The organism is Pseudomonas sp. NPDC086251 (assembly GCF_044746405.1).
Classification (GTDB): domain Bacteria; phylum Pseudomonadota; class Gammaproteobacteria; order Pseudomonadales; family Pseudomonadaceae; genus Aquipseudomonas.
The window spans coordinates 55074-111812 of the sequence record NZ_JBIVBY010000010.1; the positions used below are offsets into that span (position 1 = coordinate 55074).

Annotated in this window: 54 protein-coding genes (1 of these 54 cut by a window edge); 24 read left to right on the forward strand and 30 right to left on the reverse strand. The window is 60.7% G+C overall.

What is annotated here, in order from left to right; all coding sequences use genetic code 11:
- Nucleotides 1-152: 152 nt before the first annotated feature.
- The 11 genes from pcaC to pcaR form a co-directional block, all read right to left on the reverse strand.
- Complete coding sequence (gene pcaC / locus ACIPL2_RS13945; protein ID WP_401357180.1) at nt 153-545, reverse strand: 4-carboxymuconolactone decarboxylase; 393 nt, start codon at nt 543-545, stop codon at nt 153-155.
- A 10-nt stretch (nt 546-555) separates the two neighbouring features.
- Entirely contained in the window at nt 556-1347 is a 792-nt protein-coding gene (gene pcaD, locus ACIPL2_RS13950; RefSeq protein WP_401357182.1) for a 3-oxoadipate enol-lactonase, read from the reverse strand.
- Nucleotides 1348-1358: 11 nt separating this feature from the next.
- Nucleotides 1359-2723: a 3-carboxy-cis,cis-muconate cycloisomerase gene (locus ACIPL2_RS13955; protein ID WP_401357184.1), complete on the reverse strand. Its 1365-nt coding sequence runs from the start codon at nt 2721-2723 to the stop codon at nt 1359-1361.
- Between the two features lie 45 nt (nt 2724-2768).
- Nucleotides 2769-4064 (reverse strand): MFS family transporter, encoded by a 1296-nt coding sequence (locus tag ACIPL2_RS13960; RefSeq protein WP_401357186.1) that lies wholly within the window; start codon nt 4062-4064, stop codon nt 2769-2771.
- Between the two features lie 193 nt (nt 4065-4257).
- Entirely contained in the window at nt 4258-4824 is a 567-nt protein-coding gene (gene pcaG / locus ACIPL2_RS13965; protein ID WP_401357188.1) for a protocatechuate 3,4-dioxygenase subunit alpha, read from the reverse strand.
- Nucleotide 4825: 1 nt separating this feature from the next.
- Nucleotides 4826-5530, reverse strand: a complete 705-nt coding sequence (gene pcaH, locus ACIPL2_RS13970) for a protocatechuate 3,4-dioxygenase subunit beta (protein WP_401357191.1) — start codon at nt 5528-5530, stop codon at nt 4826-4828.
- A 36-nt stretch (nt 5531-5566) separates the two neighbouring features.
- Nucleotides 5567-6772, reverse strand: coding sequence for a 3-oxoadipyl-CoA thiolase (gene pcaF, locus ACIPL2_RS13975; protein ID WP_401357193.1), 1206 nt, complete (start codon nt 6770-6772; stop codon nt 5567-5569).
- A complete protein-coding gene (locus tag ACIPL2_RS13980; RefSeq protein ID WP_401357195.1) occupies nt 6769-7548 on the reverse strand; it encodes a CoA-transferase subunit beta in 780 nt (259 codons plus the stop codon). Before ACIPL2_RS13980 ends, pcaF begins: the two co-directional genes overlap by 4 nt.
- On the reverse strand, nt 7548-8405 hold the full coding sequence (locus tag ACIPL2_RS13985) for a CoA transferase subunit A (protein ID WP_401357198.1): 858 nt from the start codon (nt 8403-8405) through the stop codon (nt 7548-7550). Before ACIPL2_RS13985 ends, ACIPL2_RS13980 begins: the two co-directional genes overlap by 1 nt.
- 270 nt (nt 8406-8675) lie before the next feature.
- Complete coding sequence (locus ACIPL2_RS13990) at nt 8676-10022, reverse strand: MFS transporter (RefSeq protein ID WP_059407995.1); 1347 nt, start codon at nt 10020-10022, stop codon at nt 8676-8678.
- A gap of 138 nt (nt 10023-10160) precedes the next feature.
- Nucleotides 10161-11003 carry a pca regulon transcriptional regulator PcaR gene (gene pcaR, locus ACIPL2_RS13995; protein WP_401357200.1) on the reverse strand — a complete coding sequence of 281 codons (843 nt, stop codon included), beginning with the start codon at nt 11001-11003 and terminating at the stop codon, nt 10161-10163.
- Between the two features lie 670 nt (nt 11004-11673).
- On the opposite strand from pcaR, the gene ACIPL2_RS14000 reads away from it, so the two are divergent.
- Together ACIPL2_RS14000 and ACIPL2_RS14005 are read left to right on the forward strand one after the other, a co-directional pair.
- Nucleotides 11674-11874 (forward strand): hypothetical protein, encoded by a 201-nt coding sequence (locus ACIPL2_RS14000; RefSeq protein WP_007935837.1) that lies wholly within the window; start codon nt 11674-11676, stop codon nt 11872-11874.
- A 377-nt stretch (nt 11875-12251) separates the two neighbouring features.
- The gene (locus ACIPL2_RS14005; RefSeq protein ID WP_401357202.1) at nt 12252-13727 is read left to right on the forward strand and encodes an inorganic phosphate transporter; all 1476 of its coding nucleotides are present in this window, start codon (nt 12252-12254) and stop codon (nt 13725-13727) included.
- 268 nt (nt 13728-13995) lie between these two features.
- On the opposite strand, the gene ccoM is transcribed toward ACIPL2_RS14005, so the two are convergent.
- Entirely contained in the window at nt 13996-14109 is a 114-nt protein-coding gene (ccoM, locus tag ACIPL2_RS14010; protein WP_318183103.1) for a cytochrome c oxidase subunit CcoM, read from the reverse strand.
- Nucleotides 14110-14253: 144 nt separating this feature from the next.
- The gene (locus ACIPL2_RS14015; RefSeq protein ID WP_020299074.1) at nt 14254-14415 is read right to left on the reverse strand and encodes a hypothetical protein; all 162 of its coding nucleotides are present in this window, start codon (nt 14413-14415) and stop codon (nt 14254-14256) included.
- Nucleotides 14416-14601: 186 nt separating this feature from the next.
- Between ACIPL2_RS14015 and ACIPL2_RS14020 the strand changes: the two genes are divergently transcribed.
- The 3 genes from ACIPL2_RS14020 to ACIPL2_RS14030 all read left to right on the forward strand — a co-directional run bounded on the left by ACIPL2_RS14020 (nt 14602) and on the right by ACIPL2_RS14030 (nt 17243).
- Nucleotides 14602-15474, forward strand: a complete 873-nt coding sequence (locus tag ACIPL2_RS14020) for a LysR substrate-binding domain-containing protein (protein ID WP_401357206.1) — start codon at nt 14602-14604, stop codon at nt 15472-15474.
- Between the two features lie 87 nt (nt 15475-15561).
- Entirely contained in the window at nt 15562-16032 is a 471-nt protein-coding gene (locus tag ACIPL2_RS14025; RefSeq protein WP_401357208.1) for a RidA family protein, read from the forward strand.
- Nucleotides 16029-17243, forward strand: coding sequence for an aminotransferase class V-fold PLP-dependent enzyme (locus tag ACIPL2_RS14030; protein ID WP_401357210.1), 1215 nt, complete (start codon nt 16029-16031; stop codon nt 17241-17243). Before ACIPL2_RS14025 ends, ACIPL2_RS14030 begins: the two co-directional genes overlap by 4 nt.
- On the opposite strand, the gene ACIPL2_RS14035 is transcribed toward ACIPL2_RS14030, so the two are convergent.
- Nucleotides 17213-17554, reverse strand: a complete 342-nt coding sequence (locus ACIPL2_RS14035; protein ID WP_401357212.1) for an aspartate-semialdehyde dehydrogenase — start codon at nt 17552-17554, stop codon at nt 17213-17215. The genes ACIPL2_RS14030 and ACIPL2_RS14035 overlap by 31 nt on opposite strands.
- 218 nt (nt 17555-17772) lie before the next feature.
- Here ACIPL2_RS14035 and rapA point away from each other — a divergent pair, with 218 nt between their 5' ends.
- The gene (rapA, locus tag ACIPL2_RS14040; protein ID WP_401357214.1) at nt 17773-20619 is read left to right on the forward strand and encodes an RNA polymerase-associated protein RapA; all 2847 of its coding nucleotides are present in this window, start codon (nt 17773-17775) and stop codon (nt 20617-20619) included.
- Between the two features lie 180 nt (nt 20620-20799).
- On the opposite strand, the gene ACIPL2_RS14045 is transcribed toward rapA, so the two are convergent.
- Entirely contained in the window at nt 20800-22149 is a 1350-nt protein-coding gene (locus tag ACIPL2_RS14045; RefSeq protein ID WP_401357216.1) for a spinster family MFS transporter, read from the reverse strand.
- A 380-nt stretch (nt 22150-22529) separates the two neighbouring features.
- On the opposite strand from ACIPL2_RS14045, the gene ACIPL2_RS14050 reads away from it, so the two are divergent.
- The gene (locus tag ACIPL2_RS14050) at nt 22530-22895 is read left to right on the forward strand and encodes a YkgJ family cysteine cluster protein (RefSeq protein WP_401357219.1); all 366 of its coding nucleotides are present in this window, start codon (nt 22530-22532) and stop codon (nt 22893-22895) included.
- A 146-nt stretch (nt 22896-23041) separates the two neighbouring features.
- Nucleotides 23042-25006 (forward strand): putative bifunctional diguanylate cyclase/phosphodiesterase, encoded by a 1965-nt coding sequence (locus tag ACIPL2_RS14055; RefSeq protein WP_401357222.1) that lies wholly within the window; start codon nt 23042-23044, stop codon nt 25004-25006.
- Here ACIPL2_RS14055 and ACIPL2_RS14060 read toward each other — a convergent pair.
- Nucleotides 24897-25793, reverse strand: coding sequence for an NAD(P)-dependent oxidoreductase (locus ACIPL2_RS14060; protein WP_401357224.1), 897 nt, complete (start codon nt 25791-25793; stop codon nt 24897-24899). The genes ACIPL2_RS14055 and ACIPL2_RS14060 overlap by 110 nt on opposite strands.
- 198 nt (nt 25794-25991) lie before the next feature.
- On the opposite strand from ACIPL2_RS14060, the gene ACIPL2_RS14065 reads away from it, so the two are divergent.
- Complete coding sequence (locus ACIPL2_RS14065; RefSeq protein WP_401357227.1) at nt 25992-28187, forward strand: hypothetical protein; 2196 nt, start codon at nt 25992-25994, stop codon at nt 28185-28187.
- 297 nt (nt 28188-28484) lie between these two features.
- Here ACIPL2_RS14065 and ACIPL2_RS14070 read toward each other — a convergent pair whose 3' ends face one another.
- Complete coding sequence (locus ACIPL2_RS14070; RefSeq protein ID WP_401357229.1) at nt 28485-28790, reverse strand: DUF2288 domain-containing protein; 306 nt, start codon at nt 28788-28790, stop codon at nt 28485-28487.
- 338 nt (nt 28791-29128) lie between these two features.
- Between ACIPL2_RS14070 and ACIPL2_RS14075 the strand changes: the two genes are divergently transcribed.
- From ACIPL2_RS14075 to ACIPL2_RS14095, 5 genes are all read left to right on the forward strand, one after another.
- Nucleotides 29129-30256 carry a branched-chain amino acid ABC transporter substrate-binding protein gene (locus ACIPL2_RS14075; RefSeq protein ID WP_401357231.1) on the forward strand — a complete coding sequence of 376 codons (1128 nt, stop codon included), beginning with the start codon at nt 29129-29131 and terminating at the stop codon, nt 30254-30256.
- 232 nt (nt 30257-30488) lie between these two features.
- Nucleotides 30489-31412, forward strand: a complete 924-nt coding sequence (gene livH, locus ACIPL2_RS14080; protein WP_008147295.1) for a high-affinity branched-chain amino acid ABC transporter permease LivH — start codon at nt 30489-30491, stop codon at nt 31410-31412.
- Complete coding sequence (locus ACIPL2_RS14085) at nt 31409-32665, forward strand: high-affinity branched-chain amino acid ABC transporter permease LivM (RefSeq protein ID WP_059407961.1); 1257 nt, start codon at nt 31409-31411, stop codon at nt 32663-32665. Before livH ends, ACIPL2_RS14085 begins: the two co-directional genes overlap by 4 nt.
- Entirely contained in the window at nt 32662-33429 is a 768-nt protein-coding gene (livG, locus tag ACIPL2_RS14090; protein ID WP_059407959.1) for a high-affinity branched-chain amino acid ABC transporter ATP-binding protein LivG, read from the forward strand. Before ACIPL2_RS14085 ends, livG begins: the two co-directional genes overlap by 4 nt.
- The gene (locus ACIPL2_RS14095) at nt 33430-34131 is read left to right on the forward strand and encodes an ABC transporter ATP-binding protein (protein WP_201201292.1); all 702 of its coding nucleotides are present in this window, start codon (nt 33430-33432) and stop codon (nt 34129-34131) included. It abuts the gene before it with no gap.
- Between the two features lie 189 nt (nt 34132-34320).
- Here the strand turns inward: ACIPL2_RS14095 and ACIPL2_RS14100 are convergent, their stop codons facing one another.
- Entirely contained in the window at nt 34321-35235 is a 915-nt protein-coding gene (locus ACIPL2_RS14100) for a LysR family transcriptional regulator (protein WP_401357236.1), read from the reverse strand.
- 105 nt (nt 35236-35340) lie between these two features.
- On the opposite strand from ACIPL2_RS14100, the gene ACIPL2_RS14105 reads away from it, so the two are divergent.
- The 3 genes from ACIPL2_RS14105 to ACIPL2_RS14115 all read left to right on the forward strand — a co-directional run bounded on the left by ACIPL2_RS14105 (nt 35341) and on the right by ACIPL2_RS14115 (nt 38500).
- The gene (locus ACIPL2_RS14105) at nt 35341-35940 is read left to right on the forward strand and encodes a short chain dehydrogenase (protein WP_401357238.1); all 600 of its coding nucleotides are present in this window, start codon (nt 35341-35343) and stop codon (nt 35938-35940) included.
- A gap of 185 nt (nt 35941-36125) precedes the next feature.
- The gene (locus tag ACIPL2_RS14110; protein ID WP_401357240.1) at nt 36126-36791 is read left to right on the forward strand and encodes a COG3650 family protein; all 666 of its coding nucleotides are present in this window, start codon (nt 36126-36128) and stop codon (nt 36789-36791) included.
- Nucleotides 36792-36886: 95 nt separating this feature from the next.
- Nucleotides 36887-38500 carry an NAD(P)/FAD-dependent oxidoreductase gene (locus tag ACIPL2_RS14115; RefSeq protein WP_401357243.1) on the forward strand — a complete coding sequence of 538 codons (1614 nt, stop codon included), beginning with the start codon at nt 36887-36889 and terminating at the stop codon, nt 38498-38500.
- Nucleotides 38501-38616: 116 nt separating this feature from the next.
- Here ACIPL2_RS14115 and ACIPL2_RS14120 read toward each other — a convergent pair whose 3' ends face one another.
- The gene (locus ACIPL2_RS14120; RefSeq protein ID WP_401357245.1) at nt 38617-39711 is read right to left on the reverse strand and encodes a PLP-dependent cysteine synthase family protein; all 1095 of its coding nucleotides are present in this window, start codon (nt 39709-39711) and stop codon (nt 38617-38619) included.
- A 239-nt stretch (nt 39712-39950) separates the two neighbouring features.
- Here ACIPL2_RS14120 and nhaA point away from each other — a divergent pair, with 239 nt between their 5' ends.
- Nucleotides 39951-41138, forward strand: a complete 1188-nt coding sequence (gene nhaA / locus ACIPL2_RS14125; RefSeq protein ID WP_401357248.1) for a Na+/H+ antiporter NhaA — start codon at nt 39951-39953, stop codon at nt 41136-41138.
- 817 nt (nt 41139-41955) lie between these two features.
- Here the strand turns inward: nhaA and ACIPL2_RS14130 are convergent.
- Nucleotides 41956-42420, reverse strand: coding sequence for a glycine zipper 2TM domain-containing protein (locus ACIPL2_RS14130; protein ID WP_401357251.1), 465 nt, complete (start codon nt 42418-42420; stop codon nt 41956-41958).
- Between the two features lie 169 nt (nt 42421-42589).
- On the opposite strand from ACIPL2_RS14130, the gene ACIPL2_RS14135 reads away from it, so the two are divergent.
- Nucleotides 42590-42826: a hypothetical protein gene (locus tag ACIPL2_RS14135; protein ID WP_401357254.1), complete on the forward strand. Its 237-nt coding sequence runs from the start codon at nt 42590-42592 to the stop codon at nt 42824-42826.
- A 5-nt stretch (nt 42827-42831) separates the two neighbouring features.
- On the opposite strand, the gene pdxH is transcribed toward ACIPL2_RS14135, so the two are convergent.
- The 5 genes from pdxH to dinG all read right to left on the reverse strand — a co-directional run bounded on the left by pdxH (nt 42832) and on the right by dinG (nt 50866).
- Nucleotides 42832-43479 carry a pyridoxamine 5'-phosphate oxidase gene (gene pdxH / locus ACIPL2_RS14140; RefSeq protein ID WP_401357256.1) on the reverse strand — a complete coding sequence of 216 codons (648 nt, stop codon included), beginning with the start codon at nt 43477-43479 and terminating at the stop codon, nt 42832-42834.
- A 24-nt stretch (nt 43480-43503) separates the two neighbouring features.
- Complete coding sequence (locus ACIPL2_RS14145; RefSeq protein ID WP_401357258.1) at nt 43504-44628, reverse strand: OmpA family protein; 1125 nt, start codon at nt 44626-44628, stop codon at nt 43504-43506.
- Between the two features lie 115 nt (nt 44629-44743).
- Nucleotides 44744-45889 carry a serine hydrolase domain-containing protein gene (locus ACIPL2_RS14150; RefSeq protein ID WP_401357260.1) on the reverse strand — a complete coding sequence of 382 codons (1146 nt, stop codon included), beginning with the start codon at nt 45887-45889 and terminating at the stop codon, nt 44744-44746.
- Nucleotides 45890-46115: 226 nt separating this feature from the next.
- Nucleotides 46116-48626, reverse strand: a complete 2511-nt coding sequence (locus ACIPL2_RS14155) for a beta-agarase (RefSeq protein ID WP_401357262.1) — start codon at nt 48624-48626, stop codon at nt 46116-46118.
- A 95-nt stretch (nt 48627-48721) separates the two neighbouring features.
- On the reverse strand, nt 48722-50866 hold the full coding sequence (gene dinG, locus ACIPL2_RS14160) for an ATP-dependent DNA helicase DinG (protein WP_401357264.1): 2145 nt from the start codon (nt 50864-50866) through the stop codon (nt 48722-48724).
- Nucleotides 50867-50965: 99 nt separating this feature from the next.
- On the opposite strand from dinG, the gene ACIPL2_RS14165 reads away from it, so the two are divergent.
- Nucleotides 50966-51430 carry a CopD family protein gene (locus ACIPL2_RS14165; RefSeq protein WP_401357266.1) on the forward strand — a complete coding sequence of 155 codons (465 nt, stop codon included), beginning with the start codon at nt 50966-50968 and terminating at the stop codon, nt 51428-51430.
- Between the two features lie 121 nt (nt 51431-51551).
- Here ACIPL2_RS14165 and ACIPL2_RS14170 read toward each other — a convergent pair whose 3' ends face one another.
- From ACIPL2_RS14170 to ACIPL2_RS14185, 4 genes are all read right to left on the reverse strand, one after another.
- Nucleotides 51552-52310: a collagen-like protein gene (locus tag ACIPL2_RS14170; protein ID WP_401357268.1), complete on the reverse strand. Its 759-nt coding sequence runs from the start codon at nt 52308-52310 to the stop codon at nt 51552-51554.
- The gene (locus ACIPL2_RS14175; protein WP_401357270.1) at nt 52303-52581 is read right to left on the reverse strand and encodes a DUF1145 domain-containing protein; all 279 of its coding nucleotides are present in this window, start codon (nt 52579-52581) and stop codon (nt 52303-52305) included. The genes ACIPL2_RS14170 and ACIPL2_RS14175 overlap by 8 nt, the downstream gene beginning before the upstream one ends.
- 148 nt (nt 52582-52729) lie before the next feature.
- Complete coding sequence (locus ACIPL2_RS14180; RefSeq protein WP_401357272.1) at nt 52730-53443, reverse strand: OmpA family protein; 714 nt, start codon at nt 53441-53443, stop codon at nt 52730-52732.
- Nucleotides 53444-53533: 90 nt separating this feature from the next.
- Nucleotides 53534-54229 (reverse strand): OmpA family protein, encoded by a 696-nt coding sequence (locus ACIPL2_RS14185; RefSeq protein ID WP_401357275.1) that lies wholly within the window; start codon nt 54227-54229, stop codon nt 53534-53536.
- A gap of 189 nt (nt 54230-54418) precedes the next feature.
- On the opposite strand from ACIPL2_RS14185, the gene ACIPL2_RS14190 reads away from it, so the two are divergent.
- From ACIPL2_RS14190 to ACIPL2_RS14205, 4 genes are all read left to right on the forward strand, one after another.
- A complete protein-coding gene (locus ACIPL2_RS14190; RefSeq protein ID WP_401357278.1) occupies nt 54419-54916 on the forward strand; it encodes a DUF6231 family protein in 498 nt (165 codons plus the stop codon).
- Nucleotides 54917-54920: 4 nt separating this feature from the next.
- Nucleotides 54921-55397: a YchJ family protein gene (locus ACIPL2_RS14195; protein ID WP_401357281.1), complete on the forward strand. Its 477-nt coding sequence runs from the start codon at nt 54921-54923 to the stop codon at nt 55395-55397.
- Between the two features lie 119 nt (nt 55398-55516).
- Nucleotides 55517-56011 (forward strand): LEA type 2 family protein, encoded by a 495-nt coding sequence (locus ACIPL2_RS14200; RefSeq protein ID WP_401357284.1) that lies wholly within the window; start codon nt 55517-55519, stop codon nt 56009-56011.
- A complete protein-coding gene (locus ACIPL2_RS14205) occupies nt 56008-56217 on the forward strand; it encodes an SEC-C metal-binding domain-containing protein (protein WP_007906737.1) in 210 nt (69 codons plus the stop codon). Before ACIPL2_RS14200 ends, ACIPL2_RS14205 begins: the two co-directional genes overlap by 4 nt.
- A gap of 198 nt (nt 56218-56415) precedes the next feature.
- Here the strand turns inward: ACIPL2_RS14205 and ACIPL2_RS14210 are convergent, their stop codons facing one another.
- On the reverse strand, nt 56416-56739 hold the 3' portion of the coding sequence (locus tag ACIPL2_RS14210; RefSeq protein ID WP_401357287.1) for a cysteine hydrolase family protein. The gene runs 234 nt beyond the window's last position; only the last 324 of its 558 coding nucleotides appear in the window; its start codon lies off the right edge, out of view; the stop codon is at nt 56416-56418.

Genomic DNA, 56739 nt, shown 5'->3' on the forward strand with positions numbered 1-56739 from the left:
TGTGTTTACACCAGACGGCGTTGAATGTAATGACGCTTTCGCGAGCAAGCCCGCTCCCACATTTGACCGGGTTCTTTCAGAAAGAATGCGGCCGAATGTGGGAGCGGGCTTGCTCGCGAAGGCGTCAGATCAGACACCACAGTGCAGCAGGATCACTCCCGCGATTCAACCCCCAACTCATCCCACACTGACTCGGCCAGATGGAAGGTCGCATTGGCCGCCGGAATGCCGCAATAAATCGCGCTCTGCATGATCACTTCCTTGATCTCGCCACGGGTCACGCCGTTGTTGGCGGCGGCGCGCAGGTGCAGTTTGAGCTCGTCGTTGCGGTTCATGCCGATCAGCATGGCGATGGTGATCAGGCTGCGGGTATGTCGCGCCAGGCCCGGGCGGGTCCAGATGTCGCCCCAGGCGTGGCGGGTGATCATTTCCTGAAACTCCGAGTTGAACTCGGTCAGGGCGTTCAGGCTGCGGTCGACGTGGGCGTCGCCCAGTACCGCGCGACGAGCTTGCAGCCCCTCGTCGTAACGTTGTTTCTCGTCCACGACAATCCCCTTAATCAGCTGACAAAAACGCCAGGACGCGATCGCTGAATGCGGCGCCGGCCTGGACGTTGGACAAGTGCGCGGCATAGAACTCGGCGTACTCGGCGCCCTGCACGTGCTCCTGAATGAAGTGCCCGCCGGACGGTGGCGTGACCGCGTCCTCGGTGCCGGCGATGACCAGCAATGGGACCTTGATCGACGACAGTTGATCGCGGAAATCGGCATCTCGCACGGCGGCACAATTGGCCGCGTAACCTTCAGGCGAGGTAGCCGCGAGCATGTCGGTAATCTTCTTCGCCGCTGCCGGATTGGCTTCGGCAAAGTCAGGGGTAAACCAGCGCGCAATCGACGCATCACGCAGGGCGACCATGGCCGCTGCACCGTCACGCAACACCGTTTCAATGCGCGGGTTCCACACCGACGGGTCGCCGATTTTCGCTGCGGTGTTGCACACCACCAGTTTGTTCAAGCGATGGCCAGCATTGATCCCCAGCCATTGGCCGATCAGGCCGCCCATAGACAAGCCACAGAAATGCGCCCGTTCGATGTGCAACGCATCCAGCAGCGCCAGCACGTCGTGACCCAGCTGCTCGATGCTATATGGCCCCGGCGTCACCAGCGATTGGCCGTGACCACGGGTGTCGAAACGCAGCACCCGAAAGTGCTCGGTGAACGCGGCAACCTGCGCGTCCCACATGTGCAGGTCGGTGCCCAGCGAGTTGGACAACACCAGCACCGGCGCGTCGGCAGGTCCATCCAGTTGGTAATGCAGTTCGCCCTCGGCGAGTTGTACGAAAGACACAGCAATCTCCTTCAGGCAGTCAACGCAAAATGTTCGGCCACCGCTCGCTCGACCCAGGTATGGGCCTGACCGAGGTAATGGGCAGGGTCCAGCAGACTATCCAGTTCAGCAGGCGAAAGCTCGGCGGTCACTTGCGGCTCATCGCCGAGGACGGCGCGCAGATGACGGTGTTCGGCCACAGCACGTTTGCAGCATTGCTCCAACAAATGATGCGCCGTGTCGCGCCCCACTCGCTGGGCAAGCACGATACTTACCGCTTCGGCCAACACCAGCCCCTGAGTCAGGTCGAGGTTACGGGCCATGCGGTCGGCATCCACTTCCAGTCCATCCGCCAGCAACAGCGCTTGCTTCAAGCTGCCCGAGACCAGGCAGCAAATCTCCGGCAGGGTTTCCCATTCGGCATGCCACAGGCCCAGGCTGCGTTCGTGTTCTTGCGGCATGGCGCTGAACAGCGTCGAGAGCAAACCCGGCACCCGCGTCGCCGCCCCGATCAGTACCGCCGCGCCTACCGGGTTGCGTTTGTGCGGCATGGTCGAGGAACCGCCCTTGCCCGGTGCCGACGGTTCAAACACTTCGGCGGCTTCGGTCTGCATCAACAGGCTGATGTCGCGGCCGAATTTGCCGAGGCTACCGGCGATCAAGCCCAGCACCGCGCCGAACTCCACCAAGCGATCACGCTGGGTGTGCCAGGGTTGTTCCGGCAACGTCAATTGCAGTTCTTCGGCCAAGGCTTGGCCAATCGGCATGGCCTGTTCGCCAAGGGCCGCGAGGGTGCCGGAGGCGCCGCCGAATTGCAGCACCAGCAGTCGTGGCTTGAGTTCCTGCAGACGCTGGCGACTGCGCGTTACCGCGCCCAGCCAACCGGCGATTTTCATGCCGAGGGTGACCGGCGTTGCGTGCTGCAGCCAGGTGCGCCCGGCCAGCGGCGTAGCGACGTACCGCCAGGCCTGGGTCGCGAGGATTTCCGCCAGTTGCGCCAAATCCGCTTCGATCAACTCCAGTGCGCGACGCAGTTGCAACACCAGGCCGCTGTCCATCACGTCCTGACTGGTCGCGCCCAGATGCACATAGCGTTCGGCCTCGGCGTCGTGGGTGGCGATCTGTTTGCCCAGCGCCTTGACTAACGGAATCGCCGAATTGCCCGCCGTGGCAATCGCCTCACCGAGGGCCGCGAAATCGTAATGCTCTGCGCGACACGCCGCTTCGATTGACGCGACGGCCGTCTGCGGAATCAAGCCGACCCGCGCCTCGGCCCGAGCTAGTGCCGCTTCGACATCGAGCATGGCTTGCACCCGGCCCCGATCGCAGAACACCTCACGCATATCGCGGGCAGTGAAATAGGCATCGAACAATTGATTGCCCGGTCGCTCGTTCATAAACAGTTCCTGGAGGCGTGGGCCGCGATGGCCCACGGGTAAAGATCAAAGGTCGTGGTGCAAGTATTTCGCCTGTTTCGGCAGACGCAGGCTGAACAGGAACGCCACCGCCATCATCACCGTCACGTACCAGTAAAACGAGTTTTCCATGCCCCCGGCTTTGAGGCTCAGCGCGACGTATTCCGCCGAACCGCCGAAGATCGCATTCGCCACCGCGTAAGCCAGGCCGACGCCTAAGGCGCGCACTTCCGGCGGGAACATTTCAGCTTTCACCAGGCCACTGATGGAGGTGTAGAAACTGACGATCGCCAGCGCCACGGTAATCAGCACAAAGGCCAGGAACGGACTGCTGACGCTTTTCAGGCTCAACAGGATCGGCACGGTGAACAACGTCCCGAGGGCACCGAACCAAAGCATCGAGTTACGTCGACCGATCTTGTCCGCGAGCATGCCGAACAGCGGCTGCATGCACATATAAAGGAACAGCGCGCCGGTCATGATGTAACTGGCGGTCTTGGCGTGCATGCCGGCAGTGTTCACCAGGTATTTCTGCATGTACGTGGTGAAGGTGTAGAAAATCAGCGAACCACCGGCGGTGTAGCCGAGCACGGTGATGAACGCGGCCTTGTGGTCGCGGAACAGCGCGGTGATGCTGCCGGCGTCCTTGTTTTCGCGCATTTCCTTGCTGGTGGTTTCCTTCAGCGAGCGACGCAGGAACAACGAAATCAGTGCCGCCGCGGCGCCGACCACGAACGGGATCCGCCAGCCGTAGGCACGCAAATCATCCTCGGTAAGGAACTGTTGCAGGATCACCACCAGCAACACCGCCAGCAACTGTCCGCCAATCAGCGTCACGTACTGGAACGAGGCGAAGAAACCACGCTGGCCCTTGAGGGCGACTTCGCTCATGTAGGTCGCGGTGGTGCCGTATTCGCCACCCACCGACAAGCCCTGAAGCAGGCGCGCGAACAGCAGCATGATCGGCGCCCAGACTCCGATGTCCTTGTAGGTCGGCAGGCAGGCGATGAGCAACGAGCCAAAGCACATCATCAGAATCGAAATCAGCATCGAATTCTTGCGCCCGTGCTTGTCCGCGACCCGGCCGAAGATCCAGCCGCCAATCGGCCGCATCAGGAACCCGGCGGCGAACACACCGGCGGTGTTGACCAATTGCACCGTCGGGTTATCGGACGGGAAAAAGGCCGGCGCGAAATAGATCGCACAGAAGGCGTACACGTAGAAGTCGAACCATTCGACGAGGTTGCCGGACGAGGCGCCAACGATCGCAAAGATCCTTTTGCTGCGCTCTTCACCGGTGTAGTGAGCTGTAGAGGTTGTCATTGGTATTCACTCTTTGGGGACAGTGAGAGTCTAGACATACTTTGCAACAGTCCCGTTCCGCAGTTGCAGTCTTAACGCCGAACCCTTGTGGGAGCGGGCTTGCTCGCGAAGGCGGTGTTTCAGGCAACATTGATATCGACTGACACTACGCCTTCGCGAGCAAGCCCGCTCCCACAGGTTGTGTGGCGTTCAATCAATAATCGAAGAACACCGTCTCCGCATCCGTACCCTGCAAAATCACATTCCACTGATAAACGCCCGACGCATCCTGTTTCGCCAGCAACGTACTGCGGCGATCCGCCGGCACGCACTCCAGCAGCGGATCCGCCACGTTCGCCGGCTCGCCATCAAAGTAAATCCGCGTCAGCAAGTGCTTCACCAGCCCGCGAGCAAACACCAGCACCACCAGATGCGGCGCCTGGGTCGTGCCTTTCAGGCCTTCCACCGTGCCCGGTTTAATCGTGGTGAAACGAAAGCGCCCTTCTGCATCCACCGGCACCCGCCCGAACCCTTCGAAATTCGGGTCCAGGGGTTTGTCCTGATCGTCTTCAGGGTGGTCGTACTTGCCGGCGGCGTTGGCCTGCCAGACTTCCAGCATCGCGTCGTTAACAACGTCGCCGTTGCCATCGATCACTTGCCCGGTGATCGCCACGCGCTCGCCGAGGGTGTGTTCGACGGTCAGGTTTTCGCGGTTCAGCCAGGTCAGGCCGATGTGGTAATACGGCCCTACGGTGTGGGACGTGGTCGCGTTCAGCGTCATCTTATTTCTCCATCGGCGTGGCTTCGCGGCCGCGCAAGACGATGTCCCAGCGATAACCGAGGGCGTAGGAAGGAATGGTTTTTTCCAGGTCGAAACGGGCGATCAGACGTTCTTTGGCACTCGTGTCCGGTACGCAGTTGTAGATCGGGTCGTAAGCCAGCAGCGGGTCGCCCGGAAAATACATCTGCGTCACGAGGCGCGTCAGGATGCTCGGCCCGAACAGCGAGAAATGGATGTGCGCCGGACGCCAAGCGTTGTGGTGGTTGCCCCACGGGTAGGCGCCGGGCTTGATGGTCTGGAACTGATACCAGCCATCGGCGTCGGTCACGGTGCGGCCGGTGCCGGTGAAGTTCGGGTCCAGCGGCGCGTCGTGCAGGTCGCGATCATGGTTGTAGCGCCCGGCGGCGTTGGCCTGCCAGATCTCCACCAGAATCCCCGGCACCGGCAAGCCATCTTCATCCAGCACACGGCCGTGAATGATGATGCGCTCGCCCAATGGCTCGGCCTTGTGCTGGGCGGTCAGGTCGTTGTCCTGCGCGTTGATACGCTCGGCGCCGATGGTCGGGCCGGTAATTTCCGACAGCGAATGGGGCAAAAACACCAACGGCTTGGACGGCGAGCGGCGGTTGGTGGATTGATAGGCCGGGTGCAGGTATTCCGGCTGAGTGCCCTCCTGCGGGCGGCGGTAACCAGGCTTGTCAGTCATGAAGCATTCCTCAGTTCTTATTAGTCACGCTGTGTGTCAGACGCGTTCGATCGCCAGGGCCAGCCCCTGACCGACGCCGACGCACATGGTCGCCAGACCTTTCTTGCCACCGGTTTTTTCCAGCTGATGCAGCGCCGTCAGCACCAAACGCGCGCCACTCATGCCCAGCGGATGGCCCAAGGCAATGGCGCCACCGTTCGGGTTGACCTGGGGTGCGTCATCCGCCAGCCCCAGCTCGCGCAGCACCGCCAAACCCTGGCTGGCGAAGGCTTCATTGAGTTCGATCACGTCGAAATCGTTGACCGCCAGGCCGAGGCGTTCGGTCAACTTGCGCACGGCCGGCACCGGGCCGATGCCCATCACCCGAGGTGCCACACCGGCGCTCGCCATGCCCAGCACTTTCGCGCGGGCGGTGAGGCCGTGTTTCTTCACCGCGTCGGCGGACGCGAGAATCAACGCTGCCGCACCGTCGTTCACACCGGAGGAATTGCCTGCGGTGACGGTTTTGTCCGGACCATTGACCGGTTTCAGTTTGGCCAGCACTTCCAGCGAGGTGTCGCCACGCGGGTGCTCGTCCTGGCTGACGACGCTTTCACCCTTCTTGTGGGCAATCCGCACTTCGACGATTTCTTCGGCGAAAAATCCTGCGGCCTGCGCGGCGGCTGCCCGCTGCTGACTGCGCAGGGCGAAAGCGTCCTGCGACTCGCGGGACACTTCGTAATCATCAGCCACGTTATCGCCGGTCTGCGGCATCGCATCCACACCGTATTGGGCTTTCATCAACGGGTTGATGAAGCGCCAGCCGATGGTGGTGTCTTCGAGTTTCATGTTGCGCGAAAACGCGGCATCCGCCTTGCCCATCACGAACGGGGCGCGGGACATCGACTCGACGCCGCCGGCAATTGCCAGCTCCATTTCGCCGCTGGCGATGGCGCGGAACGCGGTGCCGATGGCATCCATGCCCGAGGCGCAGAGGCGATTGAGGGTGACGCCGGGAATGGTTTCCGGCAGGCCCGCCAGCAGCAACGCCATGCGCGCCACGTTGCGGTTGTCTTCGCCGGCCTGGTTGGCGCAACCGAGGAACACCTCGTCCACGGCGTTCCAGTCCACCGAAGGGTTGCGCGCCATCAGTGCCTTGATCGGCACGGCGGCCAAATCGTCGGCGCGAACGGCCGACAGGCCACCGCCGAAGCGGCCGATGGGGGTGCGAATCGCGTCGCAGATATAAACGTCACGCATCACGCTTCTCCGGGTGCTTGGCCGTGGGCGGCGGCGGTGCGGGCTTCCAGGTCACGCAGTGCCTTAAGCTCGACGTCGGTCGGCTCGGCGGTGTTTTCAACCTGTTCGGCAAAGCGAATCGCCCAACCGGTGGCGGCGGTCACTTGCTCGCGGGTGACGCCGGGGTGCAGCGCGGTGACCACGAATTCATGGGTACCAGCTTCCGGCTCCATGATGCACAGGTCGGTGATGATGCCGACCGGACCGGCGCCCGGCAGGCCCAGACGCTTGCGCGAATCGCCGCCTTCGCCATGGCCGACCGAGGTAATGAAGTCGAGTTTGTCGACAAACGAACGCGATGACTGTTTAAGAATGATCAGCACGCTCTTGGCCGAGCCCGCGATCTCCGGCGCGCCACCGGCACCTGGCAGGCGGACTTTCGGCGCGTGGTAGTCGCCGACCACGGTGGTGTTGATATTGCCGAAGCGGTCGACTTGCGCGGCGCCGAGGAAACCGACGTCAATGCGTCCGCCCTGCAGCCAGTAGCGGAAAATCTCACCGGTCGGGACCACGGTGTCGGCGGTTTCCGCCAGTTCGCCGTCACCGATCGACAGTGGCAGCACGCTCGGCTTGGCACCGATCGGACCCGATTCGTAAATCAGGACGACATCCGGCGAGGACGTCAGCCGCGCCAGGTTGGCCGCTTTCGACGGCAGGCCGATACCGACGAAGCACACCGAACCGTTCTTCAGACGGCGAGCGGCGGCGACGGTCATCATTTCATTGGTGGTGTAAGTCATTACTTCGCCTCCGAAGCAGCGGCCAGCTTGGCCTGGAACTCGCTGAAGTCAGCGCAGCCATGGATGTATTCGTTGATCCACGCGGTAAAGGTGTCACGGTCGCGGGCAATCGGGTCCCACGCCTGGTAGAACCGGTTGTCGCGCTCGTTGTAACCGTGAGCGTAGGACGGATGCGCACCGCCAGGGACGTGGCAGACCGCGCTCAAGGCCCAGGTCGGCAGCACACAAGCGTTCATCGGGGCATTGAGGTCGTCGACGATTTCTTCGACGGTAACGATGCAGCGCTTGGCGGCCAGCGCGGCTTCTTTCTGTACGCCGAGAATGCCCCAGAACAGCACGTTGCCTTTACGGTCGGCTTTCTGCGCGTGGATCACGGTGATGTCCGGGCGCACTGAAGGCACGGCAGCCAGCACTTCGCCAGTGAATGGGCAGGTGACGGTTTTGATCAGCGGATTGACCTTCGGCAGGTCGGAGCCGGCGTAGGCACGCAGCACGGCGAACGGTAGGCCGGATGCGCCCGCGACGTAGGCATTGGCCAGGTCGGCGTGGCTGTGTTCTTCGATTTCCAGCGCGTGCGGCCACTGCTTCTCAACGGCATCACGCAGCCGGTGCAGGGAACCCACGCCAGGGTTGCCGCCCCAGGAGAAAATCAGCTTGCGAGCGCAACCGGCACCGATCAGTTGGTCGTAGATCAGGTCAGGGGTCATCCGCACCAGCGTCAGGTCTTTCTTGCCCTGACGAATGATTTCGTGGCCCGCTGCTGTCGGGATCAGGTGAGTGAAGCCTTCGAGCGCGACGGTATCGCCGTCATTAACGAATTGCTTCACCGCGTCGTGCAGCGAAAGGATTTCAGCCATGGGGCAGGCTCCCGTTTTGTGATGAACCGACAGTGGAAGAAAAAGGCGCGAGGTTCAGCGCCGGAGTGACTGAAGAGTAAGCCCCCTAAAAAACCCAAACAATCCGATAATCGACTGAGTGTTCGTTTATCGAACACATTGTTGCCTGCCTATCGATCCCAAAAGCTTCGCGGGCAAGCCTCGCTCCTACAGGGAACACGCAGTACCTGTAGGAGCGAGGCTTGCCCGCGAAGAGGCCATCAAACCCACTCGAAATCCCGGATCAAATGCTCAAGTCGCATCCGCATGACTGACCATGCCCTTGATCACCACCGCCGTGGTTGCCAATGCCGCCGGGATCACCAGCGCCGTCAGCACCTGCTCGAAATTCCAGCCCAGGCCCAGCAACGTCGCGCCCATCCAGGCCCCGAGGATCGCGCCGAAGCGGCCAATCCCGAGCATCCACGACACCCCGGTCGCCCGGCCCTGGGTCGGATAAAACCGCGCCGCCAACGAAGGCATCGCCGATTGCGCGCCGTTGACACACATCCCCGCCACCAACACCAGGGTTGCCAACAGCGTGATGTTGCCCAGGCTCTGCCCGACTGCGTAGGCAAATACCCCGGCCAACAGATAGAAAGTGCCGATCACCTTGTGCGGATTGAACCGGTCCATCGCCCAACCGACGCCGACGGCGCTCAACACCCCGCCAAACTGAAACAGTGCGCCAATGAACGCGGCCTGCTCCATGCTCGCGCCACTGTCACGCATCAGGGTCGGCAGCCAACTCGTCAGCAGGTAAACGATCACCAGGCCCATGAAATAGGTCAGCCACAGCAATAACGTGCCGGTGCTGTAGGTGCCGGAGAAGATCACCGCGAACACGTTGCGCGCCTTCACGGTTTTCTGTTCCGGCACGCTGAAGCTGGAAGCCTGGGCCACGACGGTCGGATCAATCGGCGCCAGGGTCTTGCGTACTTTGTCGGTGCCGCGATTGCGGACGACAAGGAAGCGCGCCGATTCCGGCAGCCAGAACAGCAGAACGACGGCCAGGATCAGCGGCAGAATCCCGCCGATCATCAGCAGGCTGTGCCAGCCGAAGGCCGGGATCAGCTTGGCGGAGATGAAACCGCCGCCCGCCATGCCGAGGTTGAAGCCACAGAACATGCTGGTCACCAGCAGGGACTTCTTGCGCTCCGGGGTGTATTCGGACAACAGCGTGGTGGCATTCGGCATACCGGCGCCAAGGCCCAGGCCAGTGAGGAAACGCAGCACCAGCAATTGATCGACGTTGCTGCTGTAAGCCGAGGCCAGGCTGAAAGCACCGAACAACAGCACCGCGCCCACCAGGACGACTTTTCGCCCGAAGCGGTCAGCCAATGGGCCGGAACCCAGGGCGCCGAAGACCATGCCAATCAACGCGGCACTCATCACCGGGCCGAGACTGGCGCGATCGATGCCCCAATCCTGAGACAGGGCCGGCGCGATGAAACCCATGGCTGCCGTGTCGAGGCCATCGAGGAAAACAATCAGGAAACACAGGATCACCACCCGCCATTGGTAGCGCGAAATGGGTTGAGCGTTGATGAAGGACTGCACGTCGAGGCAGTTTCCTACAGCAGACTGAGGCTGGTTCATTATTTTTATTCCACGCAAGAACGCAGTCGGACAGGTGCCAGCCAGTGCTGGCGCTGCCGCGACATTAGTGATCTTGGAGAAAGAGCTCAATTCGATAAACGCGACTCTGTGCGTTTATCGAACAGCTTAGGCGATGGCTTACGCGAAGAGTTGTGCGCTGAGGTCGCGGCTGGCGGAGAGAAGCCCCGGCAGGAAACGTTGCTCCAGCTCGTTGCGACTGACCCGGCCAGCGTGAGTACTGACGTTTAACGCCGCGACCACCTGACCGGAAGCGTCGTACACCGGGACGGCAATCGAGCGCAGTCCCTGCTCCAGTTCCTGATCGACGATGCACCAGCCTTGCCGCCGCACTTCTTGCAGGCATTCGAGCAACGCCTCGGGGGTGTGCAACGTACGGCTGGTCTTGGCTTGCAACTCGGCATGGTCGAGGTATTCGCCCAGGGACGTGTCGTCCAGCGCAGCGAGGAGAATCCGGCCCATCGAAGTGCAATAGGCCGGCAGGCGCCCGCCCACCGACAGGTCGACGGAAATCAGCCGCTGAGTGGTCGCCGAGCGGGCGATGTATAAAATGTCATCGCCTTCCAGGGTGGCCATGTTGCAGGCCTCATGCAGTTGCTCGCTCATGCGGTCCAGGTACGGCTGGGCGGAAACCGCCAGCGGTGTCGAGGACACATAGGCATGACCGAGGGTCAGCACTTTGGGCAGCAGCGAATAGGTGCGGCCGTCGGTGGTGGCGTAGCCCAGCTTGATCAATGTGTGTAGGCAACGTCGCACGGCGGCGCGAGGAATTTCCGTACGGTGGCTGATCTGGGCGATGGTCAGGTGCCGCTTGCGCTCCTGGAACGCTTGCACCACGGCCAGGCCACGGGCCAGTGACGTCATGAAATCCGGGTCACCGGTCAGCGCCTGGATCCGCTTGGCGGGCGATGCGACGATCGGCGGCGCCACTGAAGCGAAAGAGTTGCGCAGTTGATCATTCATATCAGGTCCTTTTCCACACGAATCAGCGGCTATTGAAAGCGGCTCCGGGCCATGCACACAAGCCCGGACAGCCAACACTGGGCGATTATCGAACCTACGACCGATAATCGCAATCGACGCAGCCAGCGCGCGACCTTTGTGCCCGGCTACTTTCGCCAGCCGACTGCGTGTTATTTTTAGTCATGACTTAATGGCTGCTGATGTAATAACTTTGTTCGGCTTAATGGCGCCAGAAAGACATCAGTGCAAAGTGGTGCCACTCAGTACCGTAGTTGCCTGTCGAAGTTGTGAGTACCAAAACAACACACGCGGCAATCCACTTTAAATTCTTTGGAGATAGTGTTCTTCGAATCGACCGCTATAATACAATTCAGTGGTGACCCGGTTTTACTTGCCGATTGCGCCACCCGGTAGCGCGATGATCCATCGCTGCTACCCGCAGCAAGCGCCTGACGCTCATTCATATGCCTCGCCAATGCGCTCGCTGAAACAGGAAACTGATGCTACGTCAGCTGTTTTTCTCTGGTGCCGTGGCCGCCTGCAACATGGAAGTCTAGATCGCAACGCCGAAAAACGACGCCTTCGCGGGTTTCGTCCTTTCGACGATCGTGATCAATAGATTGTGCAGCGCGTTTCACCAGAATTTATCTCAACTCAATCAGGTAGCACTGTGACGAAAGACGAACTGCGCGCGGAACTTGAGCGCCAGGAACAACGTTACAAGGAAGTTTACGGCGGGGAAGTCACCACCTACGCCGCTCAGCCCGAACCAGAACGCAAACCCTGGCGTAAACGCGCCACCGTTCAGGATCAGGCATTCACTCAGGAATTGCAGAAGATGGAAAAGGAACTCAAAGCCGAAGAGCCATGACCGACTCGGCCTGAATCCTTTCAAGGGTCTGCGTCTGCACCCCGTTAAAAGCGGGATGTACCGATGATGCCTTTCGCGCCCGCTACGAGCGGGCAGCGCCGCCTCCCCTATCGGATGAGGCAAATGGCTCGTTTCTGACCCTCTTTTCAGAAATTTCACACAAGCGTTCGAGCCTCTCGCTCCAACGAGAGAAACCCTTGTGGCTGCAGGCTTGTCAAAGAATTTCAATAACTTGCAAAACCCGGTAAAAACCTCGGGGCTAGAGCGTTGTTGTAAAAAAAATCGTTGAAGAATGTTGCCGATGAGCAGCAAGTGCATCGATTAGCAGTCTTTTCTGGCATAATCGCGCCCCCTTACGACCGGGTCAGAAAACCTTCATGATCGATTTATTCAGCGGACTGGATGCTTGGGTGCTTGTGAGCCTCTTGCTCGCCCTGGCCTTTGTCCTCGCCTTCGAGTTCATCAACGGCTTTCATGACACCGCAAACGCGGTGGCCACTGTTATCTACACCAAAGCCATGCCGCCTCATCTGGCCGTGTTCTTTTCCGGTGTGTTCAACTTTCTCGGCGTGCTGCTGGGCGGTGTTGGCGTGGCGTATGCCATCGTCCACCTGCTGCCGGTTGAGCTGCTGATCAATGTGAACACCGGTCACGGACTGGCCATGGTGTTCTCGCTGCTCGCCGCCGCCATCACCTGGAACCTGGGCACCTGGTACTTCGGTATCCCGGCTTCCAGTTCGCACACGCTGATCGGTTCGATCCTCGGTGTCGGCCTGGCCAACGCGTTGATCAACGACATTCCGTTGGCCGATGGCGTGAACTGGCAGAAAGCGATCGATATCGGTGCCTCGCTGGTGTTCTCGCCGATGGCCGGCTTCCTGGTCGCAGCCCTCGTGCTGATCGGCCTGAAATGGTGGCGTCCGCTGTCGAAGATGCACAAGACCCCGGACCAGCGCCGCAAGCTCGACGACAAGAAGCATCCGCCGTTCTGGAACCGCCTGGTGTTGGTGATCTCGGCCATGGCCGTGAGCTTCGTGCACGGTTCCAACGATGGCCAGAAAGGTATCGGCCTGATCATGCTGGTGTTGATCGGTATCGTGCCGGCGCAGTTCGTTCTCGACCTGAGCAGCACCACCTACCAGATCGAACGCACCCGCGATGCGACCTTGCACCTGAGTCAGTTCTACAAGCGCAATGCCGATACGCTGGGTGAATACCTGGCCCTGGGCAAAAGCGTGGAAGGCGATCTGCCGGAAAAATTCCGTTGCAACCCGCAACAGACCGAGCCGACCATCGACGCCCTGCTGGGCACCCTCAAGGGTGTAGCCGACTACCATTCGTTGCCGGCGGAAAGCCGTATCGAAGTGCGTCGTTACCTGCTCTGCCTGGACGACACGGCGAAGAAAGTCGGCAAGCTGCCGACCCTCAACGCCCGTGAAAAGGCTGACCTGGACAAGCTGCGCAAAGACCTGACCACCACCACCGAATACGCCCCGTTCTGGGTGATTCTGGCGGTCGCCCTGGCACTCGGCCTGGGGACCATGGTCGGCTGGAAACGCGTGGTGCTGACCATCGGCGAGAAGATCGGCAAGCAAGGCATGACCTACGCACAGGGCATGTCGGCGCAGATCACCACCGCGTGCATGATCGGCCTGGCCAACATTTTCAGCCTGCCGGTGTCCACCACCCACGTCCTGTCCTCGGGCGTGGCCGGCACCATGGTTGCCAACAAAAGCGGCCTGCAAGGCGGCACCGTCAAAACCATCCTGCTGGCCTGGGTCCTGACCCTGCCCGCGACCGTGGCCCTGTCGGCCGGCCTGTTCTGGCTGGCGTCGAAGGCACTCGGTAGCTGATACATCGCTGCAACGAAAAAGGCGCGCTCCGTGAGGTTCGCGCCTTTTTCATGCCTGCGATTTTCCAAACACCACAAATCAAATGTGGGAGCGGGCTTGCTCGCGAAAGCGGTGTATCAGTAGACACATGCTTCGACTGACACACCGCTTTCGCGAGCAAGCCCGCTCCCACATTTGATCTCCATACATCCACAGGAAATCGCAGGCAAAAAAAAAGGCAACCGAAGTTGCCCAAAATGCCTTGCGTGCTCATTGCTTCCAGAAAGACCTACGGTTTGCGCTTGTGCGAATCCTTCCAGATAAAAAATCCAAACCCTGCAAAAAACAGAACCATGAGGCCGACTGTCAGCACTCCGGCGATCACCACGTTGTCGAGAAACATGACGGCTCTCCTGTACTTGCCCTGTTGCGATGGGGCTAAGTTAACCAATCAGGCAGGAGAATAAATTGACCGGGATCAATGTCGCCCGAGACAGGGCGTAAAGGCGGGGAAATAACTGACCTGCATCAAACGATGCAGGGTGCTTCAACGCTTTTTTGGTTTGTTCTTCGGCTTTTTCTTCGCTTTGCCCAACGGCATGGCCTGTTCAAATGCCTGGCGCACTTCATTCAGGCGTTTGTCGTTGAGGTCATGAACCCGCTTGGCGCGTTCGGTGTTGAGGTCGATCAGCTTGTCGTCTTGGCTCATGGCGTTCTGTGCATCGCTTGAAATGAAATTCAGCTGCCGCATCGCTCGGCAGGATTAAGCCAATAATGCGGTCTGGCGCCGGCGCTGACCAGTCACCCGCGCAACGACGGCTTAACAAAATATGTGCTCAAGGCGGTTTTTCACCGCACAATCGCCACTTGATGATGGCCACAAAGGACCCGCGCCGTGGAATTGCACCAGGACCTGCCGCCCTTGATGGCTCTGCGCGCCTTCGAGGCCGTGGCGCGACATTTGAGTTTCATCAAGGCCGCCGATGAGTTGTCGGTGACCCAAAGTGCAATCAGCCATCAAGTGCAGAAACTCGAGCAGTTCCTCAATCAGCGGCTGTTCATCCGCCGCACCCGGGCCATTGATCTGACGCCCGCAGGCGAAACGTACTACCGGCAGATTCAACCCGCCCTAGAATCCATTGCCCTGGCCACCCGCGACTTGCGCGGCGACGATCAACAGGAAACCACCCTGCGTATCGGCCTCCTCGCCTCTTTCGCCACCTTGTGGCTGGCGCCGCGCCTGGCCAGTTTCAACGCGCGTCACCCGCACATCCATGTCGAACTGCTGCCCTCGGTGCAACTGGCTGACGTTGGCGGTGGCGAAGTGGACCTGGCGATCCGTTACGGCAAGGGTGGCTGGCCCAAGGTTCGGGCCCGGCGCTTCATGGGTGAAATACTGACACCCGTTTGCAGCCCGGCCTTCAAGGCGCAAGGCGTCGGCAAAGGCCCGCTGCTCATGGCCAAGTCCCATCAACCGTTCGAGTGGACCGACTGGAGCACGCATCACGGCATCGACCTCGCTCACTACCCCAGCGTGATGCTCCACGATTACAACATCGTCGTCGAAGCCGCCGTCGCCGGCCAAGGTATCGCCATGGGCCGTCATCGATTGATCGAACGCCGGGTCAAGGAAGGCGCGCTGGTGGAAGCCTTCGACACTCCGCCGTTCATGAGCGAGATCGGTTACTGGCTGGTCACTCCCGAACGTCCATCGAGCCACGCGGCAAAGTGTTTCAGCCAGTGGTTGAATGAAGTCGCCGACGCATGAGCTGTTTGAATACGTCGGATTAAATCTATCCGTTTGTCGCGCTAACCAGAGATCAACATGCTGAGCCTTCATTCAGGAGGATTCACCATGACCGACTCACTCGCCCATCGCGTCCAGCAACTTGGCCTGGCCCTGCCGACGCCCAGCCAGCCGATTGCCAATTACGTGAACCACGTCGTCAGCCAAAACCAACTGTTCATTTCCGGGCAGATCCCGCTGCTTGACGGCAAACCCGCCTTTATCGGCCGCCTGGGCGAGTCGATCTCCGAGGAAGAAGGAGCTAAGGCCGCCGAACTCGCCGCTCTTGGGTTGCTTGCACAACTCAGTGATGCCCTCGGCGATGATCTGTCGAAACTGGTGCGCATCATCCGTCTCGGCGTGTTTATCGCCAGCGCCCCTGACTTCCAGCGTCAAGGTGCAGTCGCCAACGGCGCATCCAACCTGTTGGTCAACGCCCTCGGCGACAAAGGCCGGCATGTGCGCACCGCCGTCGGTGTGTCCAGCCTGCCGAGCGGCGTGGCCGTGGAGATCGACGCGATTTTCGAGCTGCGGCCATGAACCTCGCCGAAGTGGAGCGTTTGCGGGCGGCAACACCGGGTTGTGCCAGCGTGATTCACTTCAACCATGCCGGTGCTTCGCTGCCCAGCCAGGCCACTCTCGATGCAATGATCGAACAGTTGCAACGCGAAGCCATCGGCGGCCCGATGGAAGCCGCCGATCAGAGCGTGCAGGCCCGCGCTCGAAACGCGGCGGCCGCTCTGTTAAATGCCGCAGCCGAAAACATCGCCTTCGCCAGTAGCGGCTCGGCAGCCTGGGGCATGACGTTCAATGCCTTGGGGCCGTGGCAACCCGGTGAGCGCATTCTGGTCGGACGCCACGAATGGGGCGGCAATCTGGCCTGCATCGCCCAGGCGGTCAGCGCCGGAGCGCAACTGGAGGTGATTCCCTGCGACGACACGGGCGCCGTCTCGGTGACGGCCTTGCAGCAATTGATCACGCCCAAGGTCAAGTTGATCGCTCTGACTTGGCTACCGGCGAACGGTGGCCTGATCAACCCGGCCGAGGCCATCGGTGCCGTGGCCAGGCAGCACGGCATTCCTTACTTCATCGACGCCGGCCAGGCGCTGGGGCAATTGCCCTGCGACGTGCAAGCGTTGAACTGTGACGTGCTTAAAGGCGCCGGACGCAAATTTCTCCGAGGACCGCGAGGCACGGCGCTGCTCTATATAAAGCCGGGCTTTCTCGAACGGCTGGTTCCCCATCAACTGGACGTACTGTCAGCCCCCTGGGATGGCGAAGGGTTCGCACTGCGCAACGATGCGCGGCGCTTTGAAACCAGTGAAGTGTCCGTGGCGTTGCTGGCCGGCCTGGCCAATGCGCTAGAGGAATTCAACCGGCTGGGTGCACCGCGTATTCGCCAACGGATCGACTTGCTGAGTCGGGGGTTGCGCACAAGGCTTGCGGCCATCCCCGGCCTGACGCTGCACAACCTCGGCCCGACAGACCTTCAATCCGGGCTGATCGCCTTTACACTCAGGGGTTGGGACAGTGTTGAGCTGAAACTGCGGCTGGCCCGGCGCGGGATCAATATCGGCGCCAATGGTGTGGCGTATACGCCGCTGGACATGCAGGCCCGAGGGATGGAAAGCATCGCGCGGATTGCGGTGAGTTACCTCAACACCGAATCGGAAATCGACGTCTTGCTGAACGCCCTCAACGAATTGGCCGACCACCCTGATCAGATTTGGATGTCGACCCACAAGCCCTGACGCGGCTGGTCGTCCATCAACGGCGCCACCGGCACAGTATTGTCTGCGTTGAGTTCGTCACCGGGAATCGCCAGGTGTTCCTCGGGAACTTCGTTGGCTTCGCGGCGACGCTTGTCCCGCTCCTGCTGCCGGCGCTGTTCCTCGCGCAGCTGCAGGGCGGCCTCTTCGGGATCGCGATTTTTCAGGTCGATGGTGCTTTGGCTGGAGCTTTCCTGCACCGGCACCACAGGCGCAATGTCCGGTCGCTGACGGACCGGGTCATGTTGCGAGGTGATTGGCACGGCACTCAAGGGGAGCATCGGTGGCAGCATAATTATCAGTCTCCTGTCAGCAGGCTGTCGGCTGCGGGGATGGCGACTTGAGCCACCGGTCGCAAACTGTGACCCGGTTGGCACTCATTGGTGCCTTGGCCTGCGCCCCTTGTAACGGTGAACTAACGTAAGAGCGTTAGTTTTTATGAGAGTCCTTTGGCCCTGAAGCCCTCATTCCGTTAAGATAGCCCGCTTTTTCAAGGTGGGAGTCAGGCAGCATGGCGCAGCAGTATCAACCGGGGCAACGCTGGATCAGTGACAGCGAAGCCGAGCTGGGTTTGGGCACCGTTCTGGCACAGGACGGCCGCTTGTTGACCGTGCTCTACCCGGCCACTGGCGACACCCGCCAGTACGCGCTACGGAATGCGCCCCTCACCCGCGTGCGGTTTTCGCCGGGCGATTCGATCACTCACTTCGAAGGCTGGAAATTGACCGTACAGGAAGTCGACGACGTCGATGGCCTGCTGGTCTACCACGGCCTCAACGCGCAGAACGAAGTGGTCACCCTGCCGGAAACCCAGCTGTCGAACTTCATTCAGTTCCGTCTGGCCAGCGACCGTCTGTTCGCCGGGCAGATCGACCCGCTGGCCTGGTTCTCCCTGCGTTACCACACCCTGGAACACACCAGCCGCCAATTGCAGTCGGCCCTTTGGGGCTTGGGCGGCGTGCGTGCGCAACCGATCGCGCACCAGCTGCACATCGCCCGTGAAGTCGCCGACCGTATCGCGCCGCGTGTTCTGCTGGCGGACGAAGTGGGTCTGGGCAAGACCATCGAAGCCGGTCTGGTGATCCATCGCCAACTGCTCTCGGGCCGCGCCAACCGCGTACTGATCCTGGTGCCGGAAAACCTGCAGCACCAGTGGCTGGTCGAGATGCGCCGTCGCTTCAACCTGCAAGTCGCGCTGTTCGACGAAGAACGCTTCATCGAAAGCGATGCCGCCAACCCGTTCGAAGACACCCAGCTTGCACTGGTTGCACTGGAATGGCTGGTAGAAGACGAGAAGGCCCAGGACGCGCTGTTCGCCGCCGGTTGGGACCTGATGGTCGTCGACGAAGCGCACCATTTGGTGTGGCACGAAGAAAAGGCCAGCCCTGAATACTCGCTGGTCGAGCAGTTGGCGGAAGTCATTCCTGGCGTGCTGCTGCTGACCGCGACCCCGGAACAACTGGGTCAGGACAGCCACTTCGCGCGCCTGCGCCTGCTCGATCCGAACCGTTTCCATGACCTGCACGCCTTCCGCGCCGAGAGCGAAAACTATCGCCCGGTGGCCGAAGCCGTTCAGGAGCTGCTGGACAAAGGGCGCTTGTCGCCTGAAGCGCACAAGACCATTCACGGTTTCCTCGGCAACGAAGGCGAAGCCTTGCTGACGGCGGTCAACGATGGCGACACCGAAGCCAGCGCCCGTCTGGTCCGTGAACTGCTCGACCGTCACGGCACCGGCCGTGTGCTGTTCCGCAACACCCGCGCCGCCGTGCAGGGTTTCCCGGAGCGTAAACTGCACCCGTACCCGCTGCCGTGCCCTGACGAATACCTCGAACTGCCGCTGGGCGATCACGCCGAGCTGTACCCGGAAGTCAGCTTCCAGGCCCAGCCGGACGCCAATGAAGAAGAACGCTGGTGGAAATTCGACCCGCGCGTCGAGTGGTTGATCGACACGCTGAAGATGCTCAAGCGCACCAAAGTGCTGGTGATCTGCGCCCATGCCGAAACGGCCATGGACCTGGAAGACGCCCTGCGCGTGCGTTCCGGCATCCCGGCCACGGTGTTCCACGAGGGCATGAACATCCTCGAACGTGACCGCGCCGCCGCCTACTTCGCCGACGAAGAATTTGGCGCGCAAGTGCTGATCTGCTCGGAAATCGGCAGTGAAGGTCGCAACTTCCAGTTCTCGCACCACTTGGTGCTGTTCGATCTGCCGTCGCACCCGGACCTGCTGGAGCAGCGTATCGGGCGTCTGGACCGGATCGGCCAGAAGCACATCATCGAACTGCACGTGCCGTACCTGGAAACCAGCCCGCAAGAACGGCTGTTCCAGTGGTACCACGAAGCGCTGAACGCGTTCCTCAACACCTGCCCGACCGGCAACGCCTTGCAGCATCAGTTCGGCTCGCGCCTGCTGCCGCTGCTGGAAAATGCCGACGACGGCGAGTGGCAAGCGTTGATCGACGAAGCTCGCGGTGAACGCGAGCGTCTGGAAGCCGAACTGCATACCGGCCGTGACCGCCTGCTGGAGCTCAACTCCGGCGGTGCCGGCGAAGGCGTTGCACTGGTCGAGGACATCCTCGAGCAAGACGATCAGTTCACCTTGCCGATCTATATGGAAACTCTGTTCGATGCGTTCGGCATCGACAGCGAAGACCATTCGGAAAACGCCCTGATCCTCAAGCCGAGCGAAAAAATGCTCGATGCCAGCTTCCCGCTGGGCGACGACGAAGGCGTGACCATCACGTACGACCGCAACCAGGCGCTGTCTCGCGAAGACATGCAGTTCATCACCTGGGAACACCCGATGGTTCAGGGCGGCATGGACCTGGTTCTGTCCGGCTCCATGGGCAACACCGCCGTGGCGCTGATCAAGAACAAGGCGCTGAAACCTGGCACCGTGTTGCTGGAACTGCTCTACGTCAGCGAAGTGGTTGCGCCGCGCTCGCTGCAACTGGGCCGCTACCTGCCGCCGGCCGCCCTGCGCTGCCTGCTGGATGCCAATGGCAATGACTTGTCGGCCCGGGTGTCGTTCGAAACCCTGAACGATCAACTGGAAAGCGTGCCTCGCGCCAGCGCCAACAAGTTCATCCAGGCCCAGCGCGATCAGCTGACGCCGCGGATCAATGCCGGTGAAGAGAAAATCTTTCCGCGTCACGCCGAGCGCGTTGCCGAGGCGCAGCGTCGCCTGGCGGCCGATACCGACGAAGAACTGGCGCGCCTGACCGCGTTGCAAGCGGTCAACCCGACCGTCCGTGACAGCGAACTGGTTGCCCTGCGCAAACAGCGCGAGCAAGGCCTGGCCATGCTCGACAAGGCTGCGTTGCGACTGGAAGCGATTCGGGTGTTGGTGGCGGGTTAACTTCGCCCGGCTCCATTGCCTGAAACAAGAAGGCCCGCAGCGATGCGGGCCTTTTTTGTCTGCTGGGTTTATGTGGTGTTCATGATGGCCTCTTCGCGAGCAAGCCCGCTCCCACATTCGATCGCGTTTCCTCTGGACGAACTCGGTCAAATGTGGGAGCGGGCTTGCTCGCGAAGGCGGTCATGCAGTCGCCACAGCAACCCCTGGTTCAACCACCGCCACCAACCCATCCTTCATCCGCTTTGCATCGCGAACAAAACACCGCGATGCCAGGAACAGGAACACCATGGTGAAAAACAGCGCCACCGGGATCAGGTACATGGCGTCATGCAGGCCGACCGCCTTGAACGCCTCCGTCATCTGCTCGGCACCGGCCGCGAGCATCGCCGTGTGCGCAAAGTGATCGGACAGACCGCCCACCACCACCGGCCCCAGACCACCGCCCAACAGGTACAGGCCGGCAAAAAACAGTGCCATCGCCGTCGCCCGCAAGCGCGGCTCGACCACGTCCTGAATCGCCGTGTAAACGCAGGTGTAGAAGTTGTAGGCAAACAACCAGCCGACGCTGAATACCGCGACAAACACGCCGATCTCGATCCGCCCCGAATGCAGCGCCCAGGCAGTGCACACGGTCGAGATGATCAGGCTGAACGCTGCAAATAGCAGGCGACCGTTGGCCACTCGCTGGTGAATCTTGTCGGCGACCCAGCCACCCAGCGTCAGGCCGAACAGCCCGGTCACGCCGACGATCACCCCGGTCGCCACCGCCGCTTCCTGCAACGGCATCAGGAAATAACGCTGCAGCATCGGCACCAGAAACGAGTTGCAGGCATAGGTGGCGAAGTTGAAGCACAGCCCCGCCATCACCAGCCATAGAAAGGTCGGCACCGCCAGCACCCGACGGATCGGCCGGTCGACACGTTCCTGCGAAACTTGCACGCTTTCCGCGGCGCCGCGTTTCGGTTCCTTGATGAAGAACATGAAGATCGCCAGGATCAACCCCGGCACCGCCGCGATGAAGAACGGCGCCCGCCAGCTGTCGAACGCCTTGACCATCGCGCCGATGGTGAAGAACGCCAGCAACAACCCCAGCGGCAGGCCGAGCATGAAAATGCCCATCGCCCGCGCACGGCGGTGGGCCGGAAACAGGTCGCCGATCAGCGAGTTGGCGGCCGGTGCGTAACTGGCTTCACCGATGCCGATGCCCATGCGCACGATCAGGAAACCCCAGAAGCTGCCCACCAGTCCGTTGACCGCCGTCAGGCCGCTCCATGCCGCGAGGCCCCAACCCATCAATTTGCTGCGTGAGCCGGTATCGGCCAGGCGCCCCAAAGGCAGGCCGGCAATGGCGTAGACAATCGTGAAGGCGGTACCGATGATCCCCAGCTGAAAGTCGCTGAGGTGCCACTCCATGCGAATCGGCTCGATGATGATGGCGGGAATGGTGCGGTCGAAAAAGTTGAACAGGTTGGCCAGGAACAACAGGAACAGAATGCGCCAGGCATTCGCCGCTTGGGTCGAGTTCTGCATGGGTCCGTCTCTTTTATTGTTATTGGGGCCTCACTGTCCCCGGAACCTGCAATCTAGTCAGGCTCGCCGTGACTGTCTGTAATTATTCGTAAGTGTGATACCAGCCCATGGCACAATTTTCGGGCAGGGCGCGCAACCTGTGGGAGCGGGCTTGCTCGCGAAGAGGCCGGCACATTCAATAGAAGCTTGGCAGGTCCACCGCTTTCGCGAGCAAGCCCGCTCCCACATGGAATTTGAGATGTCAGTAAGACAGGTTTTTCACCGCCATTGGCCCCAGTGAAAAATACCTTTATGCCCCCCTTCCCAAGCCCGAGGCGAAGCCTAGAATAGCGGCCTTGTCTGCCCCACCGTGTCCCCCATCCCTCCTTTGATTATCGCCCATGTCCGAAGCCAGTCCGTGTCTGAATTGCGGTGCCTGCTGTTCTCATTTTCGCGTGTCTTTTTTCTGGGGTGAATGCACCTCGGCCGGGGGAACTGTGCCCGACGAACTGGTCGCGCCCATCAGCCCCAGTCGGGTGGCCATGCTCGGCACCGACTGCAAACCCACCCGCTGCGTCGGGCTGGTCGGTGAAGTGGGCAGCACTGTGCAATGCTCGATTTACGACCAGCGCTCCAGCACTTGCCGCGAGTTCGACGCCTCGTGGGTCAATGGCGAGGCAAACGTGGATTGCGATGCGGCCCGGGCCGCGTTCGGGCTGCCAGCCCTGCAACCCGAGTATGAAATGCCTTACGAGCAGATCGCTTAAGGCATAGCACCAATCGCTATAAAGCTAATTCCAAAATCATTGAAAGCAATGTGCCATCACGCATTGCGCGCTTAACATGACCTCTATACTCCAACACATTCGCCAGAGGGCATGGTGTTGGCCAGGTAACAAGGACGGGGCGTGCGATGGAATGGCTTGGTTTGCATTTCACTACTCAACTGCCAGAGAGCGGTCAGGTCATTCTTAATTGTGCACATAACCCGTTTCTGGTGTTGCTGGCTTATGTGGTGGCCTGTGCAGCCGGCTTCGCCACGCTGGACATGACCGAGCGAGTCGGTCATGCAGACAATGCCGCCTCTCAACGACGCTGGCGCTGGGTCGGCGCCGGGTGCCTCGCGGGGGGGATCTGGGCCATGCATTTCATCAGCATGCTGGCATTCCAGGCGCCGATCGACATTCAATACCAACTGCCCATCACCCTGACCTCACTGCTGTTCGCACTGACGGCCTCGTGGCTGGCGATGCACACCCTCAGCCATCCTCGGTTGAATTTTTGGCAATACCTACGGGCCGCGGTGTGGATTGGTCTGGGCATCGCGATCATGCACTACGTCGGCATGGCCGCCATGCGCTCGAATGCGACCGCCTATTACCAACCCGTCCTGTTCGCCCTCTCGATCGTCATCGCCATTGGCGCCAGCCTGGCCGCACTGTTGGTTTCCAGTCATCTGCGCGATGGCAGCGGTGCGCTTCACCAACTGCTCAAATACACCGCCAGCCTGGTACTCGGGGCAGGCATCGTCAGCATGCATTTCACCGGCATGGCGGCGCTCGATCTGGTGCTACCCGACAACAGCCTCCAGCCGCTGCCCGGCGACAACAATCATCTGCAACTGGGCGTGACGGTAGCCGTCATGATCTTGCTGATCATTGGCAGTAGCATCAGCGCGGCACTGGCCGACAAGAAGCTGCAAAACAAGGAATGCGATCTGCAGCGGGTCAACACCCTGGTGGGTCAACTGGACCAGGCGCGTCTGTCATTACAACAGATGGCGCACTACGATGCGCTGACCAACCTGATCAACCGTCGTGGTTTCAACCAGATCTTCGCCGAGCGGCTGATCGAGAAAACCAATGACGGTGGCATGCTGGCGGTGATGTTCCTCGACATCGACCACTTCAAGCGAGTCAACGACAGCCTGGGTCATGCCGCCGGCGACGAATTGCTCAAAGCCCTGGCCAGCCACATCAAAGGGTCGGTACGCAGTCACGAAGACGTGGTGGCCCGTTTCGGCGGTGATGAGTTCTGCATCCTCATCGGGTTGCGCGATCGTGACGAAGCGCGGCACCTGGCCCAGCGGATCATGCTGAAAATGCAGGAGCCCATCGAGCTGTCCGGGCGGCGCATGGTCATCACCACCAGCATCGGCATCAGCCTGTTTCCGGAAGACGGCAAGACCTGCGAAGAGCTGCTGAAAAACGCCGACCTGGCGCTGTATCAGTCCAAGGGCAACGGGCGCAACGGGTTGCATTTTTTCCGTCAAGACATGAAAGCCCGCGCCACGCGCGAGCATCCACTGGAAGAAGAACTGCGCCAGGCCCTGCACGCCAACACCGGGCTGATGCTTTATTACCAACCGATCCTCGACCTGAAAACCGGCCAGGTCAGCAAGCTTGAAGCGCTGGTGCACTGGCAACATCCAGTCCTCGGCTTGCTCGCGCCGGATCGGTTCATTGCCATCGCCGAGGCCAACGGCCTGATCGCCGAACTGGACAACTGGGTGCTGCGCAAGGCCTGCGAGGACCTGGGCGAACTGTCCCGCCACGGCAGCGAAGAACTCAAGATCATCGTCAAGTGCTCACCGCTGAACCTGACACGCGCCGCGTTCGCCGATGAAGTCAAACACGCCCTGCGCGCAGCCGGCATGGCGCAACACCGGATTGAACTGGAGGTGACCGAGAATGCGCTGGTGGCGATGCCGCTGGCTGAATTGCATCCGGTGCTGAACGAAATCAACCAGCGCAAGCCGTCGCGCAATGTCAGCCCTTTGAGTCTGGCTCGCGGTACAACTGCACTAACGTCGACGGATCTTTTTCCAGGAAGCCCTGAGCCCCATGCAGTCGCATCAATTGTGCGGCCAATCCACTGATCGGCGTGGCCGAACCCTGCTCGCGGGAAAACTTCACCGCGCCGTCCAGATCCTTGAGCAAGGTGCGCACGTGCCATTTCACCGGTTCGAAACGGCTTTCGGCCATTTGCGGAGCGAGGAACTGCAAGGGTTTCGAGTCGGCGAAACCGCCGGCCAGGGCCTCGGCGATCCGGCTGGCGTCGACGCCGGAGCGCTCGGCCAACGCCACCACTTCGGCAATCACCAGCGCATTGCAGGCCACGATCATTTGGTTACACGCCTTGGTCACCTGCCCTGCCCCGACGCCGCCCATGTGCGTCACGCGCTGGCCGAGGCTCAACAGCACCGGCCTGACGCGTTCCAGGTCCGCCGCATCGCCGCCCACCATGATCGCCAGGCTGCCGGCCTCGGCACCGATCACTCCGCCGGACACCGGCGTATCCAGCCATTTCATGCCGGTTGTGCTGAGCAGCGTTGTCGCCATTTCCCGCGTGGCGGTAGGTTCCAGGCTGGAAAAATCCACCAGCAACTGAGCGCTTTTCGCCCCCTCGGCGATCCCGGCCGGACCAAAAACCACCTCGCGCACCACGGCCGTGTCCGCCAGGCACAGCATCACCACATCAGCGTGCTGGCACAGCTCGGCCGGTGTGGCGACCTGACGTGCGCCTGCCTCGACCAGTGGCGCGCATTTGGCCGGATTGCGGTTCCACACGGTCAGCGGATAGCCCGCCGCGAGCAGGCGCCGACACATTGGCAAGCCCATCAGGCCGATCCCGGCAAACCCCAACGAAGGTAGCACTGCCATCATTTGGCCTCCTTTTGATTAAAGATCAGTGAATATTGGCCGATTCATCATGACTTAGGAAAGGATTCCCCCGAGCGACGTTCAGACCAAGACTCTGACGCTTGGGCCAAATACGCGCTAAAAACAAGACGCGAGTTCCCATCCGTGATGGTTAGACGACAGCCTGTCGCCCGACCCACCAGTCCAGGTACATGGCGCACAATGACTTCCAAAAACAATCCGGCCACTGCGATATCCGATCTGACGCTGAGCCCTGCGGCGAACAGCCCCGCGCCCTCGAAGCCATTGACGCCATCGCGCCCGCTGGCCACTCAGCAATATCTGTACTTCACCGAAACCAACACCGACCGCATCCTCGATAACCTCGACGGCTTGCGTGACATGGTGTTTCCGCGCCCACCGCACCTGGAAGGCGACAGCGAACAGCACAACGATCAGGAATTCCCGTCGGTGTGCCTGATCGGCCTCGGTCGTTGCGGTTCGAACATTGCGCTGGACGTCGCGGAGCTGGTGTACAACGCCCGCAAGTTCTACCTCAGCGAATTCAACAACGAAGACCGTCTCTCGCCGGACAAACGCTTCGCCGAAAAGGGTTACAGCCCGGCGCAGTGGATTCGCAACAACTTGCGCCTGGGGCCGAACAAGGCCACCAAACCGGTGTTCCTGGTGGAACCGCTGGTGATGCTCGGCGACCTGGACAAAGACATCGCCGGTCGCATCCGCTTCTCGCGCAAGGGCGAAAAAAGCGGCTTTTTGCGCGACTACAGCAAAATGAAAATCATGGACTTGTCGGAAGTCCACGCCGGTGGCGCCGGTAACGCGCCGATCCTCGGCCAGTACCTGGCCAAGATCATCCTGAACAAGGACACCCAGCGTTTCTCCAGTCCCGACTGGAAGATGATTCACTCGTACCTGATCGACAGCTGCGGCATCAAGGCCAACCAGTCGCGCCTGTATTTCTCTATCTTCAGTGCCGGCGGCGGTACCGGTTCGGGTATGGCCTCGGAATTCGGCCTGGCCCAGCAGCACTCGTACATGAACAAGACGTTCGACACCAAGCCGATGGACGAGCACGACGGCAAGAGCGGCCATTCGTTCGTGTTCGAGCCGATCTTCACCAGCGGCATCTGCGTGCTGCCGAACATTTCCGATCACCGCAGTGAAATGTCCGAGGCGCTGCACATCAACGCCGGTCGCCTGCTGTGTAAATACCTGTCGGAAGAGTGGGACTTCTCCTACAACTTCGCCAACGAAGACAGCAGCGAAGCCAGTGTCATGGGGCGTATCCGCCCATGGAACGCGATGATGCTGATCTCCAACGACATCATGCGTTACGCCGAAGAGAGCGATGACGGCAACATCCAGAACATCGACGTCAACGCGATGGAAAAGCACGCCAACCAGTACATCTCGCAGCAGATCTTCAACATTCTGACGGCGCAAGCGGTCACGACTGACTACGACCAGAACTATTTCCGTCGCGCCGGCATCGACATCGGCGAAACCATTCGCCTCGACGCCAACGACCTGTTCATGAGCCTGGCCGGCCCGGTGGCGATTGCCTATGCCGAATCCGTGGTGCCGGAAACCCCGCCGCCGAGCAGCGACAAGTTCAAGGTGTTCGAGAAAGAGCCGCAGCGCCTGAACATCGACGACTTGTTTTTCCGTTCCATCGACCTGCCGCACTTCAACAAGGTCACCCAGGCCATCGAAGGCATCAGCCTGCTGCCGATCGAGTCCAAGCGTTATCGCGCGTCGCTGGAGCAGTACAAGAACTCGGGTTATGACGCCGCCGCGTTGCACGACCTGCACTTCTTCAAGAACTGCTCGTCGGTGGTCTCGATCGTTTCGTTGCCGAAGGACTACAAGCTGTCCTACATGGACCTGAACCGGTTGAAGACCCACCTCAACAGCCTGTTCCCCAACACCACGCTCAAGCGTTATGCGCTGGTGATCGGCGCCTCGGCCAACTTGTCGCTGACCACATTGATCGCCAAGAGCCCGTGCCTGTCGGACGACTTCCTGACGCTGATCGTGGCGTTCATCAAGCGCTGCTTTGCGAAAAACCCGTACCGCTTCGACGAGACCCTGGACAACTCGATCCTCGACTTCATCATCAACGAAGAGTTTGACGAAGACCTGATCGACGACTTGCTTAACGAGTTCGAGAACCCGGCGAAAATCCTCGACACCAACTGGTATGCGATCAAACCGATGTACGAGAAAAAGTACCGAGAGCTGATCAACGACAAGGACAAGTTCGTCTCGATCAACGACATTCGCTTGTCTCGCGATTGCGTGAAGAAGGCGATCAAGTACCTGCGCGAGATTTATCGTCACCGGATTGGCAAGACCAAGGTTATTTCGCTGAATAACCACACCGGTAAAACTGCGTAGCCTGCGATGGCCCCTTCGCGAGCAAGCCCGCTCCCACATTCAATCGCATTCCATCTGGAAGAATGCGGTCAAATGTGGGAGCGGGCTTGCTCGCGAAGGCGGCCTGACATTCACCGCAAATCCCAACATCCAGAAACAATTCAGCAGCCAATCGGCTGCTCAATAAACTGTTCCCGTTACGTTTACGTCACCCTCGCCAAGACCCTTCTGTGGCCTTTCTCTACGGCAACATGCCATCACGCTACTCGGCTACACACTTTTAGCTGTTCAACGGACGCACTGCTTTAGTGCGACATGTCAGTTCGTCGCCCTTTCCTGGATCAAAATCCACGGCGAAACGACCACTGCCCACAGCTCCGGGTCACGTTCGAAAAGATCCAGCGCCCGCGTTTCAGACAGCTTGGCGACCTTGTCGGCGGCCAGCCAGGCAGCCACTTTCTCGCCTTCGTCGGTCGCTACCGCCTCGGCCGCGGCGATCAAATCCAGACCTGGGTCGACCCACAATAGGGCACCCCTGGCGAAGAACGGCTCCAGCTCCTTCCAGGTAATAGATGCGGTTTCACCAAGCAGCTTGGCATAGAGGGTGCTAGGTTCTTGAGTCATGGGTCCTGTCCGGAAAAGAAATCGACGTAATCATAACGTCGGTGGTCTGGCAGAAAAACCCGGATGCAATTGAGTCACCGATTGAAAAGTGCAGGAAAGCCAAGGATTGCTGTTCATTCAGCCTGAACCCCCGCCGCGATTCTGTCTTTTTCTTTCAAAAAAGCGACACCCTCAGGTTTTGCCCCCTGGCGCCAGCTTCCCAGGCTGACAATCGGCGCTCTACACTGTACCGGTACAGTTGCCGGGGGCATTTTCCGGAGGATATCGAAGATATCTGACCCGGTTCTGCTGCTACGGCGCCAGGACTATAAAAACTACAACAGTAAGAGTGGAGCACTATGACTAAGGCTACTAAGCAGATTTCCAAACTGTTTACCGCTATGGTTCTGGCCGGGGTTGCCAGCCATTCGTTCGCAGCTGACACCATCAAGATCGGCATCGCCGGCCCTAAAACCGGTCCTGTAGCCCAATACGGCGACATGCAGTTCAGTGGCGCCAAAATGGCCATCGAACAGATCAACGCCAAAGGCGGCGTAGACGGCAAGAAACTCGAAGCCGTTGAATACGATGACGCCTGTGATCCAAAACAAGCGGTAGCGGTCGCGAACAAAGTCGTCAACGACGGCGTCAAGTTCGTGGTCGGTCACCTGTGCTCCAGCTCCACTCAACCGGCTTCGGACATCTACGAAGACGAAGGCGTGATCATGATCACTCCGGCTGCCACCAGCCCGGACATCACGTCCCGTGGTTACAAAATGGTGTTCCGCACCATCGGTCTGGACAGCGCCCAAGGCCCTGCCGCCGGTAACTACATCGCCGACTTCGTAAAACCGAAGATCGTTGCCGTTCTGCACGACAAACAGCAATACGGTGAAGGCATCGCCACCGCCGTGAAGAAAACCCTGGAAGGCAAAGGCGTCAAGGTTGCCGTGTTCGAAGGCATCAACGCCGGCGACAAAGACTTCTCTTCGATGATCTCCAAGCTCAAGCAAGCCAACGTCGACTTCGTCTACTACGGCGGCTACCACCCGGAGCTGGGTCTGATCCTGCGTCAATCCCAGGAAAAAGGCCTGAAAGCCAAGTTCATGGGTCCGGAAGGCGTGGGTAACGACTCCATTTCGCAGATCGCCAAAGACGCTTCCGAAGGCCTGCTGGTAACCCTGCCGAAATCCTTCGACCAGGATCCGGCCAACGTTGCCCTGGCTGATGCGTTCAAAGCCAAGAAAGAAGATCCAAGCGGTCCGTTCGTGTTCCCGGCCTACTCGGCGGTGACCGTGATTGCCGACGGCATCAAGGCAGCCAAGAGCGAAGACGCGGCCAAAGTGGCTGAAGCCATCCACGCCGGGACGTTCAAAACCCCGACTGGCGACCTGAGCTTCGACGCCAAGGGCGACCTGAAAGACTTCAAATTCGTGGTTTACGAGTGGCACTTCGGCAAACCTAAAACTGAAGCCAAGCCTCAGTAAGGCGTTGCCTGACTGACTGCCAATAAAGCCCACGGCGTGCCGTGGGCTTTGTTTTACGAACGTATTGGGCCGCGCTGGCGTGATCCGCCAGTCTCCCCACCTGAAAATCTCAAAACCGTCATCAGCGGTTCGCTGGCAAACCTCGCGTTCGAAGTGGATGCAGATCCACGGGGCTCGAGCGGGAAAATGACTCCACCAGTGAAATGCGTATCAGGTTTTTAGGAGCGCTGTAATGCCTGACATCTATCACTTCTTCCAACAGCTGGTTAATGGCCTGACCATTGGCAGCACGTATGCCCTGATCGCCATCGGCTATACGATGGTTTACGGCATCATTGGAATGATCAACTTCGCCCATGGCGAGGTGTACATGATTGGTTCCTACGTGGCGTTCATCGCCATTGCGGGCCTGTCCATGATGGGACTCGACAGCGTTCCGCTGTTGATGACCGCCGCTTTTCTCGCGACCATCGTCGTGACCAGTGCCTACGGCTACAGCATCGAACGGATCGCCTACCGCCCCCTGCGCGGCAGCAACCGTCTGATCCCGCTGATTTCCGCCATCGGTATGTCGATCTTCCTGCAGAACACGGTTCTGCTGGCGCAAGACTCCAAGGACAAATCCATCCCCAACCTGATCCCCGGCAACTTCTCCATCGGGCCAGGTGGCGCACATGAAGTGCTGATTTCCTACATGCAAATCGTGGTGTTCGTGGTGACCTTCGTCGCCATGCTCGGCCTGACGCTGTTCATCTCCCGCTCTCGCCTGGGTCGCGCCTGCCGCGCCTGTGCCGAAGACATCAAGATGGCCAACCTGCTGGGTATCAACACCAACAACATCATCGCCCTGACCTTCGTCATCGGTGCCGCGCTGGCGGCCATCGCGGCCGTGCTGCTGAGCATGCAATACGGCGTGATCAACCCGAACGCCGGTTTCCTCGTCGGCCTCAAGGCCTTCACCGCCGCGGTACTGGGCGGCATCGGCAGCATCCCCGGCGCCATGCTCGGCGGGATCGTGCTAGGGGTGGCAGAAGCGTTTGGTGCCGATATCTTCGGCGACCAGTACAAGGACGTCGTCGCGTTCGGTCTATTGGTTCTGGTGTTGTTGTTCCGGCCAACCGGCCTGTTGGGCCGTCCGGAGGTTGAGAAAGTATGACTAGGAATCTTAAACAGGCGTTGTTCAGCGCCTTGCTGGTGTGGGCCGTGGCCTACCCGGTACTCGGTCTGAAACTGACCATCGTCGGCATCAACCTCGAAGTGCATGGCACCAGCACGGCAACCCTGATCACCATCGCCGTATGCTCGGTGCTGATGTTCCTGCGGGTGCTGTTCGACCAGCAGATCAGCTCGGCCTGGAAATCCTCGCCGAACCTGCCGGTCATGCCGGCCAAGGCCAGTACGTTCCTGACCCTGCCGACCACTCAGCGCTGGATCATCATCGCGCTGATCATCGGTGCGCTGATCTGGCCGTTCTTCGGCTCTCGCGGCGCGGTGGACATCGCCACCCTGGTGCTGATCTACGTGATGCTCGGCCTCGGCCTGAACATCGTGGTCGGCCTGGCCGGCCTGCTCGACCTCGGTTATGTCGGTTTCTATGCCGTCGGCGCCTACAGCTACGCGCTGCTGTCGCACTACTATGGGCTGAGCTTCTGGATCTGCCTGCCGATTGCCGGTCTGATGGCAGCCACTTTCGGCTTCCTGCTCGGCTTCCCGGTATTGCGTTTGCGCGGTGACTACCTGGCGATCGTGACCCTGGGCTTCGGTGAAATCATCCGTCTGTTCCTGCGTAACCTGACCGACATCACCGGTGGCCCGAACGGCATCAGCAACATCGAGAAACCGACGTTCTTCGGCCTGACCTTCGAACGTAAAGCCGCTGAAGGCCTGCAGACATTCCACGAGTACTTCGGCCTGGAATACAACTCGATCAACAAGGTGATCTTCCTTTACCTGGTCGCGTTGTTCCTCGCCCTGTTCGCGTTGTTCGTGATCAACCGCTTGCTGCGCATGCCTTTGGGCCGTGCCTGGGAAGCGCTGCGTGAAGACGAAATTGCCTGCCGTGCGTTGGGCTTGAACCCGACCATCATCAAGCTTTCGGCCTTTACCCTGGGCGCCTGCTTCGCCGGTTTCGCCGGCAGCTTCTTCGCCGCGCGCCAAGGGCTGGTGACACCGGAGTCGTTCACCTTCATCGAGTCGGCGACCATCCTCGCCATCGTGGTGCTGGGTGGCATGGGCTCGCAACTGGGCGTCGTGCTGGCGGCCACGGTGATGATCCTGTTGCCGGAAATGATGCGTGAGTTCAGTGAATACCGCATGTTGATGTTCGGCGCCTTGATGGTGCTGATGATGATCTGGCGTCCTCAAGGTCTGCTGCCCATGCAACGTCCTCACATGGAGCTGCGCAAATGAGCCGCGAGATCCTTAAAGTCGAAAATCTGAGCATGCGCTTCGGCGGTTTGCTCGCGGTCAACGGCGTGGCCCTGACCGTCAAGGAAAAGCAGGTTGTGGCGCTGATCGGGCCAAACGGCGCGGGCAAGACCACTGTGTTCAACTGCCTGACCGGTTTCTACAAGCCGAGCGGCGGCAGCATCCTGCTTGACGGTCAATCGATCGAGGGCCTGCCCGGCCACGAGATCGCCCGCAAAGGCGTGGTGCGCACCTTCCAGAACGTGCGGCTGTTCAAGGACATGACAGCGGTCGAGAACCTCTTGATCGCCCAGCACCGTCACCTGAACACCAACTTCCTGGCGGGCCTGTTCAAGACCCCGGCGTTCCGCAGAAGCGAGCGCGAGGCCATGGAATTCGCCGAGTACTGGCTGGAGAAGGTCAACCTCAAGGCGTTCGCCAACCGTCCGGCCGGCACCCTGGCCTACGGTCAGCAACGTCGCCTGGAAATCGCTCGCTGCATGATGACCCGCCCGCGGATCCTCATGCTCGACGAACCGGCTGCCGGCCTGAACCCGAAGGAAACCGAAGACCTAAAGGCGTTGATCAGCGTGCTGCGTGAAGAGCACGATGTCACCGTGCTGCTGATCGAACACGACATGAAACTGGTCATGAGCATTTCCGACCACATCGTCGTGATCAACCAGGGCACGCCCCTGGCCGACGGCACGCCGGAACAGATCCGCGACAATCCTGAAGTGATCAAAGCCTACCTGGGGGAAGCGTAAATGCTGCAATTCGAAAACGTTTCCACCTTCTACGGCAAGATCCAGGCCCTGCACGGCGTCAACGTGGAGATCCGCCAGGGCGAAATCGTCACCCTGATCGGCGCCAACGGTGCCGGCAAGTCGACCCTGCTGATGACGCTTTGCGGTTCGCCGCAAGCCCACAGCGGCAGCATCAAGTACATGGGTGAAGAGCTCGTGGGGCAGACCTCGGCGCAGATCATGCGCAAGAGCATTGCCGTGGTGCCGGAAGGTCGTCGGGTGTTTGCCCGCCTGACCGTGGAAGAAAACCTCGCCATGGGCGGCTTCTTCACCGACAAGGGCGACTATCAGGAACAAATGGACAAGGTTCTCGGACTTTTCCCACGCCTGAAAGAACGCTTCGCCCAGCGCGGCGGCACCATGTCCGGCGGCGAACAGCAAATGCTCGCCATCGGCCGTGCGCTGATGAGCAAACCCAAGTTGCTGCTGCTCGACGAGCCGTCGCTGGGTCTGGCACCGATCATCATCCAGCAGATCTTCGACATCATCGAACAGCTGCGCAAGGACGGTGTGACAGTGTTCTTGGTGGAGCAGAACGCCAACCAGGCACTGAAAATTGCTGACCGTGCGTACGTACTGGAAAACGGCCGTGTGGTGATGCAAGGCACCGGTGAAGCCCTGCTGACCGACCCGAAAGTGCGCGAAGCGTACCTCGGTGGCTAAGCGATCGCGGTAAACAAAAAACGGCCTTCGGGCCGTTTTTTTATGCCCGCCACAACCCTCAACAACACTGAAAATCCAATGTGGGAGCGGGCTTGCTCGCGAAAGCGGTGGGTCAGGCGATATTGATGTGGCTGTCCTACCGCCTTCGCGAGCAAGCCCGCTCCCACAGGGTTTGTGTGGAGGCAGAGATTATCGTTGAAGCCGGTCCAGCGCCTCGCCACTGCGCTTGAACCAGCCGATCAGATAATCCGCCAACACCTGCGTGCGCTTTGGCAATCCACCTTGATACGGATGCACCAGGTACATCGGCATGCTCCGCGTCTGGTAATCGCGCAGGAGCCAGCGCAATCGCCCGTCAGCCAAATCCGCTTGCAGCAGGTACGAAGGTAACCGTGCAATGCCAGCCCCAGCCAATGCGGCTTTTTTCAACAGGCTGTAATGGTTGCTGGCGAACGGCCCTGATACCCGCACTCGCAACAATTCATGTTGCTGGTGATAAAGCCATTCTTCACGACCGCTGTAATGGCTGTTGAGCAGGCAGCGATGCTCAGCCAACGCCTGGGGCGTCTGCGGTTCACCGTACTGTTCGAGATAGGCCGGACTGGCGCAGGTCATTTCGTGCCATGCCAACAACGGGCGCGCAACCAACCGTTGATCGTTGGCCACTTCGGAACGGACTGCCAAGTCAAAACCGTCGCGGGACAAATCACGATAGCTGTTGCTCAGGTCCAACTCGATCTGCACCTCGGGGTACTTGCCGGAAAACTCCAGCAACAAGCCATCGAAGAACGTTTCCCCCAGCGACACCGGAACCGTCATACGCACCGGCCCGGCCATATCGTCCTTCAACCGCGCCAATGCCTGACGCGCCCTCTCCACTTGGACGACCAGCGCCTGGGCTTGTGGCAACAACGCCGCGCCCGCTGCTGTCAGGCTCAAGCGGCGAGTGGTGCGTTGCAGTAACACCACGCTAAACCGCGTCTCCAACAGGCTGATGCGCTTGGAGAGTTGGCCTTTGCTGCAACCCAATTGCTGCGCCGCCAAGGTGAAACTCCCCGCTTCGATCAACACCGCAAACGCCGCCAGATCATCCATCTCGCTCATGGACTGTTTCCATTTGAAAACCAAAGGTTGCCTATTAGCGCGCTTATCAATGAAAAAAACCACTCTAGACTGAGATCTCTTTCCACTCACACGAGGATCAGCCCCATGAAAATTCTTTTGATCGGCGCAAGCGGCACCATCGGTTCAGCGGTTGACAAGGAACTGGCCGAGCGTCACGACATCATCCGCATCGGTCGCCACAGCGGTGATTTCCACGTGGACATCAGCGACAGCGCCTCGATTCGCCAACTGTTCGAGCAAACCGGGAAGTTCGATGCGCTGGTCTGCGCCGCCGGCAATGTGACCTTCGCGCCGCTGGACGAAATGACTGAAGACAGCTTCGCCCTGGGCCTCAAAGACAAACTGATGGGGCAGGTCAACCTGTTGCTGATCGGCCGCGAATTCGCCAACGACGGTGCATCGTTCACCTTCACCACTGGCGTGCTCAGCCACGACCCGATCCGCAGCGGCGCCTCGGCTGCACTGGTCAACGGCGCGCTCGACAGCTTCGTTCGCTCCGCGGCGATCGAACTGCCACGCGGGCTGCGCGTCAACTCGGTGAGCCCGAATGTGCTGGTCGAAGCCATGGGCAGCTACGCGCCGTATTTCCGTGGCTACAAACCGGTTCCGGCAGCCGATGTGGCATTGGCCTACGCCAAAAGTGTCGAAGGCTTGCAGACTGGCCAGACGTTCCACGTCGGCTGATACACAGCCCCCTGTAGGAGCGATGCTTGCTCGCGAAAGCGGTGTGTCATTCAAATGATATGTTGGATGGTCTGGCCCCTTCGCGAGCAAGCTTCGCTCCTACAGGTTGATCGACGTAGGTCTGTCGGGGTTGTGATGAACGGTCAGGCTGAGTAACGTGGCGGCACTTGTCAGGAGACCCAAAGATGCGTGTTGCCCGTTCCCTAGTCCTTGTTGCCCTGCTTCCATTGTTCGCTGCCTGCCAGTTGCTCGATGGCTCGCGTGAGAGCGCCTCTCATGTGGGCCAGACCCGCCTGCAGGGCCAGTTGACCGCCGCCGACGGCAAGCTGTTGTTCCAGCCGTGCAATGAACAACGCAGCTACGTGGTCAACGACACCGGCGGCACCAGTGTCCTGCAAGAGGCCGCGACCCTGGCCGATGCCCAGGGCAAGCTGTTCGCCGATGTGCGCGGGCGCATCGTCGCCAATGGCGCCGACAGCCGCCTCGATCTGGAGCAGTTATACCGCGTCGAGCGTTCGGGGGCTGCTTGCAACGATCCCAACTTCAAACTGCTGATCCTGCGCGCCGCCGGCCATGGGCCAGAGTGGAACGTGAAGGTCAGCGGCAAAGGCCTGGTCATCGATCGCGCCGGGCAGCCGCCATTGGCCGTGCCGTACGTTGAAGAGCAACTGGGCGATGGCCGCTTCAACCTCAGCACTGAAGCCAACAACCAGCACATCGAACTGTGGGTGGCGCCGCAACGTTGCGTCGACAGCAGCACCGGCAGCGTGCAGCACATGAGCGCCGAACTGCGCATCGATGGCAAGGTTCAGCGCGGCTGCGGGTATTTTGGCGGGTCCCGCGACGACTGATCGTTTTAGCCTCACGGGAATCATCCTTTGGGGCTTATAATCTCCGGTTTCAAACGCCTTGGCGCAGTTGTGCGCCCCGCGAACCGGATCCCGTCATGTTACGAATCACCGAACTCAAGTTGCCGATCGACCATCCCGATGAAGACCTGCGCCCTGCCATCGTGCAGCGCCTGGGCATCGCCAGCGATGACCTGCTCGACTTCACCTTGTTCAAGCGCAGCTACGATGCGCGCAAAAAATCTTCCGAACTGTGCTTCATCTACACCATCGACCTCAACGTTCGCGATGAGGCCGCGGTGCTGCACACGTTCGCCGATGACCGTAACGTCAACGTCGCGCCGGATGTCAGCTACAAAGTGGTTGGCCAGGCGCCGGCTGATCTGCAGCAGCGCCCGATCGTCGTCGGTTTCGGTCCGTGCGGGATTTTCGCCGGGCTGCTGCTCGCGCAAATGGGCTTCAAGCCGATCATTCTCGAGCGCGGCACCGAAGTGCGCCAGCGCACCAAGGACACCTGGGGCCTGTGGCGTAAAAGCGTGCTCAACCCCGAGTCCAACGTGCAGTTCGGTGAAGGCGGCGCGGGGACGTTCTCTGACGGCAAGCTCTACAGCCAGATCAAGGACCCGAAATTCATCGGGCGCAAAGTCCTGCACGAGTTCGTAAAAGCAGGTGCGCCGGAAGAAATCCTCTACGTCAGCAAACCGCACATCGGTACGTTCCGTCTGACCGGTGTTGTCGAAAACATGCGTGAGCAGATTCGCGCGATGGGTGGCGAAGTGCGCTTCCAGCAGCGCGTCACCGACGTGTTGATCGAGGACGGTCAACTGGTCGGCGTCGAGCTCCATGGCGGCGAGCAGATCCACTCCAAGCACGTGATCCTGGCCCTCGGCCACAGCGCCCGCGACACCTTCCGTATGCTGCATGGTCGTGGTGTGTTCATGGAAGCCAAGCCGTTCTCGGTGGGTTTCCGCATCGAACACCCGCAGTCACTGATCGATCGTGCGCGCCTGGGCAAATACGCCGGCCACCCGAAGCTCGGGGCCGCCGACTACAAATTGGTGCACCATGCCAGCAACGGTCGTTCGGTCTACAGCTTCTGCATGTGCCCGGGCGGCACCGTGGTGGCGGCGACGTCCGAGCCGGGCCGCGTGGTCACCAACGGCATGAGCCAGTACTCGCGTAACGAGCGTAACGCCAACTCCGGGATCGTCGTCGGGATTACCCCGGAAGTCGATTATCCGGGCGGCCCGCTGGCCGGGATCGAGTTGCAGGAACGCCTGGAATCCCACGCCTATGTGCTGGGCGGCAGCAACTATGAGGCGCCGGCGCAACTGGTCGGAGATTTCATTGCCGGCAAGCCGTCCACTGAGTTGGGCAGCGTCGAGCCGTCCTACAAGCCGGGCGTTGCCTTGGGTGACTTGGCGCTGGCCTTGCCGGCGTTTGCCATCGAAGCCATTCGCGAAGCCTTGCCGGCGTTCGAGAAACAGATTCGCGGTTACTCGCTGCACGACGCGGTGTTGACCGGGATCGAGACGCGTACTTCATCGCCGCTGCGGATTACCCGCAATGAATCGATGCAGAGTTTGAACGTGAAAGGTTTGTTCCCGGCCGGTGAAGGTGCGGGTTATGCAGGCGGGATTCTGTCGGCAGGTGTGGACGGGATTCGTATCGCCGAAGCCGTGGCCCGAGACATCCTCGGCCTCGAAGCCTGACACCACACCGCCCGTGTAGGAGCGAGGCTCGCCCGCGAAGAAGTTGATGCGGTCTTCCTGAAAGACCGCATTATCGTTCTTCGCGGGCAAGCCTCGCTCCTACAAGGGCCGGTGTGTTAGATGTTGGCGCGGAGCACGGTGTCCGGCAGCGGTTCGCCGCGCTCGACACTCGCCGCCACGGCATCGATCAAGCCGCTCAATTCATACCCTTGGGCCTTGAGCCAGGCCTGATCGTAATAGCTGGTTTCATAGCGCTCGCCGCCATCGCACAGAATCGCCACGATCGACCCCGACTCCCCCGCCTCCACCATCTGCCGGGCCGCTATCAAGGCGCCGATCAGGTTGGTCCCACTCGAACCGCCTACCCGCCGACCCAAACGCTGCGCCAGGTAATGCATGGCCGCGAGTGACAATGCGTCCGGCACCTTGACCATCGCATCAATCACCTTCGGCAGGAACGAAGCCTCGACCCGAGGACGACCAATGCCTTCAATCCGCGAACCGTGATCCAGTCGCAGGCTGGCGTCGCCGGTCTGGTAGTAATCGAAAAACACCGAACGCTCGGCATCCGCGCACAGCACGCGAGTGCAATGCTGGCGATAACGCACGTAACGGCCCAGCGTCGCAGTGGTGCCGCCAGTGCCGGGGCTGGAAATCAGCCAACTCGGCTCGGGATGCTGCTCGAAACGCATTTGCTGGAAGATCGATTCGGCGATGTTGTTGTTCGCCCGCCAATCGGTGGCGCGCTCGGCGTAAGTGAATTGGTCGATGAAATGGCCATCGTTTTCCCGAGCCAGGCGCTCAGACTCGGCGTAGATCTGCGTCGGATCCTCGACCAGATGGCTCTTGCCGCCGTAGAACGCGATCTGCGCAATCTTCTCTTTGGAAGTACTGGCCGGCATCACCGCAATAAACGGCAAACCCAGCAACCGGGCGAAATACGCCTCGGAAATCGCCGTCGAACCGCTGGACGCCTCGATCACCGGCGCGCCCGGTTTTAGCCAGCCGTTACACAGCGCATAGAGGAACAACGAACGGGCCAACCGGTGTTTCAGGCTGCCGGTGGGATGGCTGGATTCATCCTTGAAATACAACTCGATACCCGGCAAACCCGGCAGCGGCAAGGGGATTAGGTGGGTGTCGGCGCTGCGCTGGAAGTCCGCTTCGATGATCCGGATGGCTTCGCGGGCCCACTGTCGGTTGTCGCTCATGGTGGTGTTCTCGTCGAGTCGGCCTTGTTGCAAGGCTCAGCCCCTAAGCTTAGGAAAAAACCTACATCACGCACAGATACAGCTGAGATCCAATACGCCGGGCAACTGCTAGGCTCAGGTCCGTGCTGATCGTTCGAGCTGTAACGGCATATAACAAAAAAGAATATAACTTTTGTTTTAACAACTAACGGTACGGGTTAGGGTGTGCCACCTTTTGAATTCATCGATGGAGAGCGACCTTGCCTCTGCGTAGCACGTTCACGCGTTTCTTCCAGTTGGAAGCCGCCAGCGGTCTGTTACTGATCGCCGCCGCAGCCCTGGCTCTGATCATCAACAACTCATCGCTGTCGTGGCTCTATAACGGCCTGCTGGACACCCCCGTGGTGGCCCAGATCGGCGCGCTGAAAATCGCCAAGCCGTTGTTGCTGTGGATCAACGACGGCCTGATGGCCCTGTTCTTCCTGTTGATTGGCCTGGAGGTCAAGCGCGAAGTCCTCGACGGACAACTGTCGAAACCTTCGCAGATCGTCCTGCCCGGCGCGGCCGCCATCGGCGGCATGGTGGTACCGGCGCTGGTCTACTGGTTTTTCAACCGCGACAACCCGGCAGCCCTCGGTGGCTGGGCCATCCCGATGGCCACCGACATCGCCTTCGCCCTCGGCGTGCTGGCCTTGCTTGGCAAGCGTGTACCGGTGTCGTTGAAGCTCTTCCTGATGACCCTGGCGATCATCGACGACCTCGGCGCCATCATCGTCATCGCGATCTTCTATTCGGGCGCACTCTCGACCTTGTCCCTGGCGCTGGCGGGGGCGTGCATCGTGGCGTTGATCGCGATGAACCGACTCGGAGTGGTCAAGCTCGGGCCGTACATGATCATCGGTTTGATCCTGTGGGTGTGCGTACTTAAAAGCGGTGTCCACGCGACACTGGCCGGTGTGACCCTGGCCTTCTGCATCCCGCTACGCACGAAAAATGCCGAACCTTCACCGTTGCTGACCCTGGAACACGCGCTGCATCCGTGGGTGGCCTACGGCATCTTGCCGCTGTTCGCCTTCGCCAACGCCGGGCTGTCGCTGAGCGGCGTGACCGTCGAAAGCTTCACCCATCATGTGCCGATGGGCATCGCGGTCGGCCTGCTGTTGGGCAAGACCCTGGGCGTGTTCGGCCTGACCTGGCTGGCAGTGAAAATCCGCATCGCCGCCCTGCCGCAAGGTGCCAACTGGGGCCAGGTGCTGGGCGTGGCGATCCTCTGTGGTATTGGCTTTACCATGAGTTTGTTTGTGGGTTCCCTGGCGTTTGTGCCGGGTGCCAGTGAGTACGCCGGGATGGACCGGATGGGGATTTTGACCGGTTCGATATTGGCGGCGTTGATTGGTTATGCGGTGGTGGCGGTGGCGAGTCGTAAGGGGAGTTCTACTGCGGCTTAACGGGGCATATCCGTTTTTTTGGTCGCGACGGCTGGCGGTTTCGCTTTTACAGCGAGTGACTTGGAAAAGCCCCAAGTAACCAAGGGCTTTTGCCCCGCCATTCGGTGCCTCGCTTAGGCTCGGCATGCCCTCACTCCGGCATTGCTCCGGGGGCCCGCCGCCATCGGCCATCCATGGCCGGGGGCGGCTACCGCGGCATCCTTGCCGCGGTACCCCCTGCGCAACGCCTGCGTTCGGCCTCTGGGAAAGGGGCAACAGATCAAGATCAAAAGCCGAAGCAGAGCAACGGCAAGATCAAAAGCGAACACAGTGTCCAAAATCAGCGTCCCCCTGTAGGAGCGAGCTTGCTCGCGATGGACCCACAGGCACCGCGTTTACCCTGTTAAAACGCGCCATCATTGACGTTCTTCGCGAGCAAGCTCGCTCCTACAGGGGAATGCGTATTCCCCAATCAGGCCGGCCTCCAGGCCGCCGCGCTTTTGATCTTGATGCACCGCCCCATCGTAAGGCCGAGCGCAGGTTCTGCGCAGTGGGTAACCCGGCAGGGATGCCGGGTTAGCCGCCCCCGGCCATGGATGGCCGATGGCGGCGGGCCCACGGAGCAGGACCGGAGCGAGGGCATGCCGAGCCTAGGCGAGGCACCGAACGAAAGGGGCAAGAGCCCTTGGTTACTTGGGGCTCTTCCAAGTGACTCGCCGTAAGGGCGAAACCCATAGCAGCCGTCACCAAAAAAACGGATATGCACCCACCTCCTTCTACCGTTCAAAAAAAACCCCGACCAGTCACCTGATCGGGGTTTTCTTCTACCCGTTTGCGCTTAGTGCGAAACGCGGCTCGTACCATCCACAGTGGCAATCCGCACACGCTCGCCAACGCGGAACACTTCGTTCTCCTGAACCTGCTGCACGTAGGCGCGCATGCTGCCGTCGTCTTCGCGTACAGTGATTTCCACGCCTTGGGTGCGGGTCAGGCCTTCTTCGGTGGCCGAACCGAGCAGGCCGCCGGCGACTGCGCCGACGACCGCTGCAACGATGCTGCCGCGACCGCCGCCGATGGCGCTACCGCCAACACCGCCCACGACCGCACCCGCGGCGCCGCCGATCGGGGTCTTGGTGCCTTCGATTTTCACCGGACGCAGGGATTCGATGGTGCCCATGCGAACGGTCTGCACACGACGCGCTTCGTCACGGGAGTAGGAGTCACCGGACAGGTTCGATTGGCAGCCAGTGAGCAACATCGCCATGGTGGAAAAGGAAGCAACCAACAGAACAGACTTACGCATAGCATCAACTCCAAAAAGACAGGTCATCATTAAACTCCGCAGCTTGACGCCTGTCACGGCATCGCCCGGATAAAATTGGTTTCATTCAGTGCCGGTACAGACGCCCTCGCGAACTCACCACACAGTAGCGGCAAATTGCGCCATCTGCCCCGTTGACTCAAGGATTGTCATGGATTACTTCATTATTGTCGTCACCACTGTCGCCGGCCTGTACTTCCACGGGTGGCTGTACGTACGGATCAAACGCTGGATGGACCGCGATCTGGCGTTAGCCCTGGCGGGAGGAGATGAGCAGAAAAAGGCCTTCATGCTCCAGCAGTTGGCGAACGCTCAAGCGCAGAAGATCAAGCGTCGGGACCTGCCGCAGTGGCTCGAGGCCGCTGCGGCGGGCTATCCCGGTCGGTAGACTGCTCAGGGTGCCAGACGTTCAAGAATCCAGTCGGCGCCCTGGAGGCGGTAGTTGAGGCGATCGTGCAGGCGGCTCGGACGGCCTTGCCAGAACTCGATGCGCTCGGGGAGCAGGCGATAACCGCCCCAATGCTCGGGGCAGTGAGGCTGGGTGTCGCTGAACCTTTGCTCGGTGTTCTTGAGCAACGCTTCCAGCTCGGCACGGTCGGCGATCACCCGGCTTTGCGGCGAGGCCCAGGCACCGAGGCGGCTGCCCAGGGGCCGGACTTGAAAGTAGGCGTCGGACTCTTCAGGCGTAACCTTCACCACCCGCCCTTCGATGCGCACCTGGCGCTCCAGGGCTGGCCAGAAAAACGTCATGGCCGCGAACGGATTCGCGGTCAGGTGCTGGCCCTTGGCGCTGTCGTAGTTGGTGAAGAAGGTAAAGCCCTGCTCGTCCAGGCCCTTGAGCAGCAGAATCCTGCAATGGGGCCGACCGTCCTGATCGACCGTGGCCAGGGTCATGGCGTTGGCTTCCACCGGTGCCTGCTCGGTTTTCACCGCGTCGGCAAACCATTGATGGAACAGCGCGAATGGCTCGGCCGGGGCTTGTGCCTCGGTCAGGCCATCACGGGTGTAGTCGCGACGCATATCAGCCAGGCCCTGGGTCATGGCGCATTCCTTTTGGTTAACGAATTACTTCTTTGTGGCATCGGCAGCGACGTCGACTTTTTTCGCATCGGCGACGGCTTTGGCCGGAACAGTCTTTTTCGCCGGCGTCGCGGTTTTCGCCGGAGCCTTCTTGGCAGCGGCTTTCTTCGCTGGAGCCTTTTTCGCGGCCGGCACGGCAGCTTTCTTCGCGGCGGGTGCCGGGGTCACAGGCACGGCGACCGGCTTCACGTCCTGGGCAGCCACCAGGCGCACCGGTGCCGGCGCTGGCATGTTGTACTTGCTCAGCAGTGCAACCATGGTGTTTTGCGGAGTCACCAGCAGTTCCACGCGACGGTTCAAGGCACGGCCTTCATTGCTGTCGTTGGCAGCACGCGGGGCTTCGCCACCCATGCCGCGCAGCATCAGGCGATCACGTTGCAGACCGCTGAGACGGAAGATCGCAGCCACGGCTTGAGCGCGTTCCTGGCTCAGTTTCACGTTGGCCGGAGCAGCGCCCGAGGTGTCGCTGTGACCCAGCACCAGTACGGCAGTCTTTGGATCGACTTCAAGGATTTTCGCGACACGGGTGAACGGACCGAGGGTCACTGGCAGCAGCATGGCCGGACGGTCAGGGTTGAACGAGCCTTCTACCGGCGCCGTAACGACCAACACGTTTTCACGGCGTTCGAGTTGCAGGTTGCTGTCCTTGATCGCTTCGCGCAGACGCGGCTCGTAGTCGTCAAGCCAGGCCTGGGTCACTTTCGGATCAGGCATCGGCACGGCTTTGGCGGTGCTCTGCTCTTTGCCGCCGAACGGCCACCACCATTTGCCACCGGCGTCGGCTTCGGCCTTGGCCACTTCAACCGGCTTGGCTGCGGGTTTGACTTCAGTTTTTACCTCAGCCTTGACTGGCGTCTTGTCGGCGCCGTCATCGGAACCGAACGGCCAGTACCAATGGCTGGCACTTTCAGTTTTGGCCACCGGTGCAGTCGCGGCAGGCTTCAAGGGTGCCGGGGCCGGTGCTGGAGCCGGAGCCGGGGTTTTAGCGGCGACTTTGTCGGAAGAGCCGAACGGCCACCAGCTGCTGCCATCCGAGTCATTTTGTGGAGTTTGTGCGCAACCGGTGATAGCGAAGCACAGTGCCAAGGCGAGGGTTGGTTTAGTTGACATTGGATATCCACAAAAATGAAGTAATGAAAAAATCCGGCCGGGTCGGCCCACATAAACAGACGCTTTGAGACTGAAAAGGCTTTCGGGTTCCAGTTCCAGAACCCTCAAGCGGGATTTACAGACAAGTGGCCAGTACTCGCACGAGCTTTTGCGCGCGCGGATCCATCAAGACGTACGGCCCTAAGGTATTTGTCACAAAGCCGAAGGCCACATCGTGTTCCGGGTCAGCAAAACCGATGGAACCGCCTGCGCCCGGATGACCAAATGCACGTGGGCCGAGGCCGTAGGTGGCGTTGGGGACGTCCGGTTGATCAAGCATGCAACCCAGGCCGAAACGGGTCCGGGTCAGTAAAGTCTTGTCCTCGCCGAGGCTGTGTTCACGCGTCAGCTCGTCGAGCATCTCGCCTTCCAGCAGGCTGCCGTCGAGCAGACCGGCGTAGAACCCGGCCAGGCTGCGGGCGTTGCCGTGGCCATTGGCCGCCGGCTGCTGCATGCGCCGCCACTCGGGTTTGTTGGTGCTGGTCATGATCGACGGCGGGTTGGTGAAGGCCCGCGTCGTCATGGCCGTCGGCTCGCGCATGGTCACTTGCAGCAAACGTTGGGCCGCGGCATCGCCGACGTTGCCCTTGCCACGGGCGATGTGCGCCACGCGGTGAAACTCCGAGTCTGCCAGACCGACATGGAAATCCAGGCCCAACGGCTTCGCCACCCGCGCCACGATGGACTCACCGGGCCCACGGCCATCGGCACGACGCAGCAACTCGCCGACCAGCCAGCCGTAGGTAATCGCGGCGTAACCGTGGCCTTCGCCCGGCGTCCACCAAGGCGTTTCAGCGGCCAGGGCGTCGACCATGGTTTGCCAGTCGTAAAGCGCTTCCGGGGCCAGCAACTCGCGCAGCGCCGGCAGGCCGGCCTGATGGCAGAGCAATTGGCGCAGGGTCACGGCGTCTTTGCCGGCAGCGGCGAATTCCGGCCAGTAGCGGGCCACCGGGGCGTCCAGTTGCAGCTTGCCCTCGGCTACCAATTGCAGGGCGGTGACGGCGGTAAAGGTCTTGGTGCAGGAGAACAGGTTGGCGATGGTGTCGCTGTGCCAGGCTTCGAGGCCATCCTTGTCGGCGCTACCGGCCCAAAGATCGACGACGGTTTCGCCACCGATCTGGATGCACAACGCCGCGCCACGTTCCTGAGGATCGTCGAACAGTGCGGCGAATGCTTCGCGCACCGCTTCGAACTTAAGCTCGTAAAAACCCTGAATCTGCACCCGCAACTCCCCGGATATAAGGCTGTAAAGTGGCCCGCATTGTTCCAGCCATTGAAGGATTTGGGAACAGGGGCGGGCTGGGCGGTCGGTTGCCCATGGAAATGATCGACAATGTGTAGCGCCTGAATCGACGCCTTCGCGGGCGAGCCTCGCTCCTACAGGTACGGTGGTGCTCTTGTAGGAGCGAGGCTTGCCCGCGAAAAACGATAACGCGGTCTATCAGGCCTCAGTGGCCATTGGCCGAATGCCCGCCCGCATGCCCAGCGCCCTGCCCTGCACCTTTGCCTGCCTCGCCTTTTCGGCCGCCCTCGGCGTTGTGACTGGCTTTGTCCGCCTCAGCCTTGGCCTTCTCGGCCTCTTTGCCCAACTGATCGACGGTCGCCAGGTTGCTCTTGCGCACACTGTCGACAAAGCCCTGGAACGGCAGATCGGTAATGCCCACCAATCCAAAATGACCATTCTCGCCATCCAGCAAGCGCCCGGTCACCGGTTGATCGAGGTATTGGAACCAATGCACGCCGACAATCGACGGCTCGCTCATCGCCTGCTTGAGGAAATTCGCATAGGCCGGACCGCGATCTTCTTCCTTGGCCAATGGCGTCACGCCACCCCAGAACGGGCCGCGATCCGTCGAGCCGAAGTTGAACTCGGTGATCAGCACCGGTTTGTCCAGGCTGCGCAATGTGGCGAAGTCGTATCCGTCCTGCGGCTGCAGGGTGTACAGGTTGAAGCTCAACACATCGCAATACTGGGCGCAGGACGCCACCGCTTCCGGCGTGCTGATGGCAAAGCGGCCGCCCAGCAACAACTGGTTCGGCGCATGCCACTTGAGTGAGTCGGAGATGGTCTTGAAGTAGGTGTCGGCGAAGACCTTCTGGAAGTATTTGAAGTCGGCTTCGATTTCCGGGTGTTCGGCACTCGGGAGCGGCGGCACGAAGCCGGGGTCTTCCATCAATTCCCAGGCGGGCAGGTCGATGCCCCAGGCTTTGGAAAGACCGGCCTGGTTGCGGTATTTGTCGCGCAATTGCTTGAGGAACGCGCGTTTGGCCGGCACATCGGTGGTCATCTTCAAGGTGCCGTAGGCCAACGCATAGCGGGCTTTCGGATCGTCGCCGGGGCCGGCCCAGGCCAGTTCGTTGTCGGCAAAGTAGCCGATCAGCCACGGATCGTCGCGATGGTCGCGGGCCGCGATGGCCACGGCACGCTCGGTGGCCATCGCGAAACGCGGGTCGAACGGGTCAGGCATGCCGCCCCACCAATCGGTGCCGGTGCTGATGCTGGCGTAATCGCCGACGATCGACAGCGGCAGGGTGTACGGCACGCGGTCGGTGTTGCCCAGCGCCGGAGCGCTCCAGTTGCCGATGGTGTTGAAACCCCAGGCTTGCAGGCGATCCAGGGTGTGGCCAGCCCAGCGCTGTTCATCAACCAGCGCTTTGCACGGTTCGGCAGGTGTTTGCTCGGCTGCTTTCGCGGCTGTCGCTTCGACGGCGCCGGTCTTGGCTGCCTCGGCGACACCGGCTTCGGCAGTCGTAGGCGCAACCGGTTGCTCGGCAGCCTTGTCGGCTGTCGCTTCAACCGCATCGGCCTTGGCCGCTTCGGCAACACCGGCCTTGGTGTCGCTGCCCAACGCGCAAGGTTCGCCATACAGGCGTTGCAGGTTGGCGCCATAGAAGTCATACCAACGACCGGCGTTGTAGGCACGGCCCTGATCAACGCCGTTACCGCCACGGTTGTCGCCTTCGCCATAGTGGTTGGCCAACACCTCATCGGGTTTTGGCAGGGATTCGAACATCCACTCGCGGCCGGCGATGTAGGTCTGGTTGACGTCCGGGGTGAGGGTGTTGACCCCCAGGGAATAGAACGGATGACCTTCCGGCGTCACCAGGTACCAGCGACCATCACGCTTCTCGGTGCGGAAAAAGCCACTGGCCTTGAACGCCGGGCCTTTGTTCAAGCCACCGAACTTGTCGAGGGGCGACTTCTCACGCTCGGCGAGCCAGGTTTTCAACTGCTGCTGTTCCTTGGCGGCGGCGCTTTTCAGTTGCTCATCGCTGCTGACCTTTTCCGGCCATTTGGCCCGGGTCGACTGACCGTAGGCGTCTACCAGACCGCCATATGCGGCTTTGGTCACGGCCTCGCCATCCTGCACGCCGAAGCGTTCCAGCAGGATGCTCTGGGCCACTTTCGGCTGATCCATCGACAAGCTCACCGACACCACTTGGCTGCGATCCAGTTCCCCGCTGCTGTTGGCCAGCAGTACGCGCTGGCCGTCGACATTCATCGGCATCGGTGGGCCGGCTTTCATGCCTTGGCTCAAAGGTGTACTGGCGACCAACGGCACTAACAGGGTTTGCGCCGGGCCGGCCGGCAGATCGACCCGGCTGACCAGCGTCTTGCCATCGTTGCTCTGGATTTTTACGTAGAGCGTCACGGCCCAGTTCATCGCGCTCTGGATTCGCAGGCTCATGACGCCCGACTGCGACCAGTCCCAGGCGCCGGTTTGCGGGGTCAGGCGCAAGGTCGGCTGAGCCACCGGATTGAAGGTCACCCGGCGCAGCACTTCGCCTTCGGCCGTTTGCTCGGCATTGGATTGCGGCAGGCTGGCGTCCTGAGTCGCGATCTGGACGACGTCGGCGGGGCGTACAAAGTTGAACAGCGTCTGCTGGGCAGCAGGGGCCGCCAGCAACGGGGCTGCGAACATCAGGGCAAAAACGGCAGGCAGCGAACGGCGAATCATGAGAACGAAATTCTCCCTAACGGCCATCAATGGCCAGTGGAAAAGCGATGGTAGAGAGATAGACAACGCGGTGGGCACATTTGCCCACCGGTGTTTCAGGAAATTTCACGACGGAAGGGAGGCAACGCATTGAGGATCGCCTTGCCGTAGCGCTGGGTCACCAGACGCCGGTCGAGCAAGGTGATGGTGCCGCGGTCTTCTTCGGTACGCAGCAAGCGCCCGCAGGCCTGGACCAGTTTCAGCGAGGCATCCGGCACGGAGATTTCCATGAACGGATTGCCGCCCCGCGCCTCAATCCACTCGGCCAGGGCCGCTTCGACCGGATCATCCGGCACCGAGAACGGAATCTTCGCGATCACCACGTGCTCGCAATACGCACCTGGCAAGTCGACGCCTTCGGCGAAACTCGCCAGGCCGAACAGCACGCTGGAATCCCCGCCATCGACCCGCGCCTTGTGCTTGTTCAGGGTTTCCTGTTTCGACAGGTTGCCTTGAATGAACACTTGCTTGCGCCAGTCGCGATCCAGGCCGTCGAACACGTCCTGCATCTGTTTGCGCGAAGAAAACAGCACCAACGTGCCGCGCGAACCTTCCACCAGTGCCGGCAAGTCACGAATGATCGCGGCGGTGTGGGCCGGCGCATCCCGTGGGTCGGCTTTCAGGTCCGGCACCCGCAGCACGCCGGCATCGGCGTGATGGAACGGGCTCGGGACCACGGCGGTCACGGCTTTTTTCGGCAGGCCGGCGCGCATGCGGAAACGGTCGAACGTGCCGAGTGCCGTCAGCGTCGCCGAAGTCACCAGCGCGCCGTAGGCCACGTTCCACAGATTGCGCCGGAGCATTTCCGCCGCGAGGATCGGGCTGGCGTTGACCTCGATGTCGAACAGCGAACCGCTTTCGGCCAAGGTCAGCCAACGGGCCATGGGCGGGTTGTCTTCCGGGTCTTCAGCGGTAAACGCGCCCCACAACTCCCAATTGCCCGAAGAGCGCGACAACAGGCTGCCGAACAGCGGATACCATTCTTCAGCCTGGTTGCTGGCGATGCCGATGTTAACCTCGCCATCCATGCCTTCCTTGAGCAGTTCGGTGAGCCGGGTGAACAGGTCGGTCAATCGGGCGAAGCCTTTTTTCAGCTCGACGCCCATTTCGCGCATGTGTTCGGGAATCACCCCGCCGACGAAGCGATGACGCGGCCGCTCACGGCCTTCGACGTCTTCGCCGGGTTTGAAGTCGGCGACCTGCTCGCACGCGGTGAACATGAACTGCTGCTGGGTTTTGATCTCGCGGGCCAGTTCAGGCACCTGCTCGATCAATTTGCCCAGGTCACCCGGCAATGGGTGCTGGGCCAGCAATTTGGTGAGGTTCTTGGCGGTGGTTTCCAGCCAGTCGGCGGTGGAACGCAGGCGCGTGTAATGGGCGAAATGGCCGATGGCCTTGTCCGGCAGGTGATGGCCTTCGTCGAATACGTAGATGGTGTCGCGCGGATCCGGCAGTACCGCGCCGCCGCCCAGCGCCAGATCGGCCAGGACCATGTCGTGGTTGGTGACAATGACGTCGACCTTGCCCATGCCTTCGCGGGCCTTGTAAAAGGCGCACTGGCCGAAGTTTGGGCAATGGCGGTTGGTGCACTGGCTGTGATCGGTGGTCAGGCGCGCCCAATCGGCGTCTTCCAGGGCGGTGGACCAACTGTCACGGTCGCCGTCCCACTTATTGCCGGCGAGCTTCTCGATCATGCTGGTGAACAGCTTCTGACTGGCCTCGTCGACTTCGATCTTGAAGCCTTCTTCCTCGAACAGCTGCGCGGTGGCGGTTTGCGCGTGACCTTCCTGGAGCAACATGTCGAGCTTGGACAGGCACATGTAGCGCCCGCGTCCCTTGGCCAGGGCGAAGCTGAAATTCAGCCCGCTGTTGCGCATCAGGTCAGGCAAGTCCTTGTAGACGATCTGCTCTTGCAGGGCCACGGTCGCCGTGGCAATCACCAGGCGTTTGCCGGCAGCTTTCGCCGTCGGGATCGCCGCCAGGCTGTAGGCCACGGTTTTACCGGTACCGGTGCCGGCTTCCACCGCGACAATCGCGGGGTCGCCACTGCGCCGGCCTTCGTCGTCGGTGTCGATGTCACCGAGGACCTTGGCAATTTCGGCGATCATCAGGCGTTGGCCGTAGCGCGGTTTCAAGCTCTTGGCTTCGAGAAAACGCGTGTAGGCGCCCTGGATCGTGGTTTTGAGTTCGGTGCTGATCATGGATTGTCGGGCGCAAAAAACGCTGGATAAATTTTCAGTGGTTCGGTTCGGCCGCTATCATACCCCGCTAATTAATCCCGCGCAGAACGGAGTACCTCAATGACCGCTTTTAGCCTTGTTTATAGCCTGCATATCCTCGCCGCACTGGTGTGGGTGGGCGGCATGTTTTTCGCCTGGATGGTCTTGCGCCCCGCGGCGATGAAGGCACTGGAAGGCCCTGCCCGGCTGAAGCTGTGGGTAGAAGTGTTTCAAGGTTTTTTCCGCTGGGTCTGGGTCGCGGTGGTGCTTTTGCCGATCAGCGGTGTGGGCATGATTCATCTGCAGTACGCCGGGTTTGAAGCCGCGCCGCGTTACGTGCAGGTGATGATGGGGTTGTATGTGGTGATGACGGCGCTGTTTATCCGGATTCAGGCGTTGTTGCTGCCGGAACTGCGCGCGGCGGTGACGGCGCAGGATTGGCCGACCGGGGCTGCGGTGTTGGGGAAAATTCGTAAGTTGGTGGGGATCAATTTGATGGTCGGGTTGGTGTTGGTGGCGATTGCTGCGGCCCGGCCGATGTTTTGAGGCGATTCGGATGACGCCTTCGCGGGCAAGCCTCGCTCCTACAGGGTTCGCAGTGATCCCTGTAGGAGCGAGGCTTGCCCGCGAAGACTATCGACCAGACAACACAAAACTCAGAAACGTCTTACAACCGCTGAACCGTCACCGATCCCGCCGCCCCCGCAGGCCCTGGCTGGCCATCGGCACCCGGACGCCCGCTCTTGCCGCCATCGGCCTTGTAGACGAAGCACCCCTTGGCCTTGCCTCCCGCCCCCGGTTTACCGCCAGGTCCTGCGACACCACCGGCACCGCCGTCCACCTGAACCTTGATCTGTTCCGCCGGGTAATCGCGCGGTACTTCAAGCCGTACCAGCGCACCCGGTGCGCCGGCCTGGCCGTCACTGCCGTTGCTGCCATCGGCACCGCGACCGGCCTGGCCCCAGGTGCAACCCGGCGCCTGACCGTTGGCCCCATCGAGACCGACAAAACCCGGCGCACCGGCGCCGCCGCGAGCGTCGACCGACAATTGTGGCGCGTTCAGCGCCTTGATCTGTAAATTCAGATTGCGCCCGGAACGGGCGGCCTTGAGGTAAGTCCCCGGCGCGCCGCGGGCGGTAATCTGGCTGCCTTCAGACAACTGGGCACGGCTCACCTTCAACTCCAGGGACTTTTCGCTGGGCACGATGGCGATCCGCGCTTCCCGACCCAGGCGCAATTCGCCAACAGTGACTTCGGTCACGTTCGAGGGAATCAGCAACGTGCCGTAATCGGCGACTTCCAGGCGTTCCAGTTGCAAGGTGCTGGCGGTGTTGGGCAAGCGCATCAGCGAGTTGGTTTCGACGCTGACAACCTGAGCGCAGGCCAATGGACTGATGAGTGCGGCGAGCAGACAGAGTTTACGCATGGGAAGCCTTAGGTGCGGTCGGAGCCGGGAGGGTTTGCAGGTGGAAAACGCCAAAGAACAGAATCTTCAGGCGATCAAGCCAAGGATGGGCACGCCCCCTGAGACTGCGGAAACAGAACACCGCTTCAAGCAGATGGAGCCCTGCCAACAGGCTGCCGGCCAGATCGACCAACAGGTGCAGAGGATTGACAAACGGCATGAGCTGATTGACCAGCACGACCAGCCAGAACAGCAGGGTCAACAGCTTCCCCAGCGTCCAAAACACCTTCATACGCTCCCCCGTTGAGAATTATTCTTTGCGCGCACAGTAACGGCTTCCACGCGAGATAAGCCAGAGGGCAACGGAAAATTCTTCATGAAGGCCGCCGAATGGCCGTCGAAGCGACCCTGATTGTCGCCCGACGGCTCTATTACGTGGCTCAGCGGTTGATGTGCAATTCCACGCGACGGTTTTTCGCGCGCCCCTCTTCCGTTTCGTTGTCGGCCACAGGCTGGCTTTCGCCTCTGCCCTCGCTGGTGAGTTTGTTCGGCGCCAGGCCCTGGCTCAACAGGTATGCCGCCACACTGCTGGCGCGTCGCTCCGAGAGCCCCTGGTTATAGGCGTCGTTGCCCACGCTGTCGGTATGACCGACCACTTTGATGCTCACCACATCGGCGCTTTGCAGCTTGGGCATCAGCGCATCCAGCTGACTCTGCGCAGAGGGCGTCAGTTCGTACTTGTTGAAGGCAAACAGCACGTCGCCGGGCAACGTGATGACTTCGGGTGCCACCGGTGCGACCGGTTTTACGCTGACCGGGTACTGCGGCAGCGGACAACCGTGATGTTCGACTGGGGTATTGGCGGGTGTATCCGGGCAGCGATCACGTCGATCGAAAACACCATCGTCGTCTTCGTCGCCATCCTGGGCGTAACAGATCAAGCCACCGGTCAAGATTCCGAGTGCTGCTCCGCCAGCCGCCCAACCGCCACTTTGCAGAGCACCGAGACCTCCGCCGACCAGCCCGCCAATGACGCTGCAGATTGGCCAGGTTCGTTGGTTGAGGGGGGCGGTGCCATCGCTGTGAGTAGCGCAACCGGTCATCAGGCTGCCAAGCAGCAGAACCGGCAAGACGGTCCGTGTGAGAACACTCATGGTGAAAGCTCCTGTGTTACCGGCCAATGCCGGTTACACAGGAGTAAAGACCCGCATCCGCGACTGCACAAGCCGCGGTGCGAACGGGGCCTAGCGGTTGATTTTGATTTCCGTGCGACGGTTCAACGCACGGCCGTCAGCGGTTTTGTTATCGGCAACCGGCTGGCTTTCACCGGCACCGGCCACAGACACGAACTCGTTGCGGGGTACGCCTTGGGAAATCAGGTACTCAACCACCGAGTGTGCACGACGATCCGACAGTTTCTGGTTGTAGGCATCGCTGCCCACGCTGTCGGTGTGACCGGTCACGGTCAGTTGGGCGGTGCTGGCTTCCTGTTTCAGGCGAGTGGCGATTGTGTTGAGTACTTCTTTATCGGAAGGGGTGAGCGTGGCCTTGTCGAACTGGAAGTGAACATCGCGGATGACAATGACTTCTTCCTTGACCACTACCGCCTCTTCGACCACGGGTGCAGGCACAGGTGGAGGGCAACCATCGGCATCGACCTTCACGCCTCTAGGCGTACCCGGGCACTTGTCACGGCTGTCCGGCACACCATCGCCGTCTTCGTCGCCGTCACCGTGAACCCAGCAATAAGCAGCAGCCGTGCCGCCGACGAGCAGCGCGCCATACCCTGCCCACGCCGAACTCTCGGTCGCGCCGAGACCCGCGCCCACGACACCACCGACCGCCGCACAGGTCGGCCAGTCGGTTTTCTGCAAACCTGCGCAACCAGTCAACACACTGGTTAGCAGAACCAAGGGTAATGCTGTCCGAACTATGCTCATCTAGTTTTCTCCTGAGGGATCGGCTTGAAACCGATTCAGGTAGTAAAGACCCGAGTTTTAATCTCCGCCAGCAATAGGCCATTGCAGTTTTTTCCAATGTTCACGGGCGTTCGCGGCTTTTTGCGGTAAGACGCTCTAGGCCCGAACCTGTGAGCAGGCTAGTCTTGGCGCTCTGATTGAGGATCTTCGATGATTGCAGGTATTTCTTCGCGTACCCCGCAGCAGGCGCTGGCCGCTTTGCTTGATCGCTACGCCCCCGCGCGTCTGCTGCTGATTGGCGCCAGTGAGTTCCCGGCGCTGGAGGCCTTCAAACTCGCGCACCCGGACAGCAGCGTGGCTCACGCCACACCGGGGCCGTTGCCTGCCGAGCTGGCGGCACGGCGGTTCGACCTGGCGCTGGTGGTCGATTGCCTGGAACATTTGCCCAAGCGCGATGGCCTGAACCTGTTAGGCGGGATCCGCAACCTCAATGCCAGTCGCATCGCGGTGCTGGCGGACTTGCCGGCCAGCGGCTGGCAGGAGACCGATTTTTTCTCCCTGGCGCTGCAAGCCAGCGAACGTTTCCAGCGTGACGAGCAGGTTCTGACCCTGTTCACCTATGATCTGCTTGACTACAAACAAGTACCCGACTGGCTCAACTCACGCTTCTGGGCCAATCCGGAAAACTTCGGGAAATATTGGTGGTAACGCAATGAGTACATCTATTTGCCCTTGCGGCAGCGGCACCCTGCTCGACGCCTGCTGCGGTCATTACCATGCCGGGCATCCGGCGCCTTGTGCCGAAGCCTTGATGCGTTCGCGCTACAGCGCTTACGTGCTGGGCCTGATCGACTACCTGGTGGCCACCACCCTGCCCGCGCAACAGGCCGGCCTGGACCGTCAGTCCATCAGCGACTGGAGTGCCAAAAGCACCTGGCTGGGGCTTGAGGTGGAAAGCTCCGAAGTGTTTGGCGGTCAACCGGAACACGCCTTCGTGACCTTCACCGCGCGCTGGCATGACGGCGCCGGCGAACACAGCCATCGCGAGCGCTCGTCGTTCGTGCAGAACACCGGCCACTGGTACTTCATCGACCCCACCGTGCAACTCAAGGCCGGGCGCAACGATGCGTGCCCTTGTGCCAGCGGGCAGAAATTCAAGAAGTGTTGTGCGGGGTATTTCGGCGCATGAGATGACGTTAAAAGATCGCAGCCTGCGGCAGCTCCTGCAGGGGATCGGCCTGCACCTGCAGGAGCTGCCGAAGGCTGCGATCTTTTAGGGCTAGACTGGGCATCAAAGGGAGTACAAATATGCTCAGCCATTGGTGCACTCTGCGAACAATCACCCTGTTCCTGTTTCTCGGGCTCGGCGGCTGTGCGTCCTGGTTCAGCGACGATGAACCGGAACCGCAGGTGCACCTGGTCAAGGTCGAAGTCGTCCAGGCCAAACTCATGCAGCAACGATTCATCCTGCACTTTCGTGTCGACAACCCCAGAGACAGTGACCTGACGGTGCGCGGCCTGGAATACCGCATTCATCTGGGGGACATGCTGCTCACCGAAGGCGAACACGAACACTGGTTCACGGTCAGCCCCAAACGCAGCGCCTACTTCAAGGTGCCGATCCGCACCAACCTGTGGCCCAAGGTCCGGGATGTGGTGAAAATGTTGAAAAAACCGAACCAACCGATTCCCTATCGTCTGGAAGGTGAGCTGGAAACCGGCTTATTCATCGCGCACTACGTGCACCTGGCGCGTAATGGCGTGATAATCCCCGCCGATTTAATTCCGGAGCAAAACCGATGACCCAGCAACCCCATGTCCATGGCCCTGACTGCAACCACGATCATGACCATCACGACCACCATGATCACGACCATGGCCATGTCCACGGCCCGAACTGCGGCCACGCTCATCAGGAACCGGTGCGCAACGCCCTGAAAGACGTGGGCCGCAACGACCCTTGCCCTTGTGGCAACGGCAAGAAATTCAAGAAGTGCCACGGCGCTTGATGCTTCGGGCGAAGAGCTTCTTCGCCTGTTGAATCGCCTTCGCGAGCAAGCCCACTCCCACAGGTTTTTGCATTGAACACAAACTATGTGAACACTCGACCAATGTGGGAGCGAGCCTGCTCGCGATGACTGCGGCACATCCACCATCGATGTGTCAGTTCCACCGCTTTCGCGAGCAGGCTCGCTCCCACAGGGATTTCAGCCAGGCTGCAAAATCTGTGTGGTGCTCACGACCGTTGCATATTCGCCATGCAGATTCCCCAGCGACATCGCATGCACCTCTTCGGCGCAATGGGCGTTACCAAAGTAGTCAGCCTTGTCGAAGGTAAAGCACGCATCCTCCGCCACCCATGCCTCAAACCCCAGATTGCCCGCCGTTCGCGCCGTGGACTCCACCGAATTGTGGGTCGCCACGCCAACGATAATCACCTGATCAATCCCCGCCTCGCGCAATCGCTGCTCCAGCCCCGTGGCACAAAACGCATCCGGCACCTGTTTCTGAATCAGCTGCTCACCGGCCTG

Bases quoted from the DNA above. Each gene is read 5' to 3' on its own strand.
- ACIPL2_RS14005 (WP_401357202.1), top strand. From the start codon at position 12,252: ATGATCGATTTATTCAGCGGACTGGATGCTTGGGTGCTTGTGAGCCTC.
- pcaR (WP_401357200.1), bottom strand. From the start codon at position 11,003: ATGAATGATCAACTGCGCAACTCTTTCGCTTCAGTGGCGCCGCCGATC.
- ACIPL2_RS14135 (WP_401357254.1), top strand. From the start codon at position 42,590: ATGGATTACTTCATTATTGTCGTCACCACTGTCGCCGGCCTGTACTTC.
- ACIPL2_RS14195 (WP_401357281.1), top strand. From the start codon at position 54,921: ATGAGTACATCTATTTGCCCTTGCGGCAGCGGCACCCTGCTCGACGCC.
- ACIPL2_RS14105 (WP_401357238.1), top strand. From the start codon at position 35,341: ATGAAAATTCTTTTGATCGGCGCAAGCGGCACCATCGGTTCAGCGGTT.
- ACIPL2_RS14205 (WP_007906737.1), top strand. From the start codon at position 56,008: ATGACCCAGCAACCCCATGTCCATGGCCCTGACTGCAACCACGATCAT.
- ACIPL2_RS14030 (WP_401357210.1), top strand. From the start codon at position 16,029: ATGAACCTCGCCGAAGTGGAGCGTTTGCGGGCGGCAACACCGGGTTGT.
- dinG (WP_401357264.1), bottom strand. From the start codon at position 50,866: ATGATCAGCACCGAACTCAAAACCACGATCCAGGGCGCCTACACGCGT.
- rapA (WP_401357214.1), top strand. From the start codon at position 17,773: ATGGCGCAGCAGTATCAACCGGGGCAACGCTGGATCAGTGACAGCGAA.
- ACIPL2_RS14180 (WP_401357272.1), bottom strand. From the start codon at position 53,443: ATGAGTGTTCTCACACGGACCGTCTTGCCGGTTCTGCTGCTTGGCAGC.
- ACIPL2_RS14085 (WP_059407961.1), top strand. From the start codon at position 31,409: ATGACTAGGAATCTTAAACAGGCGTTGTTCAGCGCCTTGCTGGTGTGG.
- ACIPL2_RS14185 (WP_401357275.1), bottom strand. From the start codon at position 54,229: ATGAGCATAGTTCGGACAGCATTACCCTTGGTTCTGCTAACCAGTGTG.
- livG (WP_059407959.1), top strand. From the start codon at position 32,662: ATGAGCCGCGAGATCCTTAAAGTCGAAAATCTGAGCATGCGCTTCGGC.
- ACIPL2_RS14060 (WP_401357224.1), bottom strand. From the start codon at position 25,793: ATGATGGCAGTGCTACCTTCGTTGGGGTTTGCCGGGATCGGCCTGATG.
- ACIPL2_RS13960 (WP_401357186.1), bottom strand. From the start codon at position 4,064: ATGACAACCTCTACAGCTCACTACACCGGTGAAGAGCGCAGCAAAAGG.
- ACIPL2_RS14015 (WP_020299074.1), bottom strand. From the start codon at position 14,415: ATGAGCCAAGACGACAAGCTGATCGACCTCAACACCGAACGCGCCAAG.
- ACIPL2_RS14200 (WP_401357284.1), top strand. From the start codon at position 55,517: ATGCTCAGCCATTGGTGCACTCTGCGAACAATCACCCTGTTCCTGTTT.
- ACIPL2_RS14130 (WP_401357251.1), bottom strand. From the start codon at position 42,420: ATGCGTAAGTCTGTTCTGTTGGTTGCTTCCTTTTCCACCATGGCGATG.
- pdxH (WP_401357256.1), bottom strand. From the start codon at position 43,479: ATGACCCAGGGCCTGGCTGATATGCGTCGCGACTACACCCGTGATGGC.
- ACIPL2_RS14070 (WP_401357229.1), bottom strand. From the start codon at position 28,790: ATGACTCAAGAACCTAGCACCCTCTATGCCAAGCTGCTTGGTGAAACC.
- ACIPL2_RS14170 (WP_401357268.1), bottom strand. From the start codon at position 52,310: ATGCGTAAACTCTGTCTGCTCGCCGCACTCATCAGTCCATTGGCCTGC.
- ACIPL2_RS14145 (WP_401357258.1), bottom strand. From the start codon at position 44,628: ATGTCAACTAAACCAACCCTCGCCTTGGCACTGTGCTTCGCTATCACC.
- ACIPL2_RS14025 (WP_401357208.1), top strand. From the start codon at position 15,562: ATGACCGACTCACTCGCCCATCGCGTCCAGCAACTTGGCCTGGCCCTG.
- ACIPL2_RS14120 (WP_401357245.1), bottom strand. From the start codon at position 39,711: ATGAGCGACAACCGACAGTGGGCCCGCGAAGCCATCCGGATCATCGAA.
- ACIPL2_RS14110 (WP_401357240.1), top strand. From the start codon at position 36,126: ATGCGTGTTGCCCGTTCCCTAGTCCTTGTTGCCCTGCTTCCATTGTTC.
- ACIPL2_RS14165 (WP_401357266.1), top strand. From the start codon at position 50,966: ATGACCGCTTTTAGCCTTGTTTATAGCCTGCATATCCTCGCCGCACTG.
- ACIPL2_RS13990 (WP_059407995.1), bottom strand. From the start codon at position 10,022: ATGAACCAGCCTCAGTCTGCTGTAGGAAACTGCCTCGACGTGCAGTCC.
- ccoM (WP_318183103.1), bottom strand. From the start codon at position 14,109: ATGTTTCTCGACAACGTGGTGATCGCCGGAGTGCTGACAGTCGGCCTC.
- ACIPL2_RS14175 (WP_401357270.1), bottom strand. From the start codon at position 52,581: ATGAAGGTGTTTTGGACGCTGGGGAAGCTGTTGACCCTGCTGTTCTGG.
- ACIPL2_RS14100 (WP_401357236.1), bottom strand. From the start codon at position 35,235: ATGAGCGAGATGGATGATCTGGCGGCGTTTGCGGTGTTGATCGAAGCG.
- ACIPL2_RS14115 (WP_401357243.1), top strand. From the start codon at position 36,887: ATGTTACGAATCACCGAACTCAAGTTGCCGATCGACCATCCCGATGAA.
- ACIPL2_RS14050 (WP_401357219.1), top strand. From the start codon at position 22,530: ATGTCCGAAGCCAGTCCGTGTCTGAATTGCGGTGCCTGCTGTTCTCAT.
- ACIPL2_RS13980 (WP_401357195.1), bottom strand. From the start codon at position 7,548: ATGACTTACACCACCAATGAAATGATGACCGTCGCCGCCGCTCGCCGT.
- ACIPL2_RS14075 (WP_401357231.1), top strand. From the start codon at position 29,129: ATGACTAAGGCTACTAAGCAGATTTCCAAACTGTTTACCGCTATGGTT.
- ACIPL2_RS14190 (WP_401357278.1), top strand. From the start codon at position 54,419: ATGATTGCAGGTATTTCTTCGCGTACCCCGCAGCAGGCGCTGGCCGCT.
- ACIPL2_RS13985 (WP_401357198.1), bottom strand. From the start codon at position 8,405: ATGGCTGAAATCCTTTCGCTGCACGACGCGGTGAAGCAATTCGTTAAT.
- ACIPL2_RS14045 (WP_401357216.1), bottom strand. From the start codon at position 22,149: ATGCAGAACTCGACCCAAGCGGCGAATGCCTGGCGCATTCTGTTCCTG.
- pcaH (WP_401357191.1), bottom strand. From the start codon at position 5,530: ATGACTGACAAGCCTGGTTACCGCCGCCCGCAGGAGGGCACTCAGCCG.
- ACIPL2_RS14095 (WP_201201292.1), top strand. From the start codon at position 33,430: ATGCTGCAATTCGAAAACGTTTCCACCTTCTACGGCAAGATCCAGGCC.
- ACIPL2_RS14065 (WP_401357227.1), top strand. From the start codon at position 25,992: ATGACTTCCAAAAACAATCCGGCCACTGCGATATCCGATCTGACGCTG.
- ACIPL2_RS14155 (WP_401357262.1), bottom strand. From the start codon at position 48,626: ATGATTCGCCGTTCGCTGCCTGCCGTTTTTGCCCTGATGTTCGCAGCC.
- livH (WP_008147295.1), top strand. From the start codon at position 30,489: ATGCCTGACATCTATCACTTCTTCCAACAGCTGGTTAATGGCCTGACC.
- ACIPL2_RS14035 (WP_401357212.1), bottom strand. From the start codon at position 17,554: ATGCTGCCACCGATGCTCCCCTTGAGTGCCGTGCCAATCACCTCGCAA.
- ACIPL2_RS14055 (WP_401357222.1), top strand. From the start codon at position 23,042: ATGGAATGGCTTGGTTTGCATTTCACTACTCAACTGCCAGAGAGCGGT.
- pcaG (WP_401357188.1), bottom strand. From the start codon at position 4,824: ATGACGCTGAACGCGACCACGTCCCACACCGTAGGGCCGTATTACCAC.
- ACIPL2_RS13955 (WP_401357184.1), bottom strand. From the start codon at position 2,723: ATGAACGAGCGACCGGGCAATCAATTGTTCGATGCCTATTTCACTGCC.